The following is a 57,671-nucleotide window of genomic DNA, read 5'->3' as shown; positions in this document are numbered from 1 at the left end:
AGACAAAGCGTCCTCCGTTCTTTCCATCGAAGAAGATAGAAATGTATTGGAAGCCACCCAGATGATGGTTGGTGCCAAAGTCGGATCTCTCATTGTTACCTTCCAAGGGAAACTTGTGGGAATTTTTACGGAACGAGATTTGATGCGAGTGGTTGCCAAAGATCACACAAACTTAGATAAAATCAAATTGAAAGATGTGATGACCACACAACTCACTGTGGCAGGTCCCGATGAAGATGTGGATGATATTCTAAACAACATGATCACAAAACGTTTCCGTCATATGCCAGTTCTAGATGGGGACAAAATCATTGGACTCATCTCTATCGGAGATGCGGTGAAAACAAAACTAACAAGAACCCAAGCCGAGATGAGTATACTCCGCGAGTATATGTATGGGCCACACTAAAACAAACGATTCTCAGTCAGCCTATCGATTGTTTTCTCTAATATAATTTCTAGATTTTTAGTATCTTCTCTGTTATAGGCGATGAGTTTTTCCAATGCCTCTAGGTTGTTTGTTCTTTGGTATTCAAACCAAAGGAGTGGAGCTTGCCTTCCATCCATTCCTGCAATTTCCTCAGGACGAACCAGGCCCAGTTGCACTTCTGATTTTTTTAATCCCCCTTTGATCCCAATCGAATGTAAGAGGTTCATCAAATCCAGTTGCGGGTTTTTCACTCGGTAACGAAATTCCCTTTCTAAAAAAGGAACATCAAACCGTTTCCCATTGTAAGTCACAAGTATGTCTTCGGGAGAGATGGAATCAAAAAGAAATTCGAGGTCTTTACCTCGTTCAAAGGTTTGCATTCTGTGATTTTGATAAATGCTCACCACTGTCGTCACGGAAGATTCCGAAATTCCCGTGGTTTCAATATCTAAAAAACAAAATCGTTCGGGGAAGTTTTGCCATAACCTCCAATACTCTAGACTCGGAAGTTCTGTAGTAAAAAAATTAAAATTGGCTTCTGACAATTGGTCTTCCAATTCTTCCCTTCGTTCTTGTAAAATTGATACGGAAGGAAGGAGTGGTTCGTTTTTTTGTTTTTGGTATTGGATGAGAGATTCCCAATCGTATACACCAACACCAAACAGTTGTTTCTCCTTTCTTTCTCCAATCCCAGGAAATAGTTGGAGGCTTGACTTTAAATGAGATCCGTACATTCTCTCCACCGAGAAAGGCCTTCTTTCACTTTGTCCTCTCTCTCTCCAAATCCAATGCGCAAGTAACCTTCTTCTTCAAAGTTAATCCCAGGCAAAACAAATACCCCTGTTTTTTCGAAAAGTTTGTCCGCATACAATTCCGAGGATATGCCACTCTCCAATTCCAACCAACCCACAAGTCCTCCTTCGGGTGCTGTGAAGGATTTGGTATGAGGAAGTTCTTTCCAAAGAGAATCGAAGAGTCGAATGTTCTCCCTCACTCCTCTTTGGATTTGGGGAAGGAAACTTTCTTTGGAATTGAGAAGGGCGAGTGCAATCCGTTCGGAAATGGGCGAAACGGTATGAGTTAAGTAGTCTTTATAAGAACGAGCCCGTTTGATAAAAGACTCCTCGGCCACAAGCCATCCCACTCGAAGTCCTGTGACTCCAAAACATTTCGTAAAGGAACCGGTTCCATAAAAAGAATGTTTAGGATCCACACCAGTTCGCCCGAGACTTCCAGTGCCCGGTAAAAATCGGTAGTGTTCGTCAAAGAGAACGGTTTTCTTTTGTTCTCGAAACTGAGTTAAAAGTGCGTTCCATTCGGAATCGACAAAGGTCTTTCCTGTCGGATTGTGCGGATGATTGAGGATATATAAATCGGCATCCATATCTTTCCAAGTGGATGCAAGGAATGCCTTTTCGTGCGGAACTTTGATGATCTCTGCTCCGAGCATTTTCGGAATTTCATAGAGGGCTTGGAAGGCCGGCCAAACAAGGGCCACTTTTACTTTCGGTGGTAAGGCGACATGGAAGGCTAAGTACAAAGCCTCACCTGTCCCTGTAGTGACGAGCACTTGTTCTGGACTGACTCCTGGATACAAATCAGCAATGGCCTGTCGTAGTTCGAGGGAACCTTGGTTTGGTGAATCGTTCATCGGAATTTGGGCAAGGTCGTTCCAAGAAATTTGCCCCATTCCCATCACCTCTTCCAAAAGGAAATGCGAAAGCCCACTCTCTCCTAAATTGCAAAATGCTTTTAGGCGGAATCGTTCCAACCGATCTTCAATGAAAAATTCTCTAGGTTCCAAAATTGATTTCCAGACTGCTTAGCTTCAAAAGATTAGTATGTAAGCTATGTTGAAACCAGAAGACCATATCCTATCTTGGACGAAATCACCTTTTTCATCGGAAATCCAGAATGAAGCCAAAAAGGCTTATGAAGATTGGCAAAAAGGCGAATCCTCGGAACTCGTAGATGCCTTTGCCGTTCCACTCACTTTTGGAACCGGCGGGATTCGAGGAAAGATTGGAAATGGAATCGGCAAGATGAACCTCTACACTGTAGGTCGTGCCGCTCTTGGTTTTATCAGCTACTTAAGGGACACAAAAAAAGATGCCTCGATTGTCATCGCTTATGATTCCAGAAGGCTTTCTAAAGAATTTGCCGAACTATCTGCAGGCATTGCCGCCAAACTTGGAGTTAAAGTTTATATTTTTCCTAAGGTAACTCCCACCCCACTTCTCTCTTATGCCATTCGTTATTACAAAGCCAGTGGTGGAATTGTCATCACAGCTTCCCACAACCCACCAGAATACAATGGATTCAAAGCCTATCTTGCAGATGGAGGACAACTCGTTCCCCCGGATGATTCTCTCATCATAGGGAGAATTAGTAATATCAACGATTGGTCAGAAGTTCCTCTTGTGAAAAAGACTGATAAAGAATATAAAAAATTAGTGAAACCTGTCGGACCTATTGTATTCAAAACCTATTTAAAAGATTTAAAACAAGCAGGAATTCTTTCTTCCGTAAAACCAAAAACAAGAAATAGTTTAGGAATCGTATACTCTCCGTTACATGGAACTGGCGGAGACTATATGAAAGAAATGTTAAATTTCTTTGGATACAAATCTGTATTTTTGGTTCCGGAACAAAAAAAACCGGACGGGGAATTCCCAACAGTGAAGTATCCAAACCCGGAAGAAAAAGAAGCCCTCGCCTTATGTGAGTTTTATGCCAAAAAGAAAAAGGCAGCCACCTTTATTGCGACCGACCCCGATGCGGATAGACTTGGAGTGGGAGTCCGTCGTGCGGACGGCGAGTATGAATACCTAAACGGAAACCAAATTGGTTCCATTATGGCAGCTTACCTTTCCGAAAGAAAAAAATCGAAAACCAAAACCTACCATTTGGTAAAAACCATAGTTACTACGGACTTACAAGAAGCCATTGCCAAAAAGAATGGAATCAAAATTAAGAATGTACTTACGGGATTCAAATACATCGCAGAAGAGATGAAACAAATTGAATCCAAGAAAAATAACATATTCTTGTTTGGTGGAGAAGAGTCTTATGGATACCTACCCGTACCTTTTGTTCGGGACAAAGACTCGCTATCGAGTGCCTTACTTTTTGTGGAGATACTAGCAGAAAAAGGGGATCTACTTTCTTATTTAGAATCCATCTATTTAAAATACGGATTGTACAGGGAAAGTTTGTATTCTTTAACCTTGGAAGGAAGTTCTGGTCAGGACAAAATCAAAAAGTCCATCGAAACATTACGCACGGAGAACCTAATTGGAAAAACAATTGGCGGACGTAAAGTAGTAGGAGTTCTTGATTACGAAATCCAAAAAGCACAAGGGAAATCAAAGGTTTCCGTTTTTAAAGGAATGCCTAAATCCAATGTCATCCAAGTGGAGTTGGAAGGAAATGCCAAACTCACCATTCGTCCCTCGGGAACAGAACCCAAGGTAAAGGTATACTCCAGCTTTGCTTCCTTAAAAAAACCAAAAAAACAAACAGAGATCCCATCCCTTTGGGAATCTTTAGGGAAAGAAATTTCCTTAGCAGAAACAGAATTTTTACAACTGGCAGGACTAAAATGAGTAACGAAACCAAAACCAAATTTGAAGAAATCAAAAAACTTTCTGACAAATACCTTTTAAACACATACAACCGTTACCCCATTGCTTTTACCTATGGTGTCGGTGAGATGATCTTTGACCAAGATAACAAAGGTTATATTGACTTCCTGGCTGGAATCGCTGTGTCCAATTTAGGACATGGGGAAGCGGACCTAATTGAAGCGATGCGCAACCAAATGGACAAAATCCTCCATTCCTCCAATCTCTACTACTCCGAAGACCAAGCAAAACTTGCCGAAGTCATTATCGAAAATAGTATTCCCGGAAAAGTATTTTTATGTAATTCGGGAACGGAAGCAAACGAGGCTGCCTTCAAACTCATGCGTAGACATGGAGTGAAAAAAAATATCGATAAACCGGTTATTCTTGCCCTCCACTCTAGCTTTCATGGTAGAACCCTTTCTGCGATGACGATGACAGGAAATGAAGCCGTTCGTTCTGGATTTGGAGAACTCGCATCGGATGTCTACTTTGTAGAAGCCAATAACGAAGACTCTCTCATTCAAGCCTTTGACCAATACGGTGAGTCCATTGCTGGAATCATTATGGAACTCATCATCGGCGAAGGTGGTGTAGTACCACTCAGTCAATCCTTTGTGAACTTAGCACGTAAACTCACAGAAGAAACAAACTCACTTCTTGTTTTCGATGAAATCCAAACAGGGATGGGACGAACAGGAAAGATGTTTTGTTTTGAACATTACGGAATGTATCCGGATGCCTTCACTCTTGCCAAAGCACTCGGTTCTGGATTTCCTATCGGAGCTCTTATTGTTGCCAAAGAATACGAAACTGTTTTGGAACGTGGGATGCATGGATCTACCTTTGGTGGAAATCATTTGGCTTGCGTGGCGGCTTTCGAAACATTCAAAATCATTTTGTCTCGTAATCTTCTGGATCATGTCTCCACGATTTCAGAACAAATGTTTGCAAGGTTGAAAACCATGATGGAATCCACGGGAAAAATCAAACAAGTGAGAGGACGTGGTTTACACATTGGTGTGGAATTGTATTCCGAATCCAGACCCGTTGTTGAAGAATGTTTGAAACGTGGCCTTGTTGTGAATAGCACCGCAGGGAATGTAATTAGAATTATACCTCCACTCATCTTAAGCATAGAAAAAGCAACAGAAGGATTGGATATTTTAGAATCAGTATTAAAGGATATGAAATGAAAAAAGTAGCAGTACTCGCCGGTGATGGAATTGGTCCAGAAGTTATGGATGTGGCCTTGACTGTGGTCAAAAAAGCATTAGGAAATAAATCTTCAGAATTTAGCTTTGAACATGCATTAGTTGGTGGAGCGGCCATTGACGCCACAGGATTTCCACTTCCCGAAGAAACTTTGAAACTTTGTGAATCATCCAGTGCCATATTTTTTGGATCCGTCGGTGGACCAAAATGGGAAACACTTCCTCCTGACAGACAACCAGAACGCGGTGCCCTACTCCCTTTACGTAAACATTTTGATTTATTTGCAAACTTAAGACCTGCGATCATTTATCCGGAACTCAAAAAAGCAAGTCCCATCCGTGGAGATATCATTGGAGATGGACTTGATATTTTAATCCTAAGAGAACTAACTTCTGGAATCTACTTTGGAAAACCAAAAGGCAGAGAAGGAAGTGGGCCAGAAGAATTTGCCTACGACACAATGAGATACTCTCGTCGCGAGATTGAACGAATTGCACGCACAGCCTTTGATGCGGCAAGAAAACGAAATAAAAAAGTCACAAGTATCGACAAAGCAAATGTTCTCACGACCTCAGTGTTATGGCGAGAAGTGGTTGTGGCCCTCCACAAAGCTGAATACTCTGATTGTATTTTAGAACATCTCTACGTAGACAATGCAGCGATGCAGCTCATCGTAAAACCAAAACAATTTGATGTGATGCTTTGCGAAAATATGTTCGGAGATATCCTTTCTGATGAAGCTTCCATCATCACAGGATCGATTGGTATGTTACCTTCCGCTTCTCTTTCCGAATCTGGATTTGGTCTTTATGAACCATCCGGCGGATCGGCTCCAGACATTGCAGGCAAAGGAATCGCAAACCCCATAGCACAAATCCTATCGGGTGCCCTAATGCTCCGTTACTCTTTTGGGTTAGAAACAGAGGCTGTGGCCATCGAAAATGCAATCCGAACGGTTCTAAAAAAGGGATTCCGCACGGGAGATATCGCCGAAGAAGGCACATCTGTCCTCGGTACAAAAGAAATTGGTGTTGAAATCGAAAAGGCACTTGGATAAACTACGGAGGACATCATGCAAGCAGGCATCGGACCGACAGGCAGACCTTATCAGATTCTCATCGCAGAGAATTCCAAATTTCAATCCAAACAACTCCAACAGATTTTGGAATCAGAAGGTTTCAAAATCATTGGAATTGCCGAGACGGGAAAAGAACTTTTACAAATGTACAAGGACAATCGCCAACAGATTGATCTGGTTACGATTGAAATTTTCCTTCCTGAGGTCGATGGATATGCAGCTTTCTGGGATATGAAAGAAATGGGAGTACTTCCAAGGATTCTTTTTATCTCTGAAGAAAATACCCCTTCGGTGATCAAAGCCCTTCTCGAAAATGGAGCGATGGACTATATCGTAAAACCTATCAAACGAGAAAAGATCCTAGAAAAAATCAAAGAAACGCTTCTTAAGATTCCCAAAGTATAAAGTTTAAATTGCGGCCCTCTTCTTTTGCCCTATGGCTAAAGTAAAGAGGGCTCTTGTAAACATTGATACGAGAATTTCGAATCACAATCGAAGTCCCAAATCGCTCCCTAACTCTCCTCTCAATCGCAAGACCAACATCGAGTAAAAACTTACCCAAGGCTTTGGGTCGACAAACCTCTTCTCCTAAAGGAAGGAAATGTGCGGCGACATCTCCCCCTACTTCATAATCCTCCGCTTGGATATAAGGTCCAATTTCCATATGAAGTTCTTCTAGTTCGTAACCCAAACGAAGAATCTCTTCCAACATCCTTTCTGTAATTCCAAGACTGGTTCCCTTCCAACCGGAATGAACAATCGCAATAAACGGTCGTTTGTGGGAATAAATAAAGACAGGAACACAATCTGCTGTTCGAACCACAAGTAAGGTGTTTGGCGATTCAGTATACAACCCATCCCCTTCAGCGATTAAATCGGGACTGGTTGTTTCTGACAAAGGAGGAATGGAATGGATGGTATTTCCATGAACTTGATTGAGTGTGGCAACCTGAAGGGAGTTATTTTCCCATTCCCGACCAACCCAGTTTTTCGCATATCCCTTCCATCCTTCGGGAGTGTTCGGATAGGATGGGAATTCATTCCGCAAACCTTCTAATGTCTGTTTACCGACAGTTCCCCATTTGATTTTTCCATAATTTGTAGAGATAACTTGGGAATATTCCATTAGTAGTTTCCAAAAGATTTTGTTTGGTTCAGGTCCCAATGGTTTGTTTGGAAGGTCTCAAATAAATTCGCGCAGTCCCAACCTTCCCGAACACAAAGTTTCTGAAATTTATTGGGATCGTAAGACCAAATATAAAAACGAAGGGGATGAGCTCTCCAAGTGTATTGGACGAAGGGTAAGTTTGTCCCATGAAGGCGGTTGTCGAGAAGGATATCTATCTTACGATCGACCAAATCTGCCTTTTCTAGTTCGCTCTCATGTCCGATCCTTCCGCGGTTTGTAATTTTCTTTTTTGCAAATTCCCGATCGGTAAGACCAGATTCCGCTTCAAAGGCATAGGCCGGTCTTAGATAGTAAACGAAATGAGCCTGGGCTCCAAAAAAGGCGACTCGGAAATCGGAAAGTGAATCTAAATCATAACCATCTGTTCTGACCAGATGGTCTTCATAAAACGCCCGTTCTTCGCCAATCCCATGCCAATAGGGAATCCGAACTCCATTTACCTTCAATGGATCTATATAAACTGCCGTAGACAAAATAAAGAAAAAGGAAACAAGGAGCCGATTCTTTGCATATAGATTGATTAAAAAATTAGATTCCTTTGACTGAAACCGAGAATTCATATCCCAATCATGAATTTGTAAAAAGGCTAAATAAGATAAATACGGCAAAATCGGAATCCAGAACCGATTTCCCATAAAATCCCCACCCACATACAAAACGTACAAAATGTATAACAATACAGAAGAAGTAAGAAACCGAAGTTCCTTCTGGTCACGAATGGATTTGTAAATTTGTATCCCCGCGAGAACTAAAACCAAAAGATAAAGTGGATAGGATTTAATTAGGTAGAGGAAATAATACAATCCCTGTAAAAAGTAAGCCCCTTTATTTCCTTTGGCATAGAAGGTATTGGGAAATATGTCCTGATAATAGAAATACCGAAACCCCAAAAAAGATAAAAACAAAACTCCGAAGGCAATGGGTGGCCCATACTTTTTACGAAAAAACCAATGGAGAGAAGCTAAAAACAAAAAGAGGGCCCCTTCTGGACGAACCAAAGCCGAAAGTAAAAAGATGGGAAAAAGTAAGTCACTTTCCTTTTTCCATAACAATAAACCGTAAGAGACTAAGAATGTAAATAGAGAGGTCTCAAGTCCAGAACTAGCAAAAATAAAGAGATGGTAGAATAAACTCAAATGGACAATGAGAAGTGGATAAACTCTTCCAAGAGAAACTCGATTTTCCTCTCGAAAAAAAACAAACAAAGTAGAAAGATAAAAGAAAATTCCAAGGCCGATGGAGAGAATCTGTGGTTTGATGCCCATAACAAATCCCAAGGAAAGAAGAATGGTCCATAGAAAATTGGTATACCCTTCTACCCTCTCTCCCCAATGAAAAACAAGACCCAAACCTTCATAAAGATTTCTCGCATAGACAAAACTAATATAAGCATCATCACAAATCCACCTCCAAGTATAGGCTTGGTAGAATCCAAATAGAAAAAAGAAAGCAGAAAGGATATAAAAGGATAAAAGATTTCTTTTCAGAAATAACATAAATTAGTCCAATTCAAATGATTTGATAAACTCTTCGATGATTTGGATATGATCCATCTCAGGTGTTGGATTCTCTTCAGAAGGTTCATATAAGTAGTCGTCAAATACGTGATAGTCGAAAATCTTCAATTCAAAATCAGGAAGAGTGATGATGATGTTTTCGGCATGGATATCAAAAATCAATTTTTCTTCTTCTGCTAAAAATTTGGTCACTTGGATCACACGATTGAAATCAACAGCAATTTTTTTTAGTTTGGATTTAGAGATCACTCCAAACCGATGAGAGTCAAAATTCAATTTCCATTTTGGGAAGAGTTTATCTAAAATCGGATTTTGATCCAATTTTTCATTCCGTATGGTAAATTCTTTTAGATGTTTTCCCGCAAGTAGTGGTTGTTGGTCACAAGGAGTGAGTGTGACATTGGGAATTCCAAAGGGATTGTTTCGAACTCGTAGTCCCATAAAAAATCGTGTCGGAACCACCAAATCAGGAATGAGAGATTTTAATTTCCAATAATGTAATCTTTCTAAACCCAAACGTTTGAATTTAAAATCGATTTCATCTTTTTTAGAATCTCTCGAAGTTTGGCTTTTTAAATAATCACGTAACTCGATCTCCTCTGGTTTTAAAAACCGAGCGAGATCTCGCCCTACTTCCTTAAAAAGAGTTCCAAAAATTACATCAGAAGGTAACTTTGATTTTCCAATTTTGACCACTTGGTTCCAAGGAAGTTTGTAAACAAATTTGTAAGAACCTCGGCCTATGTATCCATCCTTGGAGAGTGGCATAAAGTTATCCAAAAACTCACGATCATACCGATAGGTGATACGAAATACATGAGATACAGGGAAAAGTTTTTCGTAAAGATTACGAAAAAAACCAGACTTTCTTAATACTTCATCAACAGGAAGGTCTTCAAGAGGAATGGGGATTTCTTTTTTATCAGGATCGACAAACAGTTCTTTGTCGAGGCCCTTTTCTAATAACTCCAAAAACTGGGGAATTTTTCCCCAGTTTGGATATTGGTTCCAGAGTTGGCTGATCTTATCTCGGATTCCTTTGATTGGACCTTTTTTTTCTTCCACTTCTAGATTCTACTTCCAACGAACAATAGCTTCGTAATCAGTGAATTTTTCTTTTTTGGAAAATGCTTCGGATAACTTTTTATCTTTTTCTTCATCATACCACCAGTAGTCCGAAGAAAAACTTTCATCTCCATATTTACCAAGAGGTAAACTAGGAACCCCATATTTTTGCCAATACAGAAGACGGGTACTTGGCAGGTGCCATAACAAAACATAAGGATATTCTTTATAGACAATCCGATCGATTTGTTTCAAAATTTCATTTCGTTTAGAAACAGAAAATTCAGTTTTTTGTTTTTCGATGAGTTTGTCGACTTCACTCTGTTTGAATCCGGGTAGGTTCGGTTGGCCTTCTTCATTGGCATATTTAGAAAGCCATTGTGATTCTGGATCTTTGAAGATTCCCGATCCCCAAGCAGCCCAAGTCATATCAAAATCATATTTGTCGACTCGTTCGCTCCATGCCGCTAAATCTAAAGTATCGATGGACGCACGGATTCCGACTTCCTTTGCCTTCTCCAAAAAAACGGTGAAATACTTTTCTGTTTTTTTATCTCGGTCTAAGATAGAGAATTGGAATGGTTTTCCATCTTTTTCTAAAATTCCTTCTCCATTCGGTTTCCAACCCGCTTCCGCAAGTAGTTTCCTTGCTTTTTCAATATTGAATTCTATGGGTTGGTTTGGATTTTTTTCACCACCTAAATAAAAGTCAGGATAATAACTGTTCGTTGGATCATATTCACCATACGCAAGTTTATCGATCATGAGTTTACGATCCACAAGTAGGTTCATTGCTTCTCTCACTCGTTTGTCAGAGAAAATAGAACGCCTTGAGTTCATGGCCCAACCTTGGAATCCAATGGGTTTTAAATTGAAGATTCTTTGTTTAGCAATCCAATTGTTATCAAAAGGTTCACCCTTCGCTTCCTCTACCCAAACAAATGCGGAATACACAGGATAGATATCAATATCACCTTTTTTGAAGGCTTGGAGGGCAACGGCTTCTTCGTTATACACTTTATAAACAATTTGATCAAAGTTGTTTCGTCCCTCATTAAAAGGATAAGCTCTTTGCCACCAGTCCCCTCTCCTTTCCAACTTGATGTAACGGTTCTTTTTTACTTCCGTAATTTTGTATGGGCCAGACACAACAGGGAATTCCATATTCTCTTTATTGAAATCTTTTCCTTCAAAATGGTGTTTGGGTAGAATGAAAATAGAAGAAGCAATATCATTGAAGTTATTCCAATGCACTTCTTTTGCTTCAAAAACAATGGTTAGGTCATCTACTTTAACAGGTTTTAGAAAACGAGATAAGGAGACTCGGAAGACCGCAGTTCCATTTTTCGGATTCATGATGGTGTCATAAGTAAAAATAACATCATCGGCCGTAACGGGTTTGTTATCCGACCAACGAGCATTCGGATCCAAATAAAAAGTAAATTTCTTCTTATCGGGAGAGATCTTCCAATCTCTTGCTAAATGAGGAATGGTTTCCAGAGTGAGGGGATGGTAACCTGTGAGAGGTTCATACAAACTAGTAAAGATGCGAGCTGTGGTTGTAAATTGATCCAAATAATAGTTCAGCGATTTTGGAAACTGATGAGAATAGATTCGGATCTTTCCGCCTTTTTTTGCTTTGGGGTCAGCTACTGGGTTTTTCAAACGGAGGGCATTCGGAATCGAAGCCACATCCCCTTGCCAAGGTATATCGTTTACCTTAGATAAGGATTCTTTTGTATCTTCTTCAGAACAATTTAAGGCTAAAACCATTGACAAAAGTCCTGTCAAACCAACCAAAACTATCTTGCGTAAGGAGGAACTATACTTGAGTAATTGAACTTTGTTATGAAACATCCCTTCCATCAAATCCATTTGTACGAGATAGGCTCAAGGCTTTTTTGTACAAAAATGAAGGAACCATTGGAATCTCTGATTCCTACTCTGGAAAAAACCCCACCCTTTCCATGGGCCGATGAAATTTGGCTGATGGGAGTCTGGAAAAATAGCCCCAAGTCCGGGTCCATTGCACGGTCCATGCCAGGACTCCAATCAAACTACCGCGCCGTGAAACAGTCAGTGCATCCAGAAGATATCTACGGATCACCTTATTCGGTTTTTGACTATATTCCAGACTCACTGGTTTCCCAAGAGAAGGATCTAACAAAGATCCACGGTAGAATCAACAAACTGGGGAAAAAACTCATCCTCGATTTTGTGCCCAATCATATGGCTGTTGATTCTCCTCTAATAGATGCCCATCCTGATTTATTTTTAATTGCGAATGATTCCGTCTCTTTTCAAAATTCCTTCCTACATCCCAATGGGAACGTCTATGTTCACGGCAGAGATCCTTACTTTGATGGTTGGACGGACACTATTCAATGGGATTTTGCAAACCCAGGTGTAGAAGTTAAACATATTGAGATTTTAAAAAATATCGCCAAACAATGCGATGGTGTTCGTTGCGATATGGCGATGTTACTCCTTCCCGATGTTTTTGAAAAAACTCATGAAAAAAAATCTGTCTACAACTGGGCCCACGTGATCCAATCGGTTCGAGTAGAATTTCCCCATTTTAAATTTTATGCAGAAGTGTATTGGGGACTAGAAGAAAGACTTCTACAATTGGGATTTGATGCTACCTATGATAAGTCCCTCTATGATGCTTTTGAAAAACAAAACTTCGGATTTGTTTCTGAAAATCTAAGGAACAATTCTAATGTAAAGAAAATACGATTTATCGAAAACCATGATGAAGAAAGAGCCAAACACCAATTTGGTGAAAAATCCAAGAGTTATTTCACTCTTCTTTCCGCATCGGAAGGCACTTTATTATTCCACTCAGGGCAAGAACTAGGACTAAATAAAAAAATCCCTGTCCAAATGGTCCAAACAGATGAAGAAGAAAGGGATTCGACAGTAGAGGAATTTTATATAAGAGCCTTTGCTGTGATTTCGAAACGAAGACCAGAGAGTTTTGTTTTATGGCCAAATTACAAAGAATTCAATGGGAACTCCGTGTTTATCAAATCCATCCAAACGGGGAATCGAACAGAAATCATTTTATGGAATGAACAAAACTTCGAAGTGTCTGGATGGATTCCCTTCCAAGAAGGAATCCTATTCCAAGATACACTCCTCGATTTAGTGAGCGGACAAAGTTTTCCCCAAAACCCTTCCGAAGAAGGGATTTACTTCAAACTTTTACCAAACGAAGTGCAATGGTTTATTTTTTAACCCTTTCCGCAAAAACCACACCCTGGATCATTCGCAAGTTTTCCAAAATTTCTTTTAATTGGTCCAAATGATCCACTTCTAACATAAATTTGGCGGTAAGAGTTCCATTGGGATGTGATGAGGCACCAGCTTCCAAAATATTTGTCTCTGTGCTAGAAATGGATTCCACCATAGACAAATAAATTCCTTGTACATCCTTTGCACGCACTTCAATTTGAATCGGAATCGGTTCCCCTGGCCCTTCCCAACGAACGGGAATGGTTTTCATCCACTCGAGTTGTTTGGTTGCCGTAGAGCAGTCCTTTTTATGAACACTCACTCCTCTACCTCTTGTGATAAAACCTATGATTTCATCTCCAGGGATAGGTGTACAACATGATGCTACCCTTACAGGAACATCATTCCAACCTGCAACAGAGATTCCAAATTCTTTAGATTCTTCTTGGTGAGGATGGGCTTTATTCGGTTTTTTGATTTTAACTTTTTTGATTTCTTTAATGGTGTTTTCATCAATTGCCGGTGTTGATGTTTCCAAAACAGAACCAATGGTTTCTCTTTGTGAATCCTCTTGTAACTTTCGAAAGTAAGCACGTAACTTCTGTCTGGCGCCCGATGTTTTTACAATCCGTAACCAAATCGGCGATGGTTTGGAATTTTTTTCCGTAATGATCTCGACCTGATCCCCAGACTTTAGCTCCGTACGAAGTGTAACCATTCTCCCGTTGACTTTTCCACCGCGAGCATGAAGGCCAACATCTGTATGAATCCGAAAAGCATAGTCAAGGACAGTAGCACCTTTTGGCATTTCGATAATCTCACCCTTGGGTGTAAAAACAAAGACTTCATCTTCATGCAGATCATACTGAAGTTCTTCCATAAATTCTTTCGAATCTAGACTTGGGTCTTGCCAAGACTTCAAAATCTCTAACCATTTCATTCGGAAGGCGTTTTCTACACCATTCTGCAAAATTACGGAAGTTTTCGTAAGACTAGTGGATTCTTTATAAGCCCAGTGGGCAGCCACACCATTTTCGGCAATGGCATTCATGTCCTTGGTTCGGATTTGTACTTCCATAGGACGGCCATCTGGCCCAAAAACAGTTGTGTGCAGAGACTGGTATAAGTTAGTTTTGGGTGTGGCGATATAATCTTTGAACCTACCGGGAATGGGAGTCCAAAGTGTATGCACAATTCCAAGCACTCCATAACAATCTTTAATTTCATTGGTGATGATCCGAAGAGCTCGAAGGTCAAAGATCTCTGCAAATGATTTTTCTTTTGTCACCATCTTTCGATAAATGGAATAAAAATGTTTGGCTCGACCATCGAGGCGAGCGTCAATACTTATCTCGGCTAACCTTTGCTTGAGGATAATTTTTATCTTTTCAATGTATTCATCACGTTCCGACTTTTTGGCCGATACACGCTTTTTAATTTCTTGGTAATCCTCAGGGTGTAAGGACTGAAAAGCTAAATCTTCCAACTCAAACTTAACTTTATAAACACCCAACCTTCCCGCAATAGGGGCATACAAGGATAAAACTTCTTTGGCTATTCGTTTTTGTTTTTCTTCTGGTTGGAATTTCAAAGTACGAACGTTATGAGTTTTATCAGCTAGTTTAATTAACATCACTCGCACATCTTTGATGGTAGCAAGTAACATCTTACGAATATTCTCTGCGGCTTCCGTTTCTTTGGATTGAGATTTGATTTCAGAAATTTTGGTAACACCTTCTACCAGTGCGGCAATATCATCTCCAAATTCCCGTGTCATCTCCTCTTTGCTGTAACTTGTGTCTTCCACGACATCATGCAAAAGACCGGCGGCAATTGCCCTTTCATCCAAACCAAGTTCATCCAAAACAGAAGCCACATTCATGGGATGAATGATATATGGTTCACCGGACAAACGTTTTTGCCCTTCGTGCATTTTTTCTGCAACGTTGTATGCTTTTTCTATGAAGTTAGCTTTTTCGGGACCAAGTCTTTTCTGGACAGCATCGAATAACTCTTGTTTGTCCTTTATATCTTGATACAATCCCATTATTTGATATCCAAACTTATATCTAAAAACTTAACAGTATGAGTTAAATATCCCATACTCACACCGATGTCTTGGAAACGAGAAAGAAACTGTAACTTTTCTGGGGTGATCCCACCAGAACATTCAATACGAATTTGTGGAGAATTTGTTTTAATTTTTTGGATGGCTTTTTCGGTATCTAAATCAGAAAAATTATCTAGTAAAATGATATCAGGATTTGACTGCATAGCTTCATCCAATTGAGAGAGACCATCAATTTCTAGTTCTATTTTTTTCCCTGGATTAGCATTTCGAACAATTTGCACAGCGGACTGGATAGATCCAGCTTTTGCTACATGATTGTCTTTGAGCATAGCCATTTCAGACAAATTCAATCGGTGGTTAGCACCACCTCCAGTGTAAACTGCATACTTAGCTAACTTTCTATAACCAGGCAATGTTTTCCTTGTATCTAAAATCAGAAGGTTAGGAAACTCTTTTGCCACCTTACTTGCATTTGTTGCAATCCCAGAAAGGTATTGAATAAAATTTAAAAGAATCCGCTCCATTTTCAAAACAGAAACAAGAGACCCTTCCAAAGAACCGATGACCGTTCCCCGAGAAAGAACTGCCCCATCAGAAAGAATGGGTTTCCAAACTACACTGGCATTTGTTTTTTGTATGAGACAAGGTAAAACAGCAAGGCCACACAAAACACCTTCCTCTTTTGCAAGTAACTCTGCTCTGCAAATTTCATCAGAACGGAAAAGAGCATCGGTTGTGATATCACCGGCTGGTAAATCTTCCTCTAAGGCAAGGGTGACCAGTGACTCAAAGTCTTTCTCCGAAATTTCCGTAACAGGTGTTGTATATCCTCTTATCATATCATCCTATTCTTTAGACAAAAAAAAAGCTGCCCTTACGACAGCTTTTTTTTCAAGTAAGTCACCTAAACATTGTTTATTGCTTAGGAACGCTTCCGATTTTCCCTGTTTTTGGAGGGATATTTAACTTTTGTTTTGGATAAATCAGATTTTTGTTACGAATCGACTTACGATTGGCTTCAAAAATTCTTGGCCAAAGTTTTGCGTCGTTATAAATATCTTCTCTATCAGCAATTCTCCAAAGGCAATCTGTTGGATTTGATTTTTCTACAGTGTATCTTTTCCAACCACCAGAAAGTTCTTCTACTTGAGAGGAAGTCGCTTTGTCTCCGTCTGTCTCTGTTGTAGTCGTTGTTTTGGTGTCAGCTTGCGGTTCTACTGCGGTGCGATCTTTTTTAGCAACCGTAGTTTTTCCTTTTAAAGTTTCCACTTGGTCAATAGAAATTTCAGCCAATCGAATGGCTTCTTCCGACTGAGCGATAGAATCTTCGTATTTTTCTTGTTCTAAAAGGTTTCCGGAAGCTTGGAGAGACTCATTAGAAGCACCTAAGTTTTCTTGTGTGCTTGCATACGATTCTTTTGCATTCGATTTTAGATAGGTTTCTGCTTTTAATTCACCGAAACGAGCATTTGCGTCTTCGACTACTTCACGTGCTTGGCCATTACGGTTTTTTGCATGGTCTTTCACAGAAGCTTGTAACAAAGAAGCAGCTGCCAAACGAGCCGTTTTGATCTTTTCGTCAGCTGTTTTCAAACGACCGGCAGTAATGTCTTCACGAGCAGAAGCGACACGAGCCTTTTCTTCGTCAATGGCAGGATTTCCACCTTTAGAATATGTATAAGCTTTTTCTAATGACGCATCCACTTCATCAGCGGATTGGCGAATGGAACCAGAACGGTCGAGTGCTACTTTTTTTGCATCTTGGCTGATTTTAGAAGCTTCTAAAAAATGATTGTGAGCATCTTCGTATTCTTGTAAGGCAACAGTACGTTTGAGTTCTTTTGCTGTTTCGTCTTTGTCTTCGCGTAGGTAAGAAGCAAGACTTGCATCTGCTTGTGCTAATTTTGTTTCACCAGCATCACGAGCACTCACGGCTTTTTTAAATTCTTCCGGTGTGTATTCAGAAGCGTACGCTTCGTCCGCAGCATCAATCGCAGTCACTGCCTCTTCACGAGACTTGGCAGCAAGTTTTGGTAGAGTTTTTTCCAAAGCATCGTAAGCTTTAGAAATAGCATAATCTGCACTCTGTTTGGAATCAGATGCTTTTTCTTGTGATGCAAATTCGTTGGCAGAGATTAGGCTTTTTTTTGCTTCAGAATATTCTTCTGCAGCATACTCTTCTGCAGAAAGTCTTTCGGCTCTTTCTACTTGAGATTTTGCTAGAGCCAGTTCTTTCACTGGCAATTCTTGTGCACAATTAACAAATCCTAAGGAAAACAATACCAAACCAGAGAGAAAGACTGTTGTCTTTTCCTTTCTTAACATAACAAACTCCTTAATTTTTCTTCGGGGGATTTTGTAAGTGAGAAGCGCAAATACGCTTCCCCTTTTACTTGAAAGCAGTGACGGCTTCGTCTTCGCTGTCGAAAATTTCAAAAAATGAAGTCAACTTTGTAAGTTCAAATACTTTACGAACTGAACCAGCCACGTTGATAATTTTAAGCCCACCTTGGTATTTCTTCAAGTTGGACAAACTTGAAATTAATGCTCCAATTCCGGAAGAGTCGATGTAAGATACCTTCTCGAGATTGATGACGATGCAATACTTTTGTTCTTCGATCAATTTGGCAATTACATCCTTGATCTCAGGCGCGTTATAAAGGTCGATTTCCCCGTTAATATCGAGGACTACGATTTTATCTTTTTCCCTTCTGGTGATTTCCATGTGTGTCTAGAGACTCCTCAATGAAGCTACAATCAATGTAGAAATGACGGTACAATTGCATTCAAAAAAAAGAGATACGTCAACCTAATAATTTTAGCTACCAAACAAATTTTTCCAATGGTCATAAAAACCCTGAAAATTGCCTATTTTTATGGACTTTCGCATCCTTTCCATGAAGCTCTGCATAAAATATAAGTTGTGATACGTTGAGAGCGAGAAAGCAGTCAATTCCTTCACCTTATGTAAGTGTCGAATGTAGCCAAGGCTATATGTTGTGCATACCTTACACCCACATTCGGGGTCAATGGGACCATCTGCCAAACGATGGCTCTCATTCCTTAAATTGATTTTGCCCAGGGAGGTGAACACTTGGCCGTTTCGAGCATTCCGAGTCGGTAATACACAATCAAACATATCGATTCCATTCTTAACACCTTCTAGAATGTCCACAACGGTTCCCACACCCATAAGGTATCGAGGCCGCGCCTGGTCGAAATAAGGTGCCATACATTCTAAAATTCGAATGTATTCAGGCCTTGGTTCCCCCACACTGAGTCCCCCAATGGCAATTCCCGGAAAATCTATATTTTGTAATGTATCTAAACTACGTTTCCTGAGGGATTCATTGACTCCCCCCTGAACAATGGGGAAAACATTTTGGTCACCAGGCCTTTCCATCCAATAATCATAGGATTCTTTGGCCCACCTGTGCGTTCTGTCCAGGGCAAGCTCCAATCGTTTCAGATCACTTCCATAGGGCGCACAATCATCCAAAACCATCATGATATCCGAACCAATGGAACGTTGCATATCAATGACAGAGCCAGGTGTAAATTTATGATGACTTCCATCAATATGGGACTGGAACCGAACTCCATCCTCTTCAAACTTAAAAAGACTCGCGAGACTAAACACCTGGAACCCACCGGAATCAGTGAGTAAGGCACGTTTATAAGACATGAAATTTTTTAAACCATGGAAATGGTCCAAAACTTCCTTACCTGGTTTTAGATATAAATGGTAGGTATTGGCAAGAATTAGATTGTAACCCAATTCATCAATGTCTGAGGAAGAAAGAGATTTGATACTCCCTCTGGTTCCCACCGGCATAAAGATGGGAGTTTCAATTTGAATTCCATTTAAGTGGAGAGTTCCGGTTCTTGCGAAAGAACCGGGATCTTTTGAACTTTCTTTAAAAATAGAAGACACTATTTTTTGATTTTATGTTCACAATTTGCAAAATTTAAACAATTACCAAAAATATTCAAACTATGTCCGGTGATGGTAAATCCATTTTCCGAAGCTGCTTTGTTTTGCAGTTCTTCAATTCGTTCATCCACAAACTCTACAATGCGACCACATTGCATACAGATGATATGGTCATGGTGTTCGTGGCCGATGATATGTTCGTAATATTTATAATCTTTACCAAAATCATGTTCTTCCAACAAACCCGCTTCCACCATAATCGCGAGGATTCGGTAGATGGTTGCCTTGGAAATACGATCCTTATTGTCCTTCAATTCATCCAAAAGACCTTCGGCAGTAAAATGGTTGTGTGAAGAAAAAATCTTTTGCGCAACTAGCAAACGTTGGTTGGTAATTTTTAGTCCCTTTTCTTTTAGATACTCTTCAAAGGCGAGCATCTCTTTTTTTGTGTCGTCGCTGGAAATAGGATCGTTTTGCAAGGTTTATCTCCTAATGATTCAACTTAATTCAATGTTCCAGAAAGAGAATAATACCATGCTCTTTCTGCTTCTTCTGCAATTCGAAGCGCCATCACCCGAAGTAGGCGATTCTGAGCTTCCAATTCTGATTCCCGAAATCCAATTTGAGTAGAAAAATGAACTCGTCCAGGAATTTCACTGCGTTCCATAGGAATTTTATTTCCCGTCTCCGCTTCAATGATCTCCACTCGGGTGACCACAAATAATTCCGAAGTAATTTGTCTATCCGCGAGATCCATAAGATCCCCGACCTGTTGGTAGTGAACAATCTCCGAATACAACCGGTATTTCGCGAGAGTTTTTTCTCTTGTTGTGATAAACCTTCCCCGTCTGTCAATTTCTTCCATAATCATCTGGGTGAGACGGGTGTGCATACCGGGAGAATAAGTATTGTTTCTTACATTTTGGATGTAGATCAGGCGTTTGGAATCTGGGACGGGAACCCCATTAATTTTAGGAGGTCGACCCGGTTCCTTTGACAAAAAGGCACAACCAGAAAAGGCGAAAATGAGAAAGAAAACAATGCCTTGTTTCATACAAAAATGTTCCCTGTCATCTTAGGTCTCAAGTCTAGTTTGTCAAGGGAATCGAAACGATGGGAAATTCTCTCGGTTTCGGGAAAGGCATGACAAAGGAAGTGGGAGGATTCTGATTCTCCCATGGAGATCTCTCTTCTTCGTAGTTTTCGATTCCTAGTTTGTTTTTGGCCGGCAGTTCTTTTGGCCGAGTCCAAAATTCCCGATATCCCGCCAAATGAGGTGGGTTTTCCCCTGCCTTATTACTCTCCTGTTTCGGGAACCTTTGCGGAAATTCGAAACCATAACTTACATTTGGGTTCTGATTTTAAATCTTATGGCCTCAATGGTCATAGCATCTTAGCTACGTTTGATGGTTATATTGAAGAAATCAGTTATTCGAAAACGGGATATGGACTTTCGCTCAATCTGTATAATCCCAAATACAAACTCAAATCCAAATACGCCCACTTACATTCCTTTGGTGGAAGTTTGTATGATTTAGAGCTTTTAAGACGAGCCATTTTACTTATGGGAGATCCGAGTGGGTTCCAATTGAAACTTCCCCCAGGATTATTTTCAGCTAAAAAAGGAACGGCTCTTGGCAAAACAGGAGAATCGGGATCAGGGATTTCTCACTTGCATCTTGAGTTTCGATCCGAAAAAGGAACCATCAACCCTCTCTACTTTCCTGAAATCCACCAAAAGGACAAAACTCCTCCCACCATACTTTCTATGTATTTAGAAGGGGATAATTTAGAAAGCCCCGTCCTCCTCACAGCCAAGGAAAAATCCAAAGGTAAATATGAACTCTTTAGCGATTCAGGGGAACTTTTTGAATCCATCTCCCTCACGGGAAAGGTGCGCATTCGTTTGAGTGGTTATGACTTCATTCGTTCTAGGAACAAAAACAATGTATATGGAATGGATTTGTCTGTGGATGGAAAAACTATTTTTAGCCGGAACTTCGACTTTTTAGCTTTCGAAGATGGTTCCAAAAAACACCAGTTCTACGACATCAACAGATCCTCTTTGTCACCACCGGTTTATTTCTATCATATGTATGAACAGTCCAAAAACTTCAAAGAAGAAGGATTTTCATTGGATTTGGATGGATACAAACCAAAAGAAAAATTACCATTAGAAGTTACGCTACGGGACGCAACAGGAAACAAGTCCTCAGTGTTTTTTACAGTGATTCATGACAGAAAGGATACAGACAATATCCGAATCGCAAAAAACAAAAAGAACGGAAACAAATTCAACTCTTTCGACAACAAGATCAGCGTGGATTTATCGAATGCGGAAGTTTCCGGAGAAGGAAGTTTACTCATCACAGAAATTAGCGAAAAAGATATCCCTTTTAAAATTTCAACAGGCCTTCCTCTCAAAGGTAAGATCTACCAATTGGACACTAAAAAAATGAGTTGGAAAGGGGAAGGATCAGGGGAATGGAATATCGGTTATACGCCCTCCACAAAAGAATCCCTTTATTTTTATGATTCTTCCATTCAGAAATTCCAATCCATCACTCACAAAAGAAAATCCGGTGGTTTTAGTTTTAAACTCACGAAACTAGGATACCTTATGGTTTTGTCGGATGAAACTCCACCAACAATCTTTCCTATGACCTCTCTTGCTCGTTACATTGAACTTCCAGAAGTGAGAAACCAATGTTTTGAAGAAAGGTTTTATGTCATTGGTGATGTAGGAAGTGGATTTCGAACCAGCGTAGAGTTACTCGTAGATGGACAAAGTTATCCTTATGAATACGATCCGGATAGGCGTGCAATCCGAGTTCTCATTCCGAAGAGCTTACAAAAAGAAAGGCCTTATCTTCTTTTGGAAGCTAAGGCCTTCGATTTCGCCGGAAATGTTTCCGAACCGTTTGTGGATTTAATCTCTACTAGCGGTTGGGCAGAAGAACTTCAGGCCTCTTGTCCCGTCATGGAATAACGAGCAATATCCAATACTTCGTAAACAGTTTCAGTAGATCCGAAGACTAGTGTTGCTTCGTTTCCAGTGTTTTTTCCAAGAAGTGATTTTGCTAGTGGTGACTGATAAGAGATGATATTCTTCTCTGTATCTGCATCCCAAGCACCAAGGATTGAGTAAGTTACGGTTTCACTTGTTTGTTTGTTTTTCAAACGCACTGTGGTTCCGATTCCTACTTTATCAGCTTTTACATCACTGAGGTCGAGGATCCTTGCACTTTTCAGTTCTGCTTCCAATCGTTTGATGGCAGCTTGCAACTGAGATTGTTTTTCCATAGCCGCTTTGTATTCTGCGTTTTCTCTTAAGTCCCCTTTCTCTTGGGCCTCACCGATATCACGAGAGTTTTCAGCCATCTCTACGTTCACAAGGTGTTCAAACTCTTGTTTTTTAGCATTGAAAGCGCGACGAGTCACAAGAACCACATCGTTTGGAAGGTTTGCTAAAGGATCATCATCTGCATCTTCTTCTGAATCGTATTCATCCCAAACAATGTTTGGTTTGAGTTCGTTGATGAGAACATAGAGTTGGTCTTTTTCCAAATCGGTTACATAAGGAACTTCTTTGAATAGAGCAAAAAGTTTACGAACATACTCATCGTCTGCGTTGGTTAGGATGTCTCGAAGAAGGCTATTGTCCTTTCCAAAAAGAATGTCCATTGCTTGGTTTTTGAGTTTAGTTCCTTTGTCCTCAATCTTCGCAAGAGGTTTGAGTATACGGAACACACGAAGAACTAAATCTTCTTCGCTAACTTTCAACCAATCAAACTTCCAAGTATGAGAGAGGATGGATTTTGCCACCCAAAGGAATACTTCTGGGTTTTCTTTCGATTTGTTAGAAACTGTTTCTACAAATAGATTGAGTTCAGCAAACTTCTCATCCGCCACTAAGTTTTGGAAAACAGAGCGGTTTACTTTCACTGGAACTTCAAATAAAAGTCCAATAAGGATGTTGATTGCTTCTGGATGGTGGGATCTAATCAGATCCTTAAATCCTTTTTTGATATCCGTGTTTTCTAATGCTTTGGAAATCTTCAGAGCTTCTTCTTTCGAAAGAGACTGAATGAGTGTTGTTAATTCTTGTTCACGGATTTTATGAGAGAACTCTTCTGTTGGCCAAGCTTTGCTTGCTTCTTCCAAATACAAATAGGCGGAAAGTTTACGAACAGAATCTCTTGCCGATTCTTCTTCACCGTAATGAGAGATAAAAAAGTCACCAGCTTCTGCTGCTTCATCTGCATCTCGAACGGCTTCCATAGCGATTTCTAATTTTTTATTCGTGTCAGAAGTTGCTTGGAATTTCTGAGTGAGAGTTTCCGCGTGAGTGATCGGTTTTTCATGGTAAACCACTTCATCCTTTTTCTTAGGATTCATTCCGATATTCGCTTCTTTTTTCAGAACCGACTTCACCTTCGCCCACCACTTAGACCACTCATCTGCTTTGAGGAAAGTTCCGATGAGTTCGTTCTTCATGTCGCCAATGATCATTCTATTGTCGTATGATTTCAGAAGTTGTTTTAAGAACTCAGGTAAGTTCTCAGCAAACATGGTATTGATGCCTTGTTTGTCTTCGTAGTGTTGTACCCAAATATGATCTTTCTTTAAAGGTTTTAAAGAAGTGATGGCCATTTGGATCGAAAGTTTGTGGTCTTTCTTTTCTTCAAAATCAACAAAGATAGAATCTCCTGTTTGGGAGATGGATGTAATTTTACCTACACCCCAGTTTCTATGCATAACATAGTTACCAGTATCAAATACGATATTTCTTTCAAAGTTAGTAATACAAAGTTTAACAGGTTTACGGTTGTTACCAAGTTCACTCATTTTGAGGAAATCTTCTAGTAACGAGTGTGCTGTGTATTTTTGTTTGTAAGCACGAATGAGTTCGTTTCTTGCTTTTTGTGATGCCGCTTCGTGTTCTAAAATCTTTTTTAAGAAATAGATCACATGATCCCAATCTTCCATCGCCTTAAAAGGCTCAACGATTGGGTAAAGAAGTCCAACAAGGCGAGTTTTTTCTCTTTGGCCAAGAAGGATACGTTCAATTTTATCGAAGAAAGAAACGTCTTCATAGTTGTTTTGAACGATGGTAGGCCAAATTTCCTCCATCTGAACGTATTCTTTATTCTTTGCATACATCTCAACGGCGAGTTTGAGATAGGAAATTGCTTTTGGTTTGTCCTCTTCCATAATGGAAAAGCCATACTTCTTTGCAATTTCTGGGTTTTTACGATCTTGTTTGGCAAGTTTCTCAAGAACTACTTTGAGTTCTTTGTTTTTCTTGAGTTTGTCGAGTGCTTCCGCTTTGACACGAAGAGCAAGTCTATGATCACCAAATCGTAAAATAGAATCAGTAATGTATTCAATGATAGTCCATTTCGCATGAGCTTTGAAAGAATCCAAAATGCTCTTCACCAAATTTGCGTCTCCCATGGAATCTTCCATGAAAGAAATAATCATTAACATATATTTGGCGGAGATAGACTCAGGATGTTCTTTGAAATGGTCTTCAATTTTTTGTTTAGCTTCCGCTAAACGATTTTCTGCCTTATATGCATCAATGACATCGTCAAAGATTTTGAATTTGGAAACGGGAACCGTTCCAGCATCAGCACGTACGTAAATTTCCTCATTAAAAAGAGGAGTTAGTTTGTCGTTGTCGGCGATTTTGTTTGATTTGTCTTCGGTAATAGTATCAGGCATGAAAAGAATCTCCCTCTTCGTATTTCCAATAAAGGGTGTTCAAAGTTCCTATAAAGTTGTTACGGTAAATTTAGCGATGAATCCGCGAAAAGAACAGTCCTAGAGTTCATTTTCCAGGTCCGTTCGATTCTGTAAAGCCAAAAAACCCAGCCGATTGACTGGGTCATTTGGGTCCCAAAGGCAATTCCCTTGGAGTGAGTAAGGAATCTACTTGTTTTGGGAAGAACCGTTACTTCCACCACAATCACGAATTTTCGCACCTGTGGAGATCGCTCCGGACTTCTGGAGCATTTGCTCCAATTTAACTTTGCTTTTGCAATCTTCTTCATCAAAGTCAAGGTTTGCTCCATCGAAGTGAACTTCGAAGGTATCAGCAAGGACTCTGAGTTCGTCAAAGAAAAGATAAACGGTTTCAGGTCCAGTGTTGACTCGGGAACGAATCTTAAACTGTTTGAAGATTAGGTTTCTTGTTGCAGGGAAAGCATTTGCCTCTTGTGGGATTCCAGGAGGGATGAGGATATGGAGAGGTCTCCAACCCACAAAGTCCACGGATCCAAAAGGGAAAATATGGCTATTGCCATTGTAGTCTTCCAACCAACCTTCTAAATCGTATTCATTACCACGGCCAAGAACCCAAACAGAAATGGCTTTTACATTTCCTGGAGCTTCGATTCCGTAAACTTTCTCAAGTTTCTTTTTGTTGTCTGCATCGATATAAGGTCGTGCACGAGTCACTTCGTATTCAGGAGCACGCGGAGGGCGAACCGTCACTACATTGTTACCTGGGAAAGTGAATTGAAACTTCACAGCCAAAACTTTGGCATTTCCAGCATCTACGTTTTTAACATCGCCTGGTTTTCCAGGAACTAGTTTTACTTCTCGAAGAACGAGAGGAGATTTTGCCGGATCGTTGAGAACAGGTGAATACTTGTTGTTCTCATCGTATTTCATATCGCCTGTGCCGTCTTTGTTCACACCGTCTTTGTCAGTGAACACTTCCCAACCATAAGGAGCACTCGAAACTGGGTTGTCCCAAGATTCGATTGTGATGGCTTTGAGTTCTAGAGCGCCAATATCATTTCCAACTGGTGTTGCCACCCCGTTAGAAACTTTGTATTGTGCTTGTGCGAATCCAATGAGAGCGATAGACGCCAGGGCCACTAAAGTTAGGATTTTTGTTTTTTTATTTTCCATTGTTCCTTTCTCCCGCTTACCAGTTGTCCTTAATTTCAGATCCAGGGTATTTAGCTTCGGATCTGTCGGTTCTCACTTGGAGGTCATCTACATAAAAGTAGAAGTCCCCTGCTACTTCATGAACATCAGATGTCACGAAGAGAGAAACGAAATGAAGGTTTTTATCCAAAAGTGCAAATCTTGTACTTTGTGGAATAAACCCAGGGATTGTAGCCGTTAGTTTTCTCCATCCGAAGAAATCCAATCGACCCAAACGGATATTATGCGTTACGTCTTTATAATCTCTAAATTTTGCAAATAAAGTATGTCTGAACTTTCTACCTAGAACCCAAACAGAGATTTGTCTTACTTTCCCTTTGATGATGTATTCATGCGGAGGATAAAGTTCCACACGATCCAATCCTTTAGCAGCAAAATGTGTTTTGACTCCTAAAATATGGTTTTTTTCGAGTTTGTCCCCGCCATCTTCTGGAACGGTTTTTTCATCGAATACATCTTTGATGAGCCCGCGTTGAACGAGTTTCAAAGTTCTTGTTTCTCCGAGTGGAGTGGTAGCTTTCACTCTCCAGTCCTCAGCCTCTTCAAAATCATCTAAAACGATTTTTCTGAGAGGGCTGTCCTCATCATTTGCAGTGTTAGCTGTATTTTGTCCGCCAGTATCTGCCTGTGCGTACAACATTCCTATTGAAAGGAAGAGGCCTAACAACAGTTTGGTCATTCCTAATTTCCCCATGAAACTCACTCCTAAAAGGCTCCTAACTCCGGGTCTTTCGTATTCTCATTATCGGATATCCGGCTTTTAAATTGATTCAAGATTTCGATCATACGATCGATTCCTTCTGCCGGTAGAAAGATCGAGGACTTTTTGCTATTCGACCACTCCGATACTTTCAGGTAGAATCCCGCCTGGTTCTTCTTCAAATCCACCAAGAAAGTCTTATTTTGTGTTACGATCTTCTCGGTTAGGATTTCGGGGTCCACCATGCATTCCTTCTCCCTGCCTACGTAAATAGTATCGGAATCCGAAACCCATTCCTTAGCTGTAATAGGAAGAAACTGAGGAATGGAAAAGGTTTTTTCGAAAGTAGTCGATAAAAAATCCTAAATTGAATTCATTTTGTCTCTTTTGTGGCTTTAAGCAAATCGTTTCCGAAGTTCCCGAGCATAAGCCAAGTCGTGGGTGAGCTTTCGGAGTCTGCGGATGTAATAATGGGTCACTTCCTTGTAGAATTTGAGCTCCATTTCTTTGTTTTTTGAAAACATATCGTGCAAATCAGAGTAGCGAAGTTCGTATAATTCAGAATTCTCTTTGGCTTCCACTTTCGCGGAGCGTTTTTCATCATCAAAAAAAGGCAATTCCCCAAAGTGATCCCCTTCTCCGAGAGTGAGGAGGTTTACATCGTCCCCGTCGCTTGTGGCAGTGGAAATTTGTAAAGTTCCATACTTTACGATGTACATGGATTCCGCTTCCTCTCCTATATCATACAAAACATTTCTAGGAGGTAGGTGGACTTCCCGGATCTTCTCAGCAATGTGTAACAGTTCGTCTTGGTTTAACTTTTGGAAGAGATATATTTTTTTGAGACTCTCTACTTTAGTATTCATTCATACTCCTAGGATTTCTCTGAAAATGGGGGAAATTCGCTAATTTGCAAGAGAAAATTAAGTAGATAGACCCATGATTTTTTATGGACAAACGGAACGGAATAGTACTAATATTTGCAATTCCCTTCGTCTACTAGGGGGAAACGCTAGGAACAAAAGGTTCCTGATTCCAAAGAAAGGGAAATATATGACACCTAAAAAGAAGGTATTACTGGTTGAAGACCACGCTGTGACTCGAGTCGGGGTCAAACATGTTGTGAATTCTTCGGCTGATTTTGAAGTTGTAGGCGAAGCGGAACATTCTTCGCAAATTGTAGGCCTTTTGAACGAAACTAGACCCGACTTTGTCCTACTTGATTTAAGGATTCCGGGAGAAAACGTCCTCAATATGGTGAAGGATTGGAAAAAAGAACACCCGAACCTAAAGGTAGTCACTCTCACCATGCTAGACGAACAACCCATTGTTCATTCGGCGATTGAGGCTGGGGTGGACGGATACCTTTTAAAAAGTGATGATCTGAGTAGTTTAACGAAGAACCTAAATGAAATTGCGGCCGGAAAAACCGTTTATTCCAAAAACCTAAAACTTAGTTTCAATCGCAAACCCCAAGATGGAAAGGTTGCGAACAAAAAGGAAAAACAAATTTTGACCCTTCTGGGACATGGGAAAACTTACCAAGAAATTGGAACAGAGATTGGCCTATCCAAAAGGACAGTCGAATACCATGTGGGAAGACTGAAAGACCGATTTAACGCCAAAACAGTGGCGGAACTTATAGGTCGTGCCAAAGAACAAATGTTAATCTAGACTTCTAGGTCTAACAATCGTTTCACTAGTTCTACCAACTTCGCATCGGGAGATGTTTTTGTAAGAAAAGCATCTCCACCAATTTCAATCACAGTCGCTTCCAATTTGTATCCCGTGTTTGGATCGGTATGGGAACTCGAAACAAGAAGGGATCGAATTTCCTCCATTTCGGAATTGGAATATAGATCCCTTAAGAAATCGATTCCTGTTCTTTCTGGCATGGAAAAGTCCACGATGATAAGGTCTGGTTTCAAACGACCCACAGAAAGCAGGGCATGATCGGGGTATTCTTCTTCCCAGAGAATACAAGGTAGGTCTTTCAATACTTTGCGAATTTGTTTTCTGTATCCTGGATTGTCATCCAGAACAAGAACAATCTTCTCAAAGTTAGGAAGTAGGAGTTGAACAGAACTTCCCTTGTCTTCTTCGGAATGAAAAATGAGTTCGGCGCCGTGGCGTTCCGCTACTTCTTTACAAAAAGCAAGGCCAACCCCTGCTCCCATTTCATCGGCAGTCCCCTTTCTAACGAAAAGAAACCCCTCTTCCAAAATATGTTCAGCCCAGTATGGTGGCATTCCAATCCCCGTATCCACCACCTTCAAGTTCCAATGTTTGTCTTTTTCGGTGAGAGAGATTTCCACAGTTCCTGATTCTTTGGTAAACTTCACTGCATTCGTGAGTAAGTTCCAAATCAAATGTTCGATTAAGTTGGGATCCCCAATTCCAATGGAGGATTCTTCGATATGGGTGATGATGGAAATGTTTTTGGGTTTTGCCATTTCCTGAACCCTTTCGATGAGTTGGTCTGTGATTTGGCGGAAATCAAAAAGTTGGTAATCCGGAAATACGGAAGCGTTTTGGAACCGGGAATATTTGATGAGTTCTTCGACCATACTGAGGATGTTTTTGAGTCCCGTGGATGCCTCACCAAGCACTTGTTTTGCTCTTTCTGGAGAAAGAGAAGGTGGAGATTCAGTAAGTAAATTGAATACAGAAGAGATTCCAAAAAGTGGAGATCTAATATCGTGAGAAACAATGGAGATAAACTTATCTTTGAGCTCCCCTGTTTTTTCGGCTTTTTCCTTTTCTTTTTTGAGTTCCAAGGTTTTCCATTCCACTTCTTTACGTAAGTTGAGTGTTAGGTATTCGGCAGTCTCCCAAGTATGTGCATTTTGTTTGGAGATCACAATGGCAAGGCACATACAAAAAATAGCAAATCCAAGCTCCGTTAACATGGGCAAATCCCAACGTTTGAAAAATACAACGGAGTCATAAATGGTCGCAGAAAGAATGAGGGTCGTGCCAAACAAAATCATTCCGCCTACAAACCTCGATTCTTTTTGCAAACAAGAACGAAAGGCAGCCACCATCGCAATCACAAGAATGACCGCCATATAGGCCTGGCTGAAAATCAAAAGTTTGGTGTACACAGCGTATGGTGTTGTGGCGATGATTAAAAATTCCAATAGGATAGGAATCATAAGATAACGTTTGTACTTTTGAGGAAGGAAGTTCTTTTGGTTTTGAAAGAAAAACAAAAGGCTAAACACTTGGATCCCACAAAAGGCAATGTATTCCAATCGGATTTGGAGCATCTCGAGCCAATCTGAGGCCATAAACCAATCCCTCGAAACCCGATCAAAAAGCAAAATGCGAAGAAGCCAGGAGAGACAAAGTAAAGAAAACCAAAGAGGTGCTTTGTCTTTTCTGCGGTGGATGTATAAAAACAAATGTGAGATCGCAAGTATGAGAAACGTCGCAAAGAAAAATGCTTTTTTTCGTTCCTTGAAACGAAGATACAAAAGGGTTTTTCCCACTTCCCCGAACACTGGTGAGTAGTACGGACCACCCCGCGAATAAAGATAGTTGGAGATTTGTAAATAGAGAACCGTAGAAGGTGTAGCCCGAAACGAACGAGCTGTTTCCAAATAATATCCGACAGACCCTTCTTTGGTTTTGGAAACCTTACCTGCCGAACCAAGTAAAACAAGTCCCCGTTCCGCATTCAGATAGTAGGCCCTGTAAGCCGAAGAAGTTTCCCGAAGATAGAACATTAAGTTTAAAGGGTCGTTTACTTTTAATTTCAAACGGTAGGTGACAAATCCATGTGCGGGAAGGTTTTGGTTCACCCAGTAAGCAGGGACGGCAAGTCGGATTGGTTCCTTTTTATCTAAGGCCTTAAACTCTTCTTCGGTTTCAGGAAGTTCTCCCGGGAAGGCTTCCCACTCCCCCGCAAGAGGAAAAGGATCCAGTGTTTTTGGGTCTTCCTTGGAAAGATCCAAAATTCCTGCCTGGATGGTCTTTGCCGGTGCTAAGGTGGGGATGGAACGGTTGCATTGGAGGAAAACAGAGAGGATGAGAGAAAAAAATACCAGTTTAGAAAGAAACAAAAATTGGAAACGTGCCACATCCTAACCTTAAAAAGAAATTCGAAAAACTCAAACCATATTAGTACGAGTACGAGAAATTTATTCTTGGGATTCCCCATTCGGATAGATGACGGTGGTTTCCCTTGCGATAGAAAACATTGACTTGGGTACGAAAACCAAAAGAAATAGAGGATTCAAGGAGACGGCAGTGGCTAAAAAATCAGATGTATTTGTTTCTAAAATCAACGAAGGATATCCATCCAAAGGATCTCTCTATCTTGGGGCGGGAATCTTCGATGGAGAAACACATAAAGATGCTTCCGTTTCCATCCCCCTCTCCACTCTCAACAGGCATGGTCTGATCGCTGGTGCCACGGGAACCGGTAAAACCAAAACCCTCCAACTCCTCACCGAGTCTCTCTCCGAAGCCGGAGTGCCCGTGGTCCTTATGGACATTAAGGGAGATCTTTCGGGCCTGGCTGAGCCCGGGGAAGAAAACGATAAAATCAAAGAACGGACCAAGGCTCTCGGAATTGATTGGAAACCTTCTTCTTATCCCGTAGAATTTTTGTCTCTATCCAAAGAGCCGGGAGTACGCCTTCGTGCCACCATCGCGGAATTTGGACCTGTCCTTATCTCAAGAATTTTAGAATTGAATGATACACAAAGCAGTGTGGTCTCTCTAGTTTTTAAATACTGTGATGATTTGGGTCTTCCCATTTTAGATACAAAAGATTTTAAAAAAGCCCTCCAATACATCAACGATGCTGGCAAAGAAGAATTGGAAAAAGAATACGGAACGGTTTCTTCACAAAGTATCTCTATCATCTTACGAAAACTCATTGAACTCGAAGGCCAAGGGGGAGAAGATTTTTTTGGAGAACCTTCTTTTGATGTGAACGATCTGACACATTCCGAATCTAAAAAAGGAAATGTATCCGTCATTCGTCTGACTGACATCCAAACCAAACCCCGCCTATTCTCTACTTTTATGTTGTCTCTCCTCACAGAAATTTATGCGAGTTTTCCAGAAGAAGGTGATTTGGAAAAACCAAAACTGGTTTTATTCATCGATGAAGCCCACTTAGTTTTTGATGAAGCTTCGAGTGACTTACTCAAACAATTAGAAACCATGGTGCGTCTCATTCGTTCCAAAGGTGTGGGAATCATATTTTGTACCCAATCCCCCACAGACTTACCGAAAGAGATTTTAGCCCAACTGGGCTTAAAAATCCAACATGCCCTTCGCGCTTTCACAGCAAACGACCGCAAGGCGATAAAAACTGCTTCTGAAAATTATCCCGAAACCGAATTTTATGATACCAAAGAAGTGATCACGGAACTAGGAATTGGCGAGGCTTTTATCACAGCACTTAGCCCCAAAGGAACACCGACTCCCCTCGTTCGCACCCTCCTCGCACCACCGGCTTCAAGGATGGGAATTCTAAACCCAGACGAACTGGATGCAAAAATTAAAAAATCCGATTTGGTGAAAAAATACCAAACCACACTCGATCGGGAAAGTGCCCACGAAATGCTTTCCAAAAAAATGGAAACCATCGCCGACGAAACTGAGGCCGCCGAAGAAGAGTCTGGTGAGAAAAAAACTAAAAACAAACGCACCAAAGAAAAAGAAGATTCGAGTTTTGTAGAGGCCCTTTCCAAAAACCCGCTCGCCCGGGAAGTGGGCCGCACGGTTGCCAAAGAGGTCACAAGGGGACTTCTTGGAATGCTCGGTGTCACCCCCAAACGGGGATCGAAACGCAAAAAAACAGGACTATTCGGGTTCTAAACCCATTTTGGCACTCTTTGGCTGGAAGTGCTTGACGAATCCTTGACCCAATCCTTTCATGGTATTCAGGTTTAGCACTCTTTTTGAAATGGTGCTAAGCCTGAGTATTATTAGTAGATTGCATACAAGGAGTTACTCATGGCATCAATCAAACCTTTAGGCGACCGAGTGGTCGTAGAGCCAAAGAATGAGTCGGAAGAAAAAATCGGATCCATCATCGTCCCAGACACAGCAAAAGAAAAACCACAAGAAGGTAAAATCATCGCTGTTGGACAAGGACGTTACGAAGACGGAAAACTCATTCCTTTAGAAGTAAAGGTAGGAGATACAGTTCTTTACGGAAAATATTCCGGAACTGAAATCAAACAAGGCGGACGTGATTTACTCATCATCCGTGAAAGCGACATCCTCGGTGTTGTTACAAACTAATCATAAAAGGAAATAATCAATCATGGCTAAAACAATTGAATTTGATGAAACAGCACGTAGAAAACTCCTTAGCGGAGTCAACAAACTTGCTAACGCTGTAAAAGTAACTCTTGGACCAAAAGGTCGTAACGTAGTTATTGATAAAAAATTCGGCGCTCCTACTATCACTAAAGACGGTGTGACTGTTGCAAAAGAAATCGAATTAGAAGATCCAATCGAAAACATGGGCGCTCAAATGGTGAAGGAAGTTTCTACAAGAACTAACGACATCGCTGGAGACGGAACAACTACAGCAACCATCCTTGCACAAGCCATCATCAATGAAGGTTTGAAAAACGTAACTGCGGGTGCAAACCCAATGGCACTCAAACACGGAATTGACAAAGCAGTTGTTGTAGCTGTTGAAGAAATCAAAAAACACGCAATCAAAATCAATAGCAAAGCAGAATACGCAAACGTTGCGACAATCTCTGCAAACAATGATCCAGAAATCGGTAACCTAATTGCTCAAGCTTTTGACAAAGTAGGTAAAGAAGGTGTGATCACTGTTGATGAAGCAAAATCAATCGAAACAACACTTGATATCGTAGAAGGTATGCAATTTGATCGTGGATACGTATCACCTTATATGGTGACTGATCCAGAAGCAATGATCGCTACTTTTAACGATCCATTCATCCTAATCTATGACAAAAAAATTGCGTCTATGAAAGACCTTCTTCCTGTGTTAGAAAAAATTGCACAAGCGGGACGACCACTGGTTATCATCGCTGAAGAAGTGGAAGGGGAAGCTCTTGCAACTATCGTAGTGAACACTCTTCGTAAAACCATCCAATGTGTGGCTGTAAAAGCTCCTGGTTTTGGTGATAGAAGAAAAGCAATGTTAGAAGACATTGCAATCCTCACTGGTGGACAAGTGATTTCTGAAGACCTCGGAATGAAATTGGAAAACGCTGAAGTGAAGATGCTTGGTCGCGCTAAAAAAGTGGTCGTGGACAAAGAAAACACAACCATCATCGAAGGTGCTGGTGCTTCTAAAGACATCCAAGGCCGCGTAAACCAAATCAAAAAACAAATCGAAGATACTACATCTGATTACGATCGTGAAAAACTCCAAGAACGCCTTGCAAAACTTGCTGGTGGTGTTGCGGTAATCCACGTTGGTGCTGCTACTGAAGTAGAAATGAAAGAGAAAAAAGCTCGTGTTGAAGATGCACTTTCTGCAACTCGCGCAGCAGTAGAAGAAGGAATCGTACCTGGTGGTGGACTCACTCTACTTCGTGCACAAGATGCAGTGAAAGCACTGAAACTTGTTGGTGACGAACAAACTGGCGTGAACATCATCTTACGCGCATTAGAAGAACCTATTCGTATGATCACTTCCAATGCTGGTCTCGAAGGATCTGTGATTGTAGAACAAGCTCGTGCCCGTAAAGGAAACGAAGGATTCAACGCACTCACTATGGTTTGGGAAGACCTAATCAAAGCAGGTGTTGTTGACCCAGCAAAAGTGGTTCGTTCCGCTCTTCAAAACGCAGCGTCCATTGGAGCGATGATCCTCACTACCGAAGTAACCATTACTGACAAACCAGAATCGAAAGACTCAGGTGCTGGAATGGGCGGTATGGGAGGAATGGGTGGTATGGGAGGAATGGGCGGCATGATGTAAATCATCCGCACGTTCGTCTTTAGCGGTAAGATTGTTTTATCAGTTTTATCGCTAAGCCAAAGCCTTGGGTCAAACCAAGGCTTTTTTTATGCCTTCACATGTAAGTGAATGATGGTAATGTCATCATGTGGAGCCCCCGCAAGGCCTGTAAAATAATGAAAGTCCTCCAGTAACTTAGCCATAGGGTCAATGGGATCTTTAGCAATCGTTTCTAAAAAGGATTTGGCCAAACGTTTTTCTCCGTATTCCAAACGGTCTGCATTTTCTTCCTCTGTCAGTCCATCGGTGAAAAACAAAAATTGGTCCCCTGGTTTAAAAGGATATTCCTCTTCCCCATAAGTGAGCCCAGATAAAATGCCGAGGGGTTTTCCTTTGGGTTTGATTTCTACTAGCTCTTTCGATTCCGATTTCCAATGGAAAAAGGAAGGATGGCCTGCACTCGAAACCATAAATTTTTTGGATTCCAAATCAATATGAAAGTAAGTGGCAGTGGTAAAACGACCAAAGGATTTTTTCACCAAATCTTCATTCATTGCGGAAAGTAAAAAAGAGGGGTTCGACCAATGTTTGTAATGTTGGAAAAAAGCAAACTTGGAAAGAGAAGCAATGATGGATGCTCCAAGTCCATGCCCGACGACATCGGCGATTAGGATTCCAAACCTCTTTCCACCTAATGCTTGAAAGTCGTAGAAGTCTCCCCCTACTTCATGGGATGGTTGGTAGTATACATTGATATCCATGGGCTCCCAACGCGGTGGAGAAGGTGGAAGGATGGCATTTTGGATTCTGGCCGCAGTAACAATTTCCTTTTGTAAAGTCCCATATTTGATTTCTGAATTACGAAATAAGTTTTCACCGTAAAGGGTGAGGCAAATCACAAAAATAAAAAATCCCCAATGTGAAGACCTTGGCACTGAGTCCAAAATTCCAAGGGAAGAAAGGATATCATGGGCATTCAGAATAAAAAGGGCAGAGGCACCGATTACAAGTAAAATGGCTTTTGGTTTTTTGGCGGCCATTTGGCTCCAAGCCACAATGATTTGAATGACGAGTGTTGGCAAACACAACCAAATGAAAGTCACAAGGGCCATGGACATGGAAATCGTTTCCGTAAAAGCCAATGTCAAAATCACAATTGAAAACAAAACATGGAACTGCCACAACATCCGAATGACATTCCAACGATTGGATCCAATCAATTGATCAAAAAAATACAAACAACTGATCGGTATTAAAAATAATGTAAAAATAAAAATGATAAAACTGGGAAGGATGGAATCGTAATAGAAAAATCCAAAAAAACCAGACTGGGACAAAAAATGAATTCCCGAAGTACAGGAAAACCAAGTGAAAGCGAGTAATTGTTTTTTTCTACGGCGTTCAAAGAGATAAAAAGAAAACAGTCCCAAAATCAAAAACAAAAATCCGAGAGAGGCAAATGCCTGAGTCCTGTTGGCAATGGCCTTATGATGGTGTGTGGGATCTCCGTATAACGGTGGTTCAGAAAAACCCAAAGGTAAAATCCCTTCTGAAAAAAATACAATGTAGAGATTCCTTCCCAAACATTCTTTGGGGAGTTGTAAAATGGGTATAAAATTACGATTGTAAGTGATGACTCCCTCCCCGATCAAAGGATCCGAGGGAGGTGTATAAAAAAACTCAGACTGTAATTTTACATCTCCACAGTAGGCATCAAAAAAAGTAACCAGGCCGCGAAGTAAAAGCGAAGACTCTGCATATCCTAAAGGATCTCGAAAACGAATCCGAGCTGAAAGGAATTTTGGCATTGGTTTTTCTAAACTAACATATGGTATGTGGTAAGGTTGGTAATCTAAGGACAGGTCTTCGATGGCTGGTTGGAAATAAGTTATCTCCTCTTCCGTGAGGAACCGGTATTCCCATCCTTGGGACCATTTAACAGATTTATAAGGCAGAAGGGAGTCGAAACAAGATCCAAAACAAAACATAGACAAAAGGACAAAAAGGATTCGTTTTACATAGGATCGTTCCATTCTGGTTTTTCTTTCTCCAATTTCTTCTTCAAGGATTTACGATGTTTGTCCTGTTTCTTCTTCCGAAGTTTTTGCAAGGTGGCATCGGTTTTCTTGGGATTCGATTCCCGTTCCATTTCCAAACACAACAAGTCTCTCGCTTTATAACGATTGAGACCTTGAGTTCTATAGACGGAACATTTGATTTGTTTCCCCGATGGTTTGTGAACCAAATGCACAGCAGTGGAAACTTTATTTACGTTTTGTCCACCTTTGCCGCCGGACTGAATGAATCGTTCGCTTAGGTCTTTTTCAGAAATTCCTAGTACTTCCATCCGTCTCTGTAGTGAATGATTTTTTTCAACAGAAACAGGAAATGATAAGGGCATTTGAGGATAGAGTTTAGAGAGAATTGGTCAAGAAATTTTTTTCCTAAAACTTAAGGAGAAGAGGACTCAATTTCTAAAATGCGTTTTCGCAAGTCAGAAGCTGTTTCATAATTTTCGATTTGAATGGCGTTGAACTTTTGGATGTACAATCCGACTAGTTCATCTCCCATCTTTCCAGGCACTGACAATGCTTTTTTAAAATTATCAATATCAAGAGTGGGATGGTTGTTATGAAAATAGTCAACGATGCGTTCCATCTTAAGCCTAGTAGCTTCCCGAGCAATTCCAGAAGTATTTCTAAATTCTAAAGAAAGGCTCGCGAGTGTTTCCAAGGGTTCGCTCACTTGTTCCATATGTTCTGTTAGGCTTGTGGTTTGTGTTTTCTTTTCTTTGGCCTTACAAAATTCCACATACCGCATTACCATCGAGTTAAACTGTTCCATCCTTTCTTGGATGTATTGGTTCGCCGATTCTTTGTTCTCAGGCATTTGAAAATCTGGGAGTTGTACTACATCATAAAGATGGATATTGTCAGAAAGGATCTTCATGAGTTCCTCTTTGGATGGCAGTGCCACCGGAGGAAAGGTCACGACTGGGTAGTTGTCCCCAATTTTTAAAAAACTGACCACCACATTGGACGCTATGATTTTGCCACCGGGCGCAATCGGGTTTTCACCGAATACATGGCAATATGCGATTAAGTTACCGGTAGGGTTAGGTTTGGAACCGCGTTCAAAATTCATAGCGTATCCTTTAGACTAAGAAAAAGCCCTGAAGAAACAAGTGATTTTTAATCTTCCCACTCTGCGATTTGGTCTTCCAGATTTTTTGCAATGCGGAAATAGGCTTCTTTTAGAGCGGAGTCACCGGCGTCAAGTAGGGCTGGTTTTCCGGTCTCACCAGAGTTCATCACATCCAAAGTGAGTGGAACCGATCCAAGTTCGGGAACCCCGACTTGTTTCGAGAGTTTTTCCCCTCCCCCTTTCGAGAAAACATCTGTTACATGGCCACATTTCGGGCAAGCAAACCCAGACATATTCTCCACAATTCCAAGAATGGGTACTTTTACTTGTTTGAACATGGCTGCAGCCCTGCCCGCATCAAGGACTGCCACTTCTTGCGGAGTGGTTACAATCACAGCTCCATCCAAATCAATGAGTTGAGCCAAAGAAAGTTGGACATCTCCAGTTCCCGGAGGAAGGTCTATGAAAAGATAGTCTAACTCTCCCCAGACGACATCATATAAAAACTGTTCGATGGCTTTTCCAAGCATGGGCCCTCGCCAAACAACGGGTTGGTCTTCTGACACAAGGAATGAAAAGGAGATGAGTTTGATTCCATGTTTTTCAATGGGATAAATTTTATCTTCTTCGGACTTTAATGCCACACGACCGTTGATTCCAAACATCTTACCAAGAGAAGGTCCGTAGATATCAGCATCGAGGATTCCCACTTTCTTTCCGTTACGTGCCAGAGTAGAAGCAAGGTTTGCGGTCACAGTGGACTTACCCACACCACCTTTTCCGGATCCTACTGCGATGACTTTTTTGACACCAAAAATGCGATTGCCATCTTCCATCTTTAGGTTTTGGTCTATTTCAAATTTGATTTTGACCTTACCAGCACCTTCGATTTTGGAGATGAGTTGTCTTGTTTGTGCTTCGAGTCCAATTTGTAAACGTCTATCTGCGTTCGGAGTTTTGATTAAAATTTCAATTCCATCTTCTGTGGGAGTGACTGCGGCAACCATTCCCAAACTCACGATGTCTTTTTTTAACTCAGGATGTTTCACCTGCATGAGTTGTCTTTGGATGGTTGTTAAATCGATTTTTGAATTAGCCATAATTTTTCCTTTAGATGACTCCTTCCGACTCTTCGTAAAAAATCGGATTTGTCTCAATGAATTTGTCTTCTGAATAAATAAAACGACGGTACTCGGTTGAATTTCCGATCTCAATCACATGAAATCCACATTCATGGCTTCTATCGGAAAGTCTTGTACTAGATGCAGAATTCACAATCGCAAAAGGAGCATCTTTGCCGGGAAGTTTGACCCAGTTGGTATGAGTGTGTCCATGTAAATAAAGGAACGGTGGATTTGGTTTTAGTGTTTCGACCACTTGCGCTCGGTTCGCCATCCAGTGGCCTTTGGATTCCATTTCATTCTTTGGATTCCAAATTGGATGATGACAAACAAGGACATAAGGTTCCTTCACTAAACTGATAGTTTTTTGGACTACTTCTGGGGCCACATATCCTGTGGCAGTGATCCTTGGGATGGCAAAGTTGGAATCCCATCCGATAAAAAGTTTTCCACCAATTTTTTTAGAACGAATATATAAATCTGGATCGAGAGAGGTTCCAATCCACTCTCCAAATGTTTTTTCAAATAAGGGATTGGGGCCAATGGCTCTTTTTTGATAACGATCATGGTTACCAGGAATGATGAACGTTTTGTCAGTAAGTAAGGGACTTAAAATTTCTTTTGCATTTTCAAATTCACGAGGATGGGAAACGTTTGTCAAATCTCCAGAAATAACAAGAGCATCATATTCTAATTTACTAATGGCCTCAATCATCGCAGCAACCAATACCAAAGGGTGTTTTGATTTGCGTCTCAATCTATAATTGAGGTATCCGACAAGTGCCTTTCCGCGAAGAGAAAACAAAGAAAGTTTCTTCGGGAAATGTAAGTCGGAAATGTGTAGGATTTTCATTCGTTAATATCCATGATTCCGAGGATATCTCCTTTTTTCACTACCGATCCTTCGGGAATTAAGATTTTTTTTAGGGTTCCGGCATAGGGAGATTCTACGGGAAATGCCGCTTTGTCCGTCACAAGTTCGATCATTTCGTCCCCAACTGTAACGGAATCACCCACCTTTCGGAGCCAACGAACCAATTCTATCTTTTCTGTATCACCCAAATCAGGAGTTTTTAAAAGGAATTCTTTCATGGACACAATCCTTTGACACGAGAATGAAAACTGGTTTACAAAACCGTCTTTTCCCGTTTTTTTAACATAAAAGTTTAGCGAAGCTCAATGGGAAACGAGAAAATCAAATATAAAGGCACTGAAATCATCGAAAACTTGGATCAATTGATTCAAAAGGATTACTTCCATTTTGAACTCAAAGGACTTACCAAGTCGACAAGGGATATCGTCAATGAAGTGGTTCAAGGGATCTTAAACCGAGTGGGGGCAAACCCTCTGACTTCATTTCATTTGTTTAGCGGTCTCATGGAAGCCCTCTTAAATGCAGTAAAAGCAAACACGCGTTTTGTGATATTTCAGGATGAACTTCTGAATAAACTTACAGCGCAGGGACAAACTCCAGAAGAAGAAGCAGAAGAGTTACTCGACATTATTTTAGAAACAGAACCGTTGCGTGATGCGATGCAACGTTATATTGTTCCAAATAAAATCAAAAAAGTGGTTCAAAAAATTCTAACTTTGTCTGACAAAAGAAGATCAAAGAAACACAATCTCTCCATCGATGAAAAAAACTTTCTAACCATCGTTAGAGAAAAGGTAAAAAAATATAACCTTAAAATTTCTATGAAAATCGAAATCAGACCTACTTCTGTTTATATTCGGATTAGGAATGATTCCCCTATTATGGGAATGGATTTAAATCGAATTCGCAAAAGTAGGGAAAGGCATGCGGAACTTGCCAAACAAGGGAACTCTGCCGAGTTTTTTAGACCAGACTTTTTGGATGAAAAAGAAAGTGCGGGTTTTGGAATTGCCATGATAGATGAAGGTTTTTATAACTTAGGCCTTGATCCATTGGAATGTTTCGATATCCAAACTAGTAAAAAAACAACTACGGTTTACCTCAACTATCCGTTAGAGGCTCTCCAAAAGATGGAGTTTTGATCCAGGCACTTCCAATGACATGGGAATCTTTTGAAGAAGAATACCGAAATACCGGTGGCCTTCTTTTTGAAGATTCCCTCACTTGCCCCGGTTACACCATCACTGATTGGTACTTCGATTTAAAAGAAGAAGTTCAAATCACTTATTCCAATCAAAAACCCATTACAGAAACCATCTCAAACAGTTTACTCGTGTTAGATGATTACAGAAAAGAAGGTTTGTATTCTTGTGGGGTTTTTTATTTCGAACTAGGGTTTTTCTTTATTGAAGGAATGGATCTCAAATCTACAGAATTGGCAGAAGGGACTCCCCTCCTCCAGTATTCCATCTTCAAAGGAAAAAAAAGAATCCAATACCCAAACCCACCACTCAGCGAACTAAAAGATACCCATCTAAAAAAATGGGACGTTTTATGGGATAAGACAATTTATAAAGAGAGATTTGAAAAAACAAGGGAAGCACTCCTACTCGGGGAAAGTTATGAATTGAATCTTTGTTTTCCTGTATCTCTCTCTGTCGAAGGAGATTTGTTTTTATACTACCAATCTTTAAAAAGAAAACAAAAAACAAAATACTCAAGCTTCTTTCCCTTTCAGAATTCGAGAATCCTTTCCTTTTCTCCGGAACTTTTTTTTGAAGTGAAAGGAGACGAGATCCAAACCGAGCCGATGAAAGGAACCATCCTCCGCGGAAATACAGCAAAAGAGGACGAAAAGAACAAATCCATTCTCCAATCCTCTGCGAAAGAAAGAGCAGAGAATGTAATGATTACCGATCTCTACCGCAATGATTTGGGTAGGATCGCCAAACAAGGAACTGTGCAAGTGACAGATCTTTTTTTAGTGAAAGGCCTTGCGACTGTTTGGCAAATGGTTTCCAAAGTCGAAGCCAAACTAAAGAAACCTTTTACTTGGCTTACCATCCTAAAAGCATTATTCCCTTCCGGTTCCGTCATTGGTGCCCCCAAACGCAGATCATTCGAACTTTTAAGAAGTTTAGAAGTTTATGATAGAGGACTGTATACTGGGTCTTTATTCGTGTCAGAAATGTTAGATGGGAAACCTTGGATTCGTTCGAGCGTAACCATCCGCACCATGGATTTAAAAAACGAAGGTAACGTTTGGACAGGGTTTTATGGGGTGGGAAGTGGAGTCACCGTACTTTCCGAACCAGAAGCGGAATATGAAGAATGCCTTTCCAAATTAAAATTCATCACGAACCCCTACCTTCCTCCATTTGAAATTTTAGAAACATTACGATTCCATAATGGACACTATTTCCTTAAAAATCTCCACCTCAAAAGAATGGAAGAAACTGCCGATCGCCTTGGATATCCATTTGCAAAAACAAATGCAGAAGCCACTTTAAAAACCTTAGCCGATGTATCGAAAGGACTACTACGTGTTCGTTTGCTACTGAATGAGAGAGGAGAATTTCGCGGCGAAACCTTTGCCTTCACCAAACAGAAAAAAAGGCCAACCATTCGCCTTGGGTTTGCAAACGGACCTGTGAATTCCAAAGATTTATTTTTATATCACAAAACAACGAATCGAACCTATTACAATGAACAATTGGAAGAGTGTAAAACCAGAGGAATCGATGATTGTATTTTGTTCGATGCAAACGAACAAATCCTAGAAACCAATATTCGAAATCTTTTCCTAAGAAAAGGAAAGGTATGGATGACACCGAGTTTGGAAACAGGAGGCCTTCCCGGAGTCTTTCGAGAAGCTCTGATCAAGAAGGGTTGGGTCAAAGAAACGGTTTTATTCAAAACTGATTTAGAAACCGCAGAGGAAATCCTTTTGGGGAATTCTTTACGCGGCTTCGAAAGAGTGGAATTCCTCTCCAATCCCACCCCGGCAGAAAATCCTTAATCTTTATCGTGAGAAAGTTCCCTTCCGCCAGGAATTCGATTATAAAATAAATCGACTTAAGTCTTTGTCTTCAATGATTCCTTTGAGTTTGGAAGACACATAACTTTCGTTAATCACAACTTGTTTTTGATCTTCCGGAAGGTCTGGGGCATCAAAACTCGTATCTTCCAAAAGTTTTTCCATGATGGTATTTAACCGTCTTGCCCCAATGTTTTCATTTTTTTCATTCATCTGAAACGCAAGCTTTGCGATCTCTGCAATCCCATCCGTTGTGTATTCAATCTTCACTCCTTCAGTAGCAAGGAGAGCCTCATATTGTTTGGTGAGGGAAGACTTAGGAGTGGTCAGGATTTTGATAAAATCAGATTCTGTGAGTGTTTCCAGTTCCACACGAATGGGGAATCGGCCTTGCAGTTCTGGAATGAGGTCCGACGGTTTTGTCATATGGAAAGCACCGGCGGCAATAAACAAAATATGATCGGTTTTGATCGGACCAATCTTTGTATTCACAGTAGAACCTTCCACAATGGGTAGAAGGTCTCTCTGTACACCTTCCCGAGACACATCTGCCCCTTGTCTTCCTTCCCTTCCCGCAATTTTATCAATTTCGTCTAAAAAGATAATCCCCATCTCTTCCACACGCCTAACGGCTTCTGATTGGATTTTGTCTGTGTCGATGAGTTTTTCTGCTTCTGATTCCATCAGGAGTTTTTGGGCATCCGACACTTTTACCTTTCGTTTGCCGGATTTTTTAGGCATCAAATCCCCAAGTAAACTTGAAAGTTGGTTGTCCATATCTTCCATATTCCCAGCACCAAACACTTGCAACATGGGCATTCCTGTTGGTGCCGAAGGTTTTGGGATATCAATTTCGATTTCTTGTTCGCTAAGAATTCCTTTCCGAAGTTTTTCCCGAAACTTTTCTCTGGATTCTTTATAGCTCGTTTGTCTTTCTTTTTCTTCTGGATTTAGATCTTCTTCCTTTTTATGAAAGATAGGTGGTAAAATGGCATCGAGAACAATCTCTTCTGCTTTTTCTGCTGCCTTGTCTTTCACTCGGTCCCGAAACTCTGCTTTCACCAAATTAAGAGCTCCCATGGCCAAATCCCGGATCATAGATTCTACATCACGACCCACATAACCCACTTCTGTATACTTTGTGGCCTCTACTTTCAAAAAAGGAGCACCACATAACTTGGACAGACGGCGTGCAATTTCTGTTTTCCCCACGCCTGTTGGCCCAATCATAATGATATTTTTTGGGTAAATTTCTTCTCTAAGAGATTCATCCAACTTTCGTCGCCGAGAACGATTCCGTAAAGCCACAGCCACGGCTCGTTTAGCTTTGGTTTGGCCAATGATATGTTCATCCAATCGTTCTACAATTTGGCGGGGAGTTAACTCTTCAGCCGGGTTTTCGGATCCGACAACTTCAGCAAGAATGGTTGGGTATGTCATTTTATAATTCCTCAATCACCAAATTATGGTTTGTATAAATACATATATCTGCAGTGATTTGCATGGCCTTTGTAATGATTTCTCTTGGATCCATTTCTGTATTTTGCACAAGGGCACGGGCCGCAGATAAAGCAAAGTTTCCCCCGGAACCGATGGCAAGCACTCCATCATCAGGAGAGATCACATCTCCCGTTCCCGAAATTAAAAAGGATTCATGAGCATCACAAACAATCAGGAGGGCTTCTAACCTTCGTAACATCCGGTCCATCCTCCACTCACGTGCCAGCTCCACCGCTGCCCGAGAAACTGACCCACCATGTTCGATTAGTTTTTTTTCAAAGAGTTCAAAGAGTGTGAAGGCATCAGCGGCACTGCCTGCAAATCCAGCGATCACCTTACCGTTGTAAAGTCGTCGGACTTTTTTTGCGGTATGTTTCATCACGGTGTTTCCCATGGATACCTGACCGTCTCCACCTACGGCAATTTTACCGTTTTTACGAACGGAGAGGATGGTCGTTGCATGAATTGTTTCCATACGGATAAATTCGCAAATCAAGGATAGTTGTCGAGAAAAATGGAGGTTACTTTCTTTTGATTAGAACCATTTGGTTCCCAACTTCAAAAGATTGGTCTAAAAAATAATAATCGGTGAGTTCTTTGATCATAAAAAGTCCAATCCCGTGTTCGCGGTAATCACTCAGATCAAAACTACGCAGGTCTTTTGGTTCTACTTTTTTTCCGTAGTCCCGGAGTTTAATTTCAACTCTGTCCTTATCAAATTGCATTTCAATAAAGATGGGTTTGCCTGTTTGACCAGAATACGCGTGGCGGATGATATTGACGATGGCTTCCCCAATCACCAATTTTAAGTCCATGGAATCAAATAGGGAAAATCCATGTTCTAAACAAAGATTAAAAAAATAATTACGTGTGTGGGAAACAAAACGGGGATTGGATGGGATTTGGATACGGACTACTTTAGAGTAGTCCGTGGATTTCTTTTGGTTCGACATTATCCTCTCGGATGGAATTTCTTATGAACTTCCTTCAGAGTTTTATTTGCCATATGGGTATAAATCTGAGTCGTCGAAATATCGATATGACCCAAAAGTTCCTGAACCGATTTGAGATCCGCATGGTTCTCAAGAAGGTGAGTTGCAAATGAGTGGCGAAGAGTGTGTGGTGTTACTTTTTTCTTTATTTTTGTGCGTTTGATGTAATGATTCAAAAGTCGCCATACCGACTTACGGTTAATATACGACCCTTTTTTCGAAACAAAAACAAATTCGCAGGTTCTTTTTTTCAGGATTTCTGTGCGGCTTTCCGCGATGTATTTCTTCAAAATCTCTAAAGACTTTTCACCAAAAGGAACTAGGCGTTGGCGTCCACCCTTACCTTCTACAGTGATCGTCATGTTTTCCATGTCGATGTCTGTCATCTTTAAGTTACATGCTTCAGAAATACGAAGGCCAGAAGAGTAAAGGAGTTCAAAGATACATTTGTCACGAAGTTCGTACAAATTGTCCTCTTTGATATTCCGAAAAAGTTCATCAATCTCGGCTTGTGTTAAATAATCAGGAATGGTTCTTGCGACTTCCGGGGTTTCGATTTTTTCGGTTGGATTGGAATCCAATCGTTTTTCATCGCGGAGGTATTTGTAAAATTGGCGGATGGCGACAACTTCACGTGCCAGAGTTTTTGCAGAGATTTTACGTTCTCTTTCTTCTTCTAGAAAACGCATGATGTCGTTTGCTTTTACTTCTAAGAAGTTGATATGTTCCTTCTCCAAGAAGATCGCAAACTTGTTGAGATCGTATCCGTAGGAATATATCGAATTATCGCTCAGTCCTTTTTCTACGGACAGGTATTCTTGAAACGTTTGTAAAAGCTGATTTTGAGAAACTGGCAATTTGGAACCCATCTTTACTCTCTTATGTTACTTAAAGAGTCGGACAAAAAGCTTAAAGAGACTTATTATTTTTTTTGCCACAAATGGCTATGTCAGGAAAAAAGGAGATGTGGTTCATAGAAACTCCCTTATTTTTTTACTCACGTTTGCCGCAGTGTTAGTCGTTAATTGCGGCCGAAAAGAAAGGTCCCTCTTTGAAGAAGGAAAAAAATGGGAAATGGTGGGTGAGAAAACAAAAGCCCTCTACTACTACGAACTTTCTCTTCGTGAGAACCCTGACTACGATCCTGTTCTGAAACGCAATGGGTTACTTCTCGCAGAGAGCAACCAGTCCATTGCCACTGCCATCTTTTATTTGGAAAAGTATCACAAACACAAGAAAGACGACACAGAAGTACAACGTGAACTCTTCCGGCTCTATCTTACCACAGGATACGAAAAAGAAGCGCTGGAAATTTTAGAGGAAATTCGGTTCCAGGGAAAAAAAGAAACTTTGGAATTCTTTGAAACCACCTATCTTTGCCTCACGCGAGGGTTCAAACAGAAGGATTATTTACTGACCTTAGAAAAAAGCCCACTTTCCGGGGACCCTTATTATGCACCTTGGGTTCGGGCTTGCGAAACAAAATAGACAAGAAATCCTGGAAATCCCGTCTAAACTAATAAAGAACAAGATACAGAATAGGAGAAATTATGAACCATAAAGTTGTCATCATCGGATCGGGTCCCGCAGGACATACAGCAGCCATTTACGCAGCCAGAGCCAATTTAAACCCGGTGATGTATGAAGGATTTATGGCAGGGGGAGTCGCTGCCGGCGGACAACTCACCACCACAACCGAAGTGGAAAACTTCCCTGGATTCCCAGAAGGAATCGATGGAACCAAACTCACCCAACTTTTCCGGGAACAATCCGTAAAATACGGAACCACCATCCACACCCAAACCATCACCAAAGTGGATTTTTCCAAACGCCCTTTTACCATCTGGTCTGACGACGAAGAAATCAAAGCCGATTCCATCATCATTGCCACAGGAGCCACAGCCAAACGGATGCATGTCCCAGGCGAAGAAACCTACTGGCAACGCGGGATCTCCGCCTGTGCCGTTTGTGACGGTGCCCTTCCTATCTACCGAAACAAGGCCCTCGCCGTTGTGGGGGGTGGGGACTCCGCAGTGGAAGAAGCAAACCACCTCACGAAGTTTGCGTCCAAAGTGTACTTGGTAGTGCGTCGTGACCAACTCCGTGCATCCCAAATCATGCAAAAACGAGCCTTGGAACATCCAAAAATTGAAATCCTTTGGAACCAAACTGTTGTGGAAGCCAAAGGTGGTGCCACAGGACTCAGTTCGATTGTTCTCGAAAGCACAATTGACAAAGCCAAAAAGGATTTGGAAGTGGGTGGACTCTTTTATGCGATTGGGCATGTTCCGAACACACAAGTTTTCCAAGGCCAATTGGATTTTGATGAAACAGGTTATATCATCACGAAACCCGGAACCACTCAAACCAATGTGGAAGGGGTTTTTGCGGCGGGAGATGTACAGGACAAAGTGTACCGCCAAGCCATCACTGCTGCTGGTAGTGGTTGTATGGCGGCACTCGAAGCAGAACGTTGGTTAGAAGGTCACTAAGGAGTGACCGGTTTTCCATCCGCATCCTTATAGGATTTTGATTCCAAACTAAAAAACATCACCGAATCTCCCTTCGGTGATATATATTGTTTTTTTCCATCTTCCCATTCAATGAGAGTGAAGTTAGATCCTCGGAACAAAATTTGGTTTCCAGGAAATACATTAGCTTCCCAGGAATCTCCGGCCCAACGGTAGTTTCCTTTTTTCCAAAGATAAAAATAACTAGAACCCAGTCCCAGAAATTCCCCTTCCATTTTTCCAGAAAAAGAATCCACTGAGGCAAGAAAGATTTTTTGTAAACTAGGCAACTGCGTATAGGACTTGATTTCCAAAGCCGATTCGGGAAGTGAAAATCCTTTTTCTAAATAGGATTGGTACTCAGCGGGAGATTTTGCATTCATCACTGTATAACCAGCTAACTGGATTTTTTTGCCATCTCTAAGAATCGAGTCCTTCTCTTTTTCAAACCTTTGTAAACTATCCTTTAGAATTTGGTCGGGAGAAACACCAGTAGCATTCTGCAAAGCGAGAGCCGGTGCTGTCCCCACACAAGTCTCCCTTTGGTAAGAAACAATGGCCTCTTTTCCGTAAGTTTCATGGATATGTTTGATAAGAAGGGGTCCGATGGAATAAGGAATTAAATCTCTATACTTGGCATCTAACAAGGATTTGAAGGTTTTTGGAACTTTGTTTTCTCGGATTAACTTTTCTGCATCATTGTAAATATGGAATTGTCTGCGTTCGTAGAACTTTGCTTCTAAGTAGTTGGCAAGACCCTCTTCAAACCAAGGATCTAAAATATCTGTTTGTGGGAATTTTCCCGTTTCCGATTGAATCTTCAAACATGAAATTTGTTCTAAATTATGAACGGCTTCATGGTAAAATACTCCGAAGTGAAAACGCCGGAGGGCATCTGCATCAAATTCAGGATTTCCAGTGGCCTGTGGCATTTTTTCCCCACAACAGAGGCTTATGGAATCCCGGCCCCCAAATCCACCCTCTTCGCTACCACCGGGGATGTCCGCGCCAATGTATTCTTTGATATCCTCATACTGATCAAATAACAATACGGGAATTTTTCCTCGGTTCTCTAATTGAAATTCCGATTTCACATAGTTTAGGAAAGCTTTGATTTTAAAATTCCCACCAAACGCGCGTATATACTCTGACCATTTTTCGGATCCATACAATACATAGTTTCCCAGTTCTAACTTTGGTTTTCCAAACTGGGTTTCTCTGACAAGAAGGTAGTTCTCAAAATTGAGTGGTTTTTGGTAAGTGTAATCGTATTCTTTTCTGTGGTTTACCCAATACTTTGTGATTTTAGTTAAATCAGGATAATTCCAAATATTGGTTGGTGAACAGCCATTACAGGACGCTGGTGAAGAGACAAAATTAATTCCCGAAGGAAAGTCTAATTTAAAAGTTCCATTCACCCATTCGGTATACACACTGCCATCGGCTCGTTTCCATTGGTAATGGTTTTTGGCCCATTGATAAACCTCACCACCATCAGGCCCATTGTAGTATCCGGGACTTGGTTCTAAAAATCCTAATTTTAAATCTTCTAATTTGGGTTCTTGGAGTCTTTCTACAGAGAGAAAGGAAGTGGGTGCAGTTTCCCCAAAATCAAAATACAATACATCGGAACTCGGGCCTCGTTTTAAAGGAACCGAAGCACGTTCCGCATCAGAATAAATAACAGTTGTTAGGAGGAATATTGTGATAGGTAGAAATTTTCGAACCATTGGTGTGGATGTCTCTTACTCAAACGCACCTATGGTCTCCTAAAATTTAGACCCTGTCAAGTGGATTAAACGGAGTTTTGGTTCCGATAAGCAATGGCAATTTGGCCCGTGCGAGAGATCTCACGAATTCCAAAAGGTTTAAGAACTGAAATCACATTGGTGACTTGTCTCGAATTTCCAGAGAACTCAATGAGAAGAGAATCTTCCGTCATCTCTAGTATTTTTACATCGAATCCATTACAAATGGTGAGGGCTTCACTCCTATTGTTTTCTGTAATGGTAAATGAAATGAGAACCAGTTCCCTCTGGACAGAACCAGCATAGGTCATGTCTTGGACTTTTAAAACATCGGGAAGTTTCAGGAGTTGGTTTTTAACTTGGCCAACTAGAAAATCATCCCCATTCAAAACAATCGTCATGGAAGAAACATCCGCATTGTCTGTCACACCCACAGCAATGGAATCGATATTGTATCCACGACGAGTGAAAAGGCCGGAAACATGGCTCATTACCCCAGGATGGTTATTGACTAAAATGCTTAGAGTGTGTTTCATTTTTTCAATTTCCCGAAGTCTTTGAATTCGATTAGATCTTGTTGTGATTTTCCTGCCGGGATCATAGGGAATACTTTTTCTTCCGCAGGGATCATGACTTCAATGAGAGCCGACCCACTATCTTTTAGGAAAAAATCCACACCCTTTTCAATTTCCGATTTGTGTTCAATCTTCATGGCAGGAATGCCGTAAGCTTCAGCGAGTTTGACAAAGTTAGGATTGTAAGTCCATTGCGACTCACTGAAACGTTCTTCATAGAATAGTTCCTGCCACTGACGCACCATTCCGAGAAAATTATTATTGAATAATAGAATCTTAACACCTAACTTAGATTGCGCGATGGTAGCGAGTTCCTGAATACACATCTGGAAAGATCCGTCTCCCGTCACGCATATGACCGTTTTGTCTGGATTTCCAAATTTCGCACCAATGGCGGCAGGAAGTCCATACCCCATAGTTCCGAGGCCCCCGGAAGTTAACCAAGTATTCGGCCTATCAAAAAGATAATACTGTGCCGCCCACATTTGGTGTTGGCCTACGTCAGTAGAAACAATGGCTTCGCCTTTGGTTTTGGCATACACTCGTTGTAAGAAGTCTTGGGGTTTGATACTGTCCCCACTGTTATCAAAATCAAGTGGATGGTTTTTCTTCAAAGTTTGGATATTTTCAATCCAAGAAGTCCGATCTCCCCCTTTCACAAAAGGAAGGATTTCACGGATGGCATCTTTTAGATCTCCGTGAAGGATATGATCCACATTAATTCGTTTGTTAAACTCTGCCGCATCAATGTCCACATGGGCGCGAATTGCGTTCGGTGCGAAGTCTTGGTATTTGGCAACACGGTCATCAAACCTTGCACCTAAATTTAAAATATAATCACATTCTAATACTGCTTTGTTGGCGTAGGCAGTTCCATGCATTCCAAGCATTCCCACCGATAGTGGATGGGTTCCAGGAAAGGCACCAAGACCCATAAGCGTTGTGGTCACCGGCGCATTTGCTTTTTCTGCCAAAGCTTTGATTTCTGCAGAAGCAAAAGAATTAATCGCACCACCACCTACATAAAGTAACGGGCGTTTGGCTTGGTTTAGAACTTCCGCAAATTCTTGCGGGTCCCCTTTAACCTTTGGTCTTTCATAATGATGAGGAGCAATTTTTAAAGAGGTCGCCTTTCTTACCGTTGTTTTTTGGGTTTGTACATCTTTTGGAAAATCGAGAAGGACGGGACCAGGTCTTCCGCCCATAGCAATTTTTATGGCTTCTTCGAAATGACGAGCCAGGTCATCTGCCTTTTTGATGAGAGCATTGTATTTAGTAATGGGAATGGTAATTCCAAAGATATCGGCTTCTTGGAAAGCATCAGTTCCGATGGCATCTGTGGAAACTTGTCCTGTGATGGCAAGGATGGGAATGGAATCCAATTTGGCATCTGTAAGCCCTGTGATTAAATTAGTAGCACCTGGCCCGGAAGTGGCGATACAAACACCTAACTTGCCTGTAGAACGAGCATATCCTTCAGCCATATGGACGGCACCTTGTTCGTGGCGAACGAGGATATGTTTAATTTTTTTACTATGATAGAGTTCGTCGTAGAATGGGAGGATGGCACCGCCAGGGTATCCAAAGACGATTTCCACACCCGCTTCTTCCAATAGTTCGACCATAAGCCGACCGCCAGTAATTGCTTCAGTTGTAGATGACATACGTTTCCCCCCTATTGTCATTTCTGCAAAAAAGAGCCTGTTGTCAATGTTCTCACGTTTTTGAGTCGATTTTTACTGTCTAAAAAGGAATGCTGAAAATTGGACGAGAATATGGAAAATACAGATACTGAAAAGCCACAAGAAGATGAAAAGTTCACAAAAATAAAAGCCCTTGCAAAAGAGGCGTATCGTTTTCTTGATCAGGGCCGCTTCAAAGAAGCCAAAGAGCGATTAGACATATTACTTGATGAAGATCCATCCAATACATACGGGCTTGTAGGCCTTGGCGATTATTATGCCAAAACAAAACAACCAGAACAAGCCATCCAATACTACCGAAAATGTTTGGCCGGTGATACAACCAATAAATTTTCCCTTATGGGCCTGATGAATGCTTACAGAGACTTAAACAGTCTCAAAAGAATTATCGAAGTTGCAGAAGAATTCCATCACATAACCATCACAGACGCAAGTATTCTTTCTCGAGTGGCAGATGCCCATAGAAAATTAAAGAACTTCAAAGAATCAGAAGTTTATTATATGGAAGCACTCCAAATCAATCCTCACGACCAGTATGTGATTGTTGGGCTTGGGCATTTATACTTTGCCTGCCAAAGGTATGTGGATGCCATCCAGTGGTGGGAAAAATTACTTTCAAGCCAACCAAACAATATCAAAATCTTAACAGAGATTGGAAACAGTTACCGAAAAATCAAAGACTTCGATAAAGCCGTTCTTTACTATGAACGTGCCAAGGAACTTGATCCCAAAAACTTTTTTGCCCTCTACGGCCTTGCTGAATCCTATCGCGGTAAAAAAGATTTTAAAACTGCCATCACCTATTGGGAAAAAATTCTCGAATCCGATCCTGACAACAAACTCATCATCAACAGGTACGCCGATTCTCTCCGCGGTCTTGGCAACTATGACAAAGCTCTTGAATGTTTTAATAAAATTCTTGCCAGTGGCGACGACTATTTTGCCTTACTCGGGAAGGCGGCCGCCTTACGACTCATTGGTGACTTAGAAAAAGCAGAAGAAATTTATTTGGGACTTCTTTCCAAATCTCCGAGTGATCCGAGACCTGCCCTCGAACTTTCTGATCTTTGGGACATTATGGGAAAAAAAATCCAAGCCATCAAACTTCTAGAAGATTTGGCTAAGAAAAATCCTTCCAATGAATCCATTCGAGAAAGGATTGAATACTTAAAAGACTAAAAAAAATTCCAACCGAAGCACCAAGTAGTGCAAAGGTTGGAATCTTGGTTCCTCGATAGAATGTCTTAAAAATCCATCCTCCTTACGGAGCGATGGTTTTGAGTAGGCTCAAATCTTCCTTTTTAAAGACTTTAATCGTAGTTTTGTCACCTTCTTTTGGTTTGCCGGTCACATAGACCTTATCTCCAAAAAATGTGAGCTCCGAGTTTTCTTCTACAGGCTCTTCTGTCCTTTTTTCAAAGGTTAAGTCCGACTTAAATCTAGCTACATGGTATTTGTCTTTTACCTTTTCAATCACGTAGATTTTATCTTCCCGATTGATCATAGGAGTTCTCCAGAAAATATCTGCAGATTCACTTGTTTTTTTAACACCCAATTTGTCTGCGTCAAGTAACACAAGTTTGTGTTTACGGGTTTCTATTTTTTCCCCGTCATAACCAAGAACAAGAACTCCTTGGTTTGCGATTTCTTTAAATTCCTTAGAACAGATATTATTGTAAGGGCTTTTGAAAAGAGCATCGTCTTTGGCAGGGTCAATGGCCCAAAGTTCGTTCGAATAATGACCATCTGTATCGTATTTAATGAACTTCATAAAAAGAATTTTGTTGTTCACAACATTATCGCTTTGTTCTTCTTTTTTCTTCAGTTCTTCTTTAGTTTGCGCCAGTTCTGTTTTTAATTCTTCGACCTTAGCTTCGACTTTTTGGACCGTGTCTTCTTTTTTAGTAGTGTCGCCGCCAGTACGAGCTTCTTCTTTTTTAGCGATTTGTTCTTCTTTTTTACTGAGTTCTTCTTTTTTGGCTTCTACAGCTTCGGATTTTTTATCTGTGTCTTTTTTCTCTTGTTCGATTTTTTTAATGTCTTCAGTTTTCTTTTCGATCTCTGCTTTGTTTTTTACAGGATCTTTTTTTAACTCATTGAGGCTTGCGACAGTTTCCGCTTCTTGTTTTTTCAGAGCGTCTTTTTTGTCTTGGATTTGTTTTTGTTCGTCAGCCACTTCTTGCTTTTTATCTTGCAAAACCTTTTTTTCATCTTTCAATTTATCGGTTTGCAACTTGTCCATTTTTTTGGCTTCGTCTTCCATCTTCTGTTTAGTGGCAGGATCTTTTTCTTTATCCTTTACTACTTTGTTGACGTCTTTTTCTAACTCATCCGTTGTGATATCTTTTCCATTATCTTTTAAGATATTCCCTTCAATCGGAATGATGATTTGTGTTTTACCGGGCCAATTTTTATAAACTGTATCAATTCCTAATTTATCAGCGGAGGTAGCTGCAATGACTCCCTCTGTATACTTTTTAGTAAAAAACTTAGAGTCTTTTCTATGGGTTGCATTGTAGTAAAGGATGTACTGAGCGAGTGTCTCTGCATTCCCTACTTTGTATTGGAAAGATTTTTCCACATAGGAAGCAATGATCCGTGCAATGGAATTGACATGGTCAAAACTTTGAGTCTCCGAAAGATAAAGGATATCTGCTCCGAGTTTTCCGTCAGCTCCCGGAAGCACTCTTTGGATTTTGACTCCATCCACAGTGGCCGTATTTTCTTTGGCCAAGGTTTCCGCAAGTTTACGACCAATTTCGGTATTTTCTTGAATAATGTCATCAGATGCCTTACGTAAGGAACGGTTGATGAATTCGATTTTTTTGGAACCCTTGATTTCGGACTCACCGAGAGGGGCTTTGGACTGTGCGGTCAAAGAAAGACCGACTACAAATAGGCAAATGATGATGGAACGAGAAATTCTCATTGTTTCCTCACGAAAATTGGGGTAAAGATGCCCACAAGATTAACAACCTTTCCGATTCTGCAAAGCAAGTTTTAGAATAAAAATCTATTTACCGGCGGGTGGATATTCAAAATTCTGTGGGAGGATGCCTACGTTTACACACAGAATCTTCAATTTTAATGCCGGTCCTGCCATGTTGCCTACAGAGGTCATGGAAGAAGCAAAGTCTGAGTTCCTAAATTACAAAGGAACCGGAATGTCCGTGATGGAAATGAGCCATAGAGGGAATCATTTCCAAAATATTCTGGACGAATCACTCGCTGACCTACGAGAACTTTTGGATCTGCCACCCCGTTATGCGGTCGTTTACTTTCCTGGTGGAGCCACCTTACAATTTTCCGCCATTCCTTTCAATTATTTGGCTACCGGGGAATCTGCCGATTTTGCAGTGACGGGTGTTTGGGCAAGAAAAGCCCATGAAGAAGCCAAAAAATTCTATCCCCAAGTAAAATCCATTTTTAATGGGGCGGACTCCCTGTATATGGAGTTACCAACCATCACCGATGGTAGTATCAATGACGGGGCCAAGTATGTTTACATCACTTCCAACAATACTATTTTTGGAACTCGTTACAAAACCTTTCCTAAACTAAAAAAAGCTCCCCTTTTTGCTGATATGACAAGCGAACTCTTAAGTCGTAAACTTCCGATTGAAGATTTTTCTGTAATCTTTGCGGGAGCCCAAAAAAACATTGGGCCATCTGGACTCACTCTTGTGATCTACGACAAAGAAAAATTGCCTACACAATCACACCCCATCCCGAACCTAATGAACTATGCTCTCATGGAAAAAAATGGGTCCCTTTACAACACTCCACCCACTTACTCCATCTATATTGCTGGTCTCGTTTTTAAATACCTGAAACGAAAAGGTGGGCTTGCTACTATGGAAGCCATCAATGAAAGAAAAGCAAAAAAACTCTATGATGCTTTGGATGCTTCCTCTTTATTCTATGCTCCTGTGCCTGAGGCCTTCCGTTCGGCGATGAATGTCACATTTAGAAGCCATAACGAAAATGTGGATTCTAAATTTCTAACACTTGCCGAAGAACAAGGGTTTGCTGGTCTCAAAGGATACCGGGAAGCAGGCGGTTTTCGAGCCAGCATTTACAATGCAATGCCTGAAGAAGGTATCGATTCCCTCATTTCTTTTATCAAAGAATTTGAAAGGACCCATGGGTAAATTCAAGCCCGACACCTTCTTAGTTTTCTTTTTACTCCTGCAAGGATCGCTTTCTGCCCATTCCCTTTGGATTCCCGAAGGGAATCAGGGATGGGAAGAATCTAAGGTCTGTTATCTGCCCCTAAAAAAAGAAGTCCCACCAGGTGCTTTGAGTCCGAACATTCTCAATTTGGACCGAGCACGGATGGAAGAATTTGCAAAGGAGTCGGCGGAGCTACGCCTCGCCTCGCTCGTTTGTTTTCGAGAGAAAGTATCCGAAAACCTCTCCAATGAGGACCCACTCACGGAAGATTTAGGGGAATATTTCAAAGCCTCCCTTGTTGCCGAAAATGAAAAAGAAGAGGTTTATTTTTCCTATGAATGGCGGATTCTACTTTCGGACAATCGCCCTTATCCTCTCACACCCGGCGAAGTGAACATCGCCAAACAATGGTTTGAGTCTTATAAAGAAATCAAAAGAGAAATCTCCCTCCTCACCACCGAATACCTTTCTGAAAAAAAACCGAAAGAAAAACACGATAGGTATTTAGATTTATTTACTGGTTACTATGGAAGTCTACTTCGCGAAAGAGACAAATTTTTACTCTCGATCTCGGTAGAATCCTATAAGTCCTACACCGATGCCCTAAAACATAGAAAGGAAAAGTCTGAATGAAAGAAAAAATTGGAATTGCGTCTGACCATGGTGGATTTGCTCTGAAAGAAATCCTCAGGAAAAGTCTCGAGGAAACTTACGAAATTGTCGATTACGGTACTAAGAGCGAAGAGTCCGTCGACTACCCCACCATCATTGGAGATGCCTGCCGAAAGGTTCTTTCCGGTGAAGTTCCGAGACTCATCGCCCTATGCGGAACAGGCATTGGAGCCTCCATTGCTGCTAACCGCTTCAAAGGCATTCGAGCGGCCCTTTGCCATGATGAATTTACGGCGGAAATGTCCAAACGCCATAACAATGCCAATGTACTGGTTTTAGGGGGAAGGGTTCTCGGAACGGATTTAGCACAGAGAATCGTAAAAAAATGGATAGAAACAGAATTCGAAGGTGGACGGCACCAAAAACGATTGGGACTGATCGAAGAACAGTCGTAATCCTATTACTCGTTTGGGGTCTACCCATACTTGGGTGGGAAGTCCCCAAAAAAGAAATTCTAAACCTAAACCTTTGGAAAAAAACCGGTGTGGTTCAAAATTCAGAACCCGGTAAAAAGAACTTTCTAAAGCCCAAAGAAAACATCCCGAAACAAGGGGAACTCTTCTTCGACTTTGAAGGAGAGGTGGCAGAACCACAAACCACAGAGACCGGCCTTCCTTTTAAATCCAAATCCATCTCTGTTGTTTCTTCCTCCTATTTGGTGGATGACCAAACTTACTTTTTTGGTAAAAGG

At 40.9% G+C, this 57,671-nt stretch carries 52 protein-coding genes and 1 pseudogene (1 of these 53 running past the window's edge); 20 read left to right on the top strand and 33 right to left on the bottom strand.

Translation table 11 applies throughout. From position 1 onward, the window contains the following. Positions 1 to 409 carry the 3' portion of a CBS domain-containing protein gene (locus JWG41_RS16710; protein WP_205270957.1) on the top strand. 23 nt of this gene lie to the left of the window's left edge, so only the last 409 of its 432 coding nucleotides appear in the window; its start codon lies off the left edge, out of view; it ends in the stop codon at positions 407 to 409. Here JWG41_RS16710 and JWG41_RS16705 read toward each other — a convergent pair. Then, positions 406 to 1,164 (bottom strand): ribonuclease H-like domain-containing protein, encoded by a 759-nt coding sequence (locus JWG41_RS16705; protein ID WP_205270956.1) that lies wholly within the window; start codon positions 1,162 to 1,164, stop codon positions 406 to 408. The two genes, JWG41_RS16710 and JWG41_RS16705, sit on opposite strands and share 4 nt — an antisense overlap. Continuing rightward, positions 1,146 to 2,234, bottom strand: coding sequence for a pyridoxal phosphate-dependent aminotransferase (locus tag JWG41_RS16700; protein WP_205270955.1), 1,089 nt, complete (start codon positions 2,232 to 2,234; stop codon positions 1,146 to 1,148). The genes JWG41_RS16705 and JWG41_RS16700 overlap by 19 nt, the downstream gene beginning before the upstream one ends. Positions 2,235 to 2,280: 46 nt before the next feature. Here JWG41_RS16700 and JWG41_RS16695 point away from each other — a divergent pair, with 46 nt between their 5' ends. Genes JWG41_RS16695 through JWG41_RS16680 form a run of 4 tightly spaced genes read left to right on the top strand, consistent with a single transcriptional unit; the run spans position 2,281 to position 6,751 of the window. Next, entirely contained in the window at positions 2,281 to 4,035 is a 1,755-nt protein-coding gene (locus JWG41_RS16695; protein ID WP_205270954.1) for a phospho-sugar mutase, read from the top strand. After that, on the top strand, positions 4,032 to 5,249 hold the full coding sequence (locus JWG41_RS16690; protein ID WP_205270953.1) for an aspartate aminotransferase family protein: 1,218 nt from the start codon (positions 4,032 to 4,034) through the stop codon (positions 5,247 to 5,249). The genes JWG41_RS16695 and JWG41_RS16690 overlap by 4 nt, the downstream gene beginning before the upstream one ends. Then, positions 5,246 to 6,325, top strand: coding sequence for a 3-isopropylmalate dehydrogenase (gene leuB, locus JWG41_RS16685; RefSeq protein WP_205270952.1), 1,080 nt, complete (start codon positions 5,246 to 5,248; stop codon positions 6,323 to 6,325). Before JWG41_RS16690 ends, leuB begins: the two co-directional genes overlap by 4 nt. 15 nt (positions 6,326 to 6,340) lie before the next feature. After that, the gene (locus JWG41_RS16680) at positions 6,341 to 6,751 is read left to right on the top strand and encodes a response regulator (protein ID WP_205270951.1); all 411 of its coding nucleotides are present in this window, start codon (positions 6,341 to 6,343) and stop codon (positions 6,749 to 6,751) included. On the opposite strand, the gene JWG41_RS16675 is transcribed toward JWG41_RS16680, so the two are convergent. From JWG41_RS16675 to JWG41_RS16660, 4 genes are read right to left on the bottom strand one after another with little or no spacing between them, the layout of a single operon-like run. Continuing rightward, complete coding sequence (locus JWG41_RS16675) at positions 6,732 to 7,472, bottom strand: purine nucleoside phosphorylase YfiH/LACC1 family protein (protein WP_205270950.1); 741 nt, start codon at positions 7,470 to 7,472, stop codon at positions 6,732 to 6,734. The genes JWG41_RS16680 and JWG41_RS16675 overlap by 20 nt on opposite strands. Then, positions 7,472 to 9,031, bottom strand: coding sequence for a hypothetical protein (locus JWG41_RS16670; RefSeq protein ID WP_205270949.1), 1,560 nt, complete (start codon positions 9,029 to 9,031; stop codon positions 7,472 to 7,474). Before JWG41_RS16670 ends, JWG41_RS16675 begins: the two co-directional genes overlap by 1 nt. Positions 9,032 to 9,034: 3 nt before the next feature. Beyond that, complete coding sequence (locus tag JWG41_RS16665) at positions 9,035 to 10,096, bottom strand: hypothetical protein (protein ID WP_332461309.1); 1,062 nt, start codon at positions 10,094 to 10,096, stop codon at positions 9,035 to 9,037. Between the two features lie 30 nt (positions 10,097 to 10,126). Continuing rightward, a complete protein-coding gene (locus JWG41_RS16660) occupies positions 10,127 to 11,974 on the bottom strand; it encodes an extracellular solute-binding protein (protein ID WP_205270947.1) in 1,848 nt (615 codons plus the stop codon). Between the two features lie 54 nt (positions 11,975 to 12,028). Here JWG41_RS16660 and JWG41_RS16655 point away from each other — a divergent pair, with 54 nt between their 5' ends. After that, complete coding sequence (locus tag JWG41_RS16655; protein ID WP_205270946.1) at positions 12,029 to 13,357, top strand: alpha-amylase family protein; 1,329 nt, start codon at positions 12,029 to 12,031, stop codon at positions 13,355 to 13,357. Here JWG41_RS16655 and JWG41_RS16650 read toward each other — a convergent pair. The 7 genes from JWG41_RS16650 to JWG41_RS16620 form a co-directional block, all read right to left on the bottom strand. Then, a complete protein-coding gene (locus JWG41_RS16650) occupies positions 13,347 to 15,401 on the bottom strand; it encodes a RelA/SpoT family protein (RefSeq protein WP_205270945.1) in 2,055 nt (684 codons plus the stop codon). The genes JWG41_RS16655 and JWG41_RS16650 overlap by 11 nt on opposite strands. Next, the gene (gene nadC, locus JWG41_RS16645; protein ID WP_205270944.1) at positions 15,401 to 16,264 is read right to left on the bottom strand and encodes a carboxylating nicotinate-nucleotide diphosphorylase; all 864 of its coding nucleotides are present in this window, start codon (positions 16,262 to 16,264) and stop codon (positions 15,401 to 15,403) included. The genes JWG41_RS16650 and nadC overlap by 1 nt, the downstream gene beginning before the upstream one ends. Before the next feature lie 76 nt (positions 16,265 to 16,340). After that, positions 16,341 to 17,750: a lipoprotein LipL71 gene (locus tag JWG41_RS16640; RefSeq protein ID WP_205270943.1), complete on the bottom strand. Its 1,410-nt coding sequence runs from the start codon at positions 17,748 to 17,750 to the stop codon at positions 16,341 to 16,343. A gap of 64 nt (positions 17,751 to 17,814) precedes the next feature. Beyond that, entirely contained in the window at positions 17,815 to 18,150 is a 336-nt protein-coding gene (locus tag JWG41_RS16635) for an STAS domain-containing protein (RefSeq protein WP_002975418.1), read from the bottom strand. Positions 18,151 to 18,243: 93 nt separating this feature from the next. Continuing rightward, positions 18,244 to 19,359 carry a tRNA guanosine(34) transglycosylase Tgt gene (tgt, locus tag JWG41_RS16630; RefSeq protein ID WP_205270942.1) on the bottom strand — a complete coding sequence of 372 codons (1,116 nt, stop codon included), beginning with the start codon at positions 19,357 to 19,359 and terminating at the stop codon, positions 18,244 to 18,246. Next, on the bottom strand, positions 19,359 to 19,796 hold the full coding sequence (locus tag JWG41_RS16625) for a Fur family transcriptional regulator (protein ID WP_232374076.1): 438 nt from the start codon (positions 19,794 to 19,796) through the stop codon (positions 19,359 to 19,361). Before JWG41_RS16625 ends, tgt begins: the two co-directional genes overlap by 1 nt. A 65-nt stretch (positions 19,797 to 19,861) precedes the next feature. Then, on the bottom strand, positions 19,862 to 20,413 hold the full coding sequence (locus JWG41_RS16620; RefSeq protein ID WP_205270941.1) for an LPS assembly lipoprotein LptE: 552 nt from the start codon (positions 20,411 to 20,413) through the stop codon (positions 19,862 to 19,864). Between the two features lie 123 nt (positions 20,414 to 20,536). On the opposite strand from JWG41_RS16620, the gene JWG41_RS16615 reads away from it, so the two are divergent. Beyond that, positions 20,537 to 22,348, top strand: coding sequence for a M23 family peptidase (locus JWG41_RS16615; RefSeq protein WP_205270940.1), 1,812 nt, complete (start codon positions 20,537 to 20,539; stop codon positions 22,346 to 22,348). Here JWG41_RS16615 and greA read toward each other — a convergent pair. The 5 genes from greA to JWG41_RS16590 all read right to left on the bottom strand — a co-directional run bounded on the left by greA (position 22,321) and on the right by JWG41_RS16590 (position 27,885). After that, positions 22,321 to 25,086: a transcription elongation factor GreA gene (greA, locus tag JWG41_RS16610; protein WP_205270939.1), complete on the bottom strand. Its 2,766-nt coding sequence runs from the start codon at positions 25,084 to 25,086 to the stop codon at positions 22,321 to 22,323. The genes JWG41_RS16615 and greA overlap by 28 nt on opposite strands. Before the next feature lie 207 nt (positions 25,087 to 25,293). Further along, positions 25,294 to 26,280 (bottom strand): flagellar filament outer layer protein FlaA1, encoded by a 987-nt coding sequence (gene flaA1, locus JWG41_RS16605; protein ID WP_205270938.1) that lies wholly within the window; start codon positions 26,278 to 26,280, stop codon positions 25,294 to 25,296. Positions 26,281 to 26,296: 16 nt separating this feature from the next. After that, the gene (flaA2, locus tag JWG41_RS16600; protein WP_408611763.1) at positions 26,297 to 27,013 is read right to left on the bottom strand and encodes a flagellar filament outer layer protein FlaA2; all 717 of its coding nucleotides are present in this window, start codon (positions 27,011 to 27,013) and stop codon (positions 26,297 to 26,299) included. 11 nt (positions 27,014 to 27,024) lie between these two features. After that, entirely contained in the window at positions 27,025 to 27,261 is a 237-nt protein-coding gene (locus JWG41_RS16595; RefSeq protein WP_002975368.1) for a DNA-binding protein, read from the bottom strand. Positions 27,262 to 27,414: 153 nt separating this feature from the next. Continuing rightward, complete coding sequence (locus JWG41_RS16590; protein ID WP_205270936.1) at positions 27,415 to 27,885, bottom strand: cyclic nucleotide-binding domain-containing protein; 471 nt, start codon at positions 27,883 to 27,885, stop codon at positions 27,415 to 27,417. A gap of 187 nt (positions 27,886 to 28,072) precedes the next feature. Here JWG41_RS16590 and JWG41_RS16585 point away from each other — a divergent pair, with 187 nt between their 5' ends. Then, on the top strand, positions 28,073 to 28,693 hold the full coding sequence (locus tag JWG41_RS16585; RefSeq protein ID WP_205270935.1) for a response regulator transcription factor: 621 nt from the start codon (positions 28,073 to 28,075) through the stop codon (positions 28,691 to 28,693). Here the strand turns inward: JWG41_RS16585 and JWG41_RS16580 are convergent. Continuing rightward, entirely contained in the window at positions 28,690 to 31,101 is a 2,412-nt protein-coding gene (locus JWG41_RS16580) for a hybrid sensor histidine kinase/response regulator (protein WP_205270934.1), read from the bottom strand. The two genes, JWG41_RS16585 and JWG41_RS16580, sit on opposite strands and share 4 nt — an antisense overlap. 169 nt (positions 31,102 to 31,270) lie before the next feature. Between JWG41_RS16580 and JWG41_RS16575 the strand changes: the two genes are divergently transcribed. The 3 genes from JWG41_RS16575 to groL all read left to right on the top strand — a co-directional run bounded on the left by JWG41_RS16575 (position 31,271) and on the right by groL (position 34,952). Next, complete coding sequence (locus JWG41_RS16575; protein WP_205270933.1) at positions 31,271 to 32,854, top strand: helicase HerA-like domain-containing protein; 1,584 nt, start codon at positions 31,271 to 31,273, stop codon at positions 32,852 to 32,854. A 138-nt stretch (positions 32,855 to 32,992) separates the two neighbouring features. Continuing rightward, complete coding sequence (gene groES, locus JWG41_RS16570) at positions 32,993 to 33,283, top strand: co-chaperone GroES (RefSeq protein ID WP_002975196.1); 291 nt, start codon at positions 32,993 to 32,995, stop codon at positions 33,281 to 33,283. A gap of 22 nt (positions 33,284 to 33,305) precedes the next feature. After that, on the top strand, positions 33,306 to 34,952 hold the full coding sequence (groL, locus tag JWG41_RS16565; protein ID WP_205270932.1) for a chaperonin GroEL: 1,647 nt from the start codon (positions 33,306 to 33,308) through the stop codon (positions 34,950 to 34,952). Positions 34,953 to 35,038: 86 nt separating this feature from the next. Here groL and JWG41_RS16560 read toward each other — a convergent pair whose 3' ends face one another. The 6 genes from JWG41_RS16560 to JWG41_RS16535 are packed head-to-tail and all read right to left on the bottom strand — an operon-like array spanning position 35,039 to position 40,288. After that, on the bottom strand, positions 35,039 to 36,964 hold the full coding sequence (locus JWG41_RS16560; RefSeq protein WP_205270931.1) for a PP2C family protein-serine/threonine phosphatase: 1,926 nt from the start codon (positions 36,962 to 36,964) through the stop codon (positions 35,039 to 35,041). Further along, positions 36,946 to 37,332 carry a peptide chain release factor family protein gene (locus JWG41_RS16555; RefSeq protein WP_205270930.1) on the bottom strand — a complete coding sequence of 129 codons (387 nt, stop codon included), beginning with the start codon at positions 37,330 to 37,332 and terminating at the stop codon, positions 36,946 to 36,948. Before JWG41_RS16555 ends, JWG41_RS16560 begins: the two co-directional genes overlap by 19 nt. A gap of 50 nt (positions 37,333 to 37,382) precedes the next feature. After that, the gene (locus JWG41_RS16550; protein ID WP_205270929.1) at positions 37,383 to 38,075 is read right to left on the bottom strand and encodes a hypothetical protein; all 693 of its coding nucleotides are present in this window, start codon (positions 38,073 to 38,075) and stop codon (positions 37,383 to 37,385) included. Positions 38,076 to 38,122: 47 nt separating this feature from the next. After that, entirely contained in the window at positions 38,123 to 39,175 is a 1,053-nt protein-coding gene (locus tag JWG41_RS16545) for an Mrp/NBP35 family ATP-binding protein (protein WP_205270928.1), read from the bottom strand. 10 nt (positions 39,176 to 39,185) lie between these two features. Beyond that, a complete protein-coding gene (locus tag JWG41_RS16540) occupies positions 39,186 to 40,049 on the bottom strand; it encodes a metallophosphoesterase family protein (protein ID WP_205270927.1) in 864 nt (287 codons plus the stop codon). Then, positions 40,046 to 40,288 (bottom strand): lipoyl domain-containing protein, encoded by a 243-nt coding sequence (locus tag JWG41_RS16535; protein ID WP_135578590.1) that lies wholly within the window; start codon positions 40,286 to 40,288, stop codon positions 40,046 to 40,048. The genes JWG41_RS16540 and JWG41_RS16535 overlap by 4 nt, the downstream gene beginning before the upstream one ends. Positions 40,289 to 40,375: 87 nt before the next feature. Between JWG41_RS16535 and JWG41_RS16530 the strand changes: the two genes are divergently transcribed. Beyond that, entirely contained in the window at positions 40,376 to 41,212 is an 837-nt protein-coding gene (locus JWG41_RS16530) for a hypothetical protein (RefSeq protein ID WP_205270926.1), read from the top strand. A 14-nt stretch (positions 41,213 to 41,226) separates the two neighbouring features. Beyond that, positions 41,227 to 43,089, top strand: a complete 1,863-nt coding sequence (locus JWG41_RS16525; protein WP_205270925.1) for a bifunctional chorismate-binding protein/class IV aminotransferase — start codon at positions 41,227 to 41,229, stop codon at positions 43,087 to 43,089. A 39-nt stretch (positions 43,090 to 43,128) separates the two neighbouring features. On the opposite strand, the gene hslU is transcribed toward JWG41_RS16525, so the two are convergent. The 4 genes from hslU to xerD are packed head-to-tail and all read right to left on the bottom strand — an operon-like array spanning position 43,129 to position 46,468. Further along, positions 43,129 to 44,547 carry an ATP-dependent protease ATPase subunit HslU gene (gene hslU / locus JWG41_RS16520; RefSeq protein ID WP_205270924.1) on the bottom strand — a complete coding sequence of 473 codons (1,419 nt, stop codon included), beginning with the start codon at positions 44,545 to 44,547 and terminating at the stop codon, positions 43,129 to 43,131. Between the two features lies 1 nt (position 44,548). Next, positions 44,549 to 45,082, bottom strand: a complete 534-nt coding sequence (gene hslV, locus JWG41_RS16515; protein WP_205270923.1) for an ATP-dependent protease subunit HslV — start codon at positions 45,080 to 45,082, stop codon at positions 44,549 to 44,551. 46 nt (positions 45,083 to 45,128) lie between these two features. Next, a complete protein-coding gene (locus JWG41_RS16510) occupies positions 45,129 to 45,560 on the bottom strand; it encodes an ATP-binding protein (RefSeq protein ID WP_205270922.1) in 432 nt (143 codons plus the stop codon). Then, positions 45,560 to 46,468: a site-specific tyrosine recombinase XerD gene (gene xerD, locus JWG41_RS16505; RefSeq protein WP_205270921.1), complete on the bottom strand. Its 909-nt coding sequence runs from the start codon at positions 46,466 to 46,468 to the stop codon at positions 45,560 to 45,562. Before xerD ends, JWG41_RS16510 begins: the two co-directional genes overlap by 1 nt. Positions 46,469 to 46,565: 97 nt before the next feature. On the opposite strand from xerD, the gene JWG41_RS16500 reads away from it, so the two are divergent. Together JWG41_RS16500 and trxB are read left to right on the top strand one after the other, a co-directional pair. Continuing rightward, positions 46,566 to 47,087 carry a tetratricopeptide repeat protein gene (locus JWG41_RS16500; protein WP_205270920.1) on the top strand — a complete coding sequence of 174 codons (522 nt, stop codon included), beginning with the start codon at positions 46,566 to 46,568 and terminating at the stop codon, positions 47,085 to 47,087. A 62-nt stretch (positions 47,088 to 47,149) separates the two neighbouring features. After that, positions 47,150 to 48,091 carry a thioredoxin-disulfide reductase gene (gene trxB / locus JWG41_RS16495; protein WP_205270919.1) on the top strand — a complete coding sequence of 314 codons (942 nt, stop codon included), beginning with the start codon at positions 47,150 to 47,152 and terminating at the stop codon, positions 48,089 to 48,091. Here trxB and JWG41_RS16490 read toward each other — a convergent pair. From JWG41_RS16490 to ilvB, 3 genes are all read right to left on the bottom strand, one after another. Then, entirely contained in the window at positions 48,088 to 49,839 is a 1,752-nt protein-coding gene (locus tag JWG41_RS16490) for a peptidase MA family protein (protein ID WP_205270918.1), read from the bottom strand. The two genes, trxB and JWG41_RS16490, sit on opposite strands and share 4 nt — an antisense overlap. Before the next feature lie 65 nt (positions 49,840 to 49,904). Continuing rightward, positions 49,905 to 50,393, bottom strand: coding sequence for an acetolactate synthase small subunit (ilvN, locus tag JWG41_RS16485; RefSeq protein ID WP_205270917.1), 489 nt, complete (start codon positions 50,391 to 50,393; stop codon positions 49,905 to 49,907). After that, the gene (gene ilvB / locus JWG41_RS16480; RefSeq protein WP_205270916.1) at positions 50,390 to 52,096 is read right to left on the bottom strand and encodes a biosynthetic-type acetolactate synthase large subunit; all 1,707 of its coding nucleotides are present in this window, start codon (positions 52,094 to 52,096) and stop codon (positions 50,390 to 50,392) included. Before ilvB ends, ilvN begins: the two co-directional genes overlap by 4 nt. Before the next feature lie 111 nt (positions 52,097 to 52,207). Between ilvB and JWG41_RS16475 the strand changes: the two genes are divergently transcribed. Further along, positions 52,208 to 53,314 (top strand): tetratricopeptide repeat protein, encoded by a 1,107-nt coding sequence (locus JWG41_RS16475; RefSeq protein ID WP_205270915.1) that lies wholly within the window; start codon positions 52,208 to 52,210, stop codon positions 53,312 to 53,314. A gap of 82 nt (positions 53,315 to 53,396) precedes the next feature. Here JWG41_RS16475 and JWG41_RS16470 read toward each other — a convergent pair whose 3' ends face one another. Continuing rightward, entirely contained in the window at positions 53,397 to 55,064 is a 1,668-nt protein-coding gene (locus JWG41_RS16470) for a P83/100 family protein (RefSeq protein ID WP_205270914.1), read from the bottom strand. 124 nt (positions 55,065 to 55,188) lie between these two features. Between JWG41_RS16470 and serC the strand changes: the two genes are divergently transcribed. From serC to JWG41_RS21040, 4 genes and pseudogenes are all read left to right on the top strand, one after another. Next, a complete protein-coding gene (serC, locus tag JWG41_RS16465; protein ID WP_205270913.1) occupies positions 55,189 to 56,286 on the top strand; it encodes a 3-phosphoserine/phosphohydroxythreonine transaminase in 1,098 nt (365 codons plus the stop codon). Then, positions 56,279 to 56,941, top strand: coding sequence for a hypothetical protein (locus tag JWG41_RS16460; protein WP_205270912.1), 663 nt, complete (start codon positions 56,279 to 56,281; stop codon positions 56,939 to 56,941). Before serC ends, JWG41_RS16460 begins: the two co-directional genes overlap by 8 nt. Then, complete coding sequence (gene rpiB / locus JWG41_RS16455) at positions 56,938 to 57,375, top strand: ribose 5-phosphate isomerase B (protein ID WP_135578556.1); 438 nt, start codon at positions 56,938 to 56,940, stop codon at positions 57,373 to 57,375. Before JWG41_RS16460 ends, rpiB begins: the two co-directional genes overlap by 4 nt. After that, positions 57,306 to 57,671 (top strand): annotated as a pseudogene (locus JWG41_RS21040) (concanavalin A-like lectin/glucanase); the annotation flags it as partial. The gene rpiB and the pseudogene JWG41_RS21040, both read left to right, overlap by 70 nt.

The sequence above is a fragment of the Leptospira chreensis genome (genome assembly GCF_016919165.1).
GTDB lineage: Bacteria > Spirochaetota > Leptospiria > Leptospirales > Leptospiraceae > Leptospira_A > Leptospira_A chreensis.
This window is presented reverse-complemented; position numbering and strand designations above follow the sequence as displayed.

Coding starts and splice junctions, on each gene's coding strand:
- JWG41_RS16530 (WP_205270926.1), top strand. CDS start 40,376: ATGGGAAACGAGAAAATCAAATATAAAGGCACTGAAATCATCGAAAAC.
- JWG41_RS16635 (WP_002975418.1), bottom strand. CDS start 18,150: ATGGAAATCACCAGAAGGGAAAAAGATAAAATCGTAGTCCTCGATATT.
- flaA1 (WP_205270938.1), bottom strand. CDS start 26,280: ATGGAAAATAAAAAAACAAAAATCCTAACTTTAGTGGCCCTGGCGTCT.
- JWG41_RS16615 (WP_205270940.1), top strand. CDS start 20,537: ATGGAGATCTCTCTTCTTCGTAGTTTTCGATTCCTAGTTTGTTTTTGG.
- hslV (WP_205270923.1), bottom strand. CDS start 45,082: ATGGAAACAATTCATGCAACGACCATCCTCTCCGTTCGTAAAAACGGT.
- JWG41_RS16705 (WP_205270956.1), bottom strand. CDS start 1,164: ATGTACGGATCTCATTTAAAGTCAAGCCTCCAACTATTTCCTGGGATT.
- ilvN (WP_205270917.1), bottom strand. CDS start 50,393: ATGAAACACACTCTAAGCATTTTAGTCAATAACCATCCTGGGGTAATG.
- JWG41_RS16590 (WP_205270936.1), bottom strand. CDS start 27,885: ATGAATACTAAAGTAGAGAGTCTCAAAAAAATATATCTCTTCCAAAAG.
- JWG41_RS16535 (WP_135578590.1), bottom strand. CDS start 40,288: ATGAAAGAATTCCTTTTAAAAACTCCTGATTTGGGTGATACAGAAAAG.
- JWG41_RS16585 (WP_205270935.1), top strand. CDS start 28,073: ATGACACCTAAAAAGAAGGTATTACTGGTTGAAGACCACGCTGTGACT.
- JWG41_RS16475 (WP_205270915.1), top strand. CDS start 52,208: ATGGAAAATACAGATACTGAAAAGCCACAAGAAGATGAAAAGTTCACA.
- JWG41_RS16650 (WP_205270945.1), bottom strand. CDS start 15,401: ATGGGATTGTATCAAGATATAAAGGACAAACAAGAGTTATTCGATGCT.
- xerD (WP_205270921.1), bottom strand. CDS start 46,468: ATGGGTTCCAAATTGCCAGTTTCTCAAAATCAGCTTTTACAAACGTTT.
- JWG41_RS16555 (WP_205270930.1), bottom strand. CDS start 37,332: ATGCCCTTATCATTTCCTGTTTCTGTTGAAAAAAATCATTCACTACAG.
- JWG41_RS16525 (WP_205270925.1), top strand. CDS start 41,227: ATGACATGGGAATCTTTTGAAGAAGAATACCGAAATACCGGTGGCCTT.
- ilvB (WP_205270916.1), bottom strand. CDS start 52,096: ATGTCATCTACAACTGAAGCAATTACTGGCGGTCGGCTTATGGTCGAA.
- JWG41_RS16690 (WP_205270953.1), top strand. CDS start 4,032: ATGAGTAACGAAACCAAAACCAAATTTGAAGAAATCAAAAAACTTTCT.
- nadC (WP_205270944.1), bottom strand. CDS start 16,264: ATGATAAGAGGATATACAACACCTGTTACGGAAATTTCGGAGAAAGAC.
- JWG41_RS16675 (WP_205270950.1), bottom strand. CDS start 7,472: ATGGAATATTCCCAAGTTATCTCTACAAATTATGGAAAAATCAAATGG.
- JWG41_RS16625 (WP_232374076.1), bottom strand. CDS start 19,796: ATGCTCGCCTTTGAAGAGTATCTAAAAGAAAAGGGACTAAAAATTACC.
- flaA2 (WP_408611763.1), bottom strand. CDS start 27,013: ATGGGGAAATTAGGAATGACCAAACTGTTGTTAGGCCTCTTCCTTTCA.
- JWG41_RS16490 (WP_205270918.1), bottom strand. CDS start 49,839: ATGGTTCGAAAATTTCTACCTATCACAATATTCCTCCTAACAACTGTT.
- JWG41_RS16680 (WP_205270951.1), top strand. CDS start 6,341: ATGCAAGCAGGCATCGGACCGACAGGCAGACCTTATCAGATTCTCATC.
- rpiB (WP_135578556.1), top strand. CDS start 56,938: ATGAAAGAAAAAATTGGAATTGCGTCTGACCATGGTGGATTTGCTCTG.
- JWG41_RS16660 (WP_205270947.1), bottom strand. CDS start 11,974: ATGTTTCATAACAAAGTTCAATTACTCAAGTATAGTTCCTCCTTACGC.
- JWG41_RS16695 (WP_205270954.1), top strand. CDS start 2,281: ATGTTGAAACCAGAAGACCATATCCTATCTTGGACGAAATCACCTTTT.
- trxB (WP_205270919.1), top strand. CDS start 47,150: ATGAACCATAAAGTTGTCATCATCGGATCGGGTCCCGCAGGACATACA.
- JWG41_RS16540 (WP_205270927.1), bottom strand. CDS start 40,049: ATGAAAATCCTACACATTTCCGACTTACATTTCCCGAAGAAACTTTCT.
- groES (WP_002975196.1), top strand. CDS start 32,993: ATGGCATCAATCAAACCTTTAGGCGACCGAGTGGTCGTAGAGCCAAAG.
- JWG41_RS16460 (WP_205270912.1), top strand. CDS start 56,279: ATGGGTAAATTCAAGCCCGACACCTTCTTAGTTTTCTTTTTACTCCTG.
- JWG41_RS16655 (WP_205270946.1), top strand. CDS start 12,029: ATGAAGGAACCATTGGAATCTCTGATTCCTACTCTGGAAAAAACCCCA.
- JWG41_RS16560 (WP_205270931.1), bottom strand. CDS start 36,964: ATGGAACGATCCTATGTAAAACGAATCCTTTTTGTCCTTTTGTCTATG.
- leuB (WP_205270952.1), top strand. CDS start 5,246: ATGAAAAAAGTAGCAGTACTCGCCGGTGATGGAATTGGTCCAGAAGTT.
- hslU (WP_205270924.1), bottom strand. CDS start 44,547: ATGACATACCCAACCATTCTTGCTGAAGTTGTCGGATCCGAAAACCCG.
- groL (WP_205270932.1), top strand. CDS start 33,306: ATGGCTAAAACAATTGAATTTGATGAAACAGCACGTAGAAAACTCCTT.
- JWG41_RS16620 (WP_205270941.1), bottom strand. CDS start 20,413: ATGAAACAAGGCATTGTTTTCTTTCTCATTTTCGCCTTTTCTGGTTGT.
- serC (WP_205270913.1), top strand. CDS start 55,189: ATGCCTACGTTTACACACAGAATCTTCAATTTTAATGCCGGTCCTGCC.
- JWG41_RS16670 (WP_205270949.1), bottom strand. CDS start 9,031: ATGTTATTTCTGAAAAGAAATCTTTTATCCTTTTATATCCTTTCTGCT.
- greA (WP_205270939.1), bottom strand. CDS start 25,086: ATGCCTGATACTATTACCGAAGACAAATCAAACAAAATCGCCGACAAC.
- JWG41_RS16510 (WP_205270922.1), bottom strand. CDS start 45,560: ATGTCGAACCAAAAGAAATCCACGGACTACTCTAAAGTAGTCCGTATC.
- JWG41_RS16640 (WP_205270943.1), bottom strand. CDS start 17,750: ATGTTAAGAAAGGAAAAGACAACAGTCTTTCTCTCTGGTTTGGTATTG.
- JWG41_RS16550 (WP_205270929.1), bottom strand. CDS start 38,075: ATGAATTTTGAACGCGGTTCCAAACCTAACCCTACCGGTAACTTAATC.
- JWG41_RS16470 (WP_205270914.1), bottom strand. CDS start 55,064: ATGAGAATTTCTCGTTCCATCATCATTTGCCTATTTGTAGTCGGTCTT.
- JWG41_RS16545 (WP_205270928.1), bottom strand. CDS start 39,175: ATGGCTAATTCAAAAATCGATTTAACAACCATCCAAAGACAACTCATG.